The organism is Streptomyces sp. BHT-5-2, assembly GCF_019774615.1.
Classification (GTDB): Bacteria; Actinomycetota; Actinomycetes; order Streptomycetales; family Streptomycetaceae; genus Streptomyces.
The window spans coordinates 5,554,830-5,612,500 of record NZ_CP081496.1 but is presented as its reverse complement, the minus strand read 5'-3'; the positions used below and the strand labels follow the sequence as shown (position 1 = coordinate 5,612,500).

45 protein-coding genes, 3 rRNA genes and 2 pseudogenes (2 of these 50 cut by a window edge) are annotated in these 57,671 nt (G+C 72.4%); 32 read left to right on the top strand and 18 right to left on the bottom strand.

The genetic code is table 11. From position 1 onward, the window contains the following. From K2224_RS24850 to K2224_RS24840, 3 genes and pseudogenes are all read right to left on the bottom strand, one after another. Positions 1-444 carry the 5' portion of an HNH endonuclease gene (locus tag K2224_RS24850; protein ID WP_221908718.1) on the bottom strand. Its footprint begins 60 nt before the window's first position, so the window shows 444 of its 504 coding nt (coding positions 1-444); the start codon lies at positions 442-444; its stop codon lies off the left edge, out of view. Positions 445-917: 473 nt separating this feature from the next. Next, entirely contained in the window at positions 918-1,457 is a 540-nt protein-coding gene (locus tag K2224_RS24845; protein ID WP_221908717.1) for a YbhB/YbcL family Raf kinase inhibitor-like protein, read from the bottom strand. 42 nt (positions 1,458-1,499) lie between these two features. After that, positions 1,500-2,199: pseudogene (locus K2224_RS24840) on the bottom strand (sporulation protein). A 99-nt stretch (positions 2,200-2,298) separates the two neighbouring features. On the opposite strand from K2224_RS24840, the gene K2224_RS24835 reads away from it, so the two are divergent. The 4 genes from K2224_RS24835 (at position 2,299) to rrf (ending at position 8,783) form a co-directional block, all read left to right on the top strand. Beyond that, entirely contained in the window at positions 2,299-2,949 is a 651-nt protein-coding gene (locus K2224_RS24835; RefSeq protein WP_221908716.1) for a DNA-3-methyladenine glycosylase, read from the top strand. 625 nt (positions 2,950-3,574) lie between these two features. Next, positions 3,575-5,103: ribosomal RNA gene (locus K2224_RS24830) — 16S ribosomal RNA — on the top strand. A gap of 301 nt (positions 5,104-5,404) precedes the next feature. Continuing rightward, positions 5,405-8,526, top strand: a 23S ribosomal RNA gene (locus K2224_RS24825). Between the two features lie 140 nt (positions 8,527-8,666). Beyond that, positions 8,667-8,783, top strand: a 5S ribosomal RNA gene (gene rrf / locus K2224_RS24820). Together the 16S, 23S and 5S rRNA genes form the textbook arrangement of a ribosomal RNA operon. A gap of 29 nt (positions 8,784-8,812) precedes the next feature. Here rrf and K2224_RS24815 read toward each other — a convergent pair. Beyond that, positions 8,813-9,790 carry a hypothetical protein gene (locus K2224_RS24815; protein WP_221908715.1) on the bottom strand — a complete coding sequence of 326 codons (978 nt, stop codon included), beginning with the start codon at positions 9,788-9,790 and terminating at the stop codon, positions 8,813-8,815. A gap of 108 nt (positions 9,791-9,898) precedes the next feature. Here K2224_RS24815 and K2224_RS24810 point away from each other — a divergent pair, with 108 nt between their 5' ends. Then, entirely contained in the window at positions 9,899-10,657 is a 759-nt protein-coding gene (locus tag K2224_RS24810) for a hypothetical protein (protein WP_260693504.1), read from the top strand. A gap of 62 nt (positions 10,658-10,719) precedes the next feature. Here the strand turns inward: K2224_RS24810 and K2224_RS24805 are convergent, their stop codons facing one another. From K2224_RS24805 to K2224_RS24785, 5 genes are all read right to left on the bottom strand, one after another. Then, entirely contained in the window at positions 10,720-12,537 is a 1,818-nt protein-coding gene (locus tag K2224_RS24805; protein ID WP_221908714.1) for an IucA/IucC family siderophore biosynthesis protein, read from the bottom strand. Beyond that, positions 12,534-13,103 (bottom strand): GNAT family N-acetyltransferase, encoded by a 570-nt coding sequence (locus K2224_RS24800; RefSeq protein ID WP_221908713.1) that lies wholly within the window; start codon positions 13,101-13,103, stop codon positions 12,534-12,536. The genes K2224_RS24805 and K2224_RS24800 overlap by 4 nt, the downstream gene beginning before the upstream one ends. Then, positions 13,100-14,425, bottom strand: a complete 1,326-nt coding sequence (locus K2224_RS24795) for a lysine N(6)-hydroxylase/L-ornithine N(5)-oxygenase family protein (RefSeq protein ID WP_221908712.1) — start codon at positions 14,423-14,425, stop codon at positions 13,100-13,102. The genes K2224_RS24800 and K2224_RS24795 overlap by 4 nt, the downstream gene beginning before the upstream one ends. 40 nt (positions 14,426-14,465) lie before the next feature. Continuing rightward, complete coding sequence (locus tag K2224_RS24790; RefSeq protein WP_221908711.1) at positions 14,466-16,013, bottom strand: aspartate aminotransferase family protein; 1,548 nt, start codon at positions 16,011-16,013, stop codon at positions 14,466-14,468. A 156-nt stretch (positions 16,014-16,169) separates the two neighbouring features. Further along, entirely contained in the window at positions 16,170-17,435 is a 1,266-nt protein-coding gene (locus K2224_RS24785; RefSeq protein WP_221908710.1) for a DUF1015 family protein, read from the bottom strand. A gap of 117 nt (positions 17,436-17,552) precedes the next feature. Between K2224_RS24785 and K2224_RS24780 the strand changes: the two genes are divergently transcribed. Continuing rightward, positions 17,553-18,602, top strand: coding sequence for an HAD-IIA family hydrolase (locus tag K2224_RS24780; RefSeq protein ID WP_260693064.1), 1,050 nt, complete (start codon positions 17,553-17,555; stop codon positions 18,600-18,602). 115 nt (positions 18,603-18,717) lie between these two features. On the opposite strand, the gene K2224_RS24775 is transcribed toward K2224_RS24780, so the two are convergent. Together K2224_RS24775 and K2224_RS24770 are read right to left on the bottom strand one after the other, a co-directional pair. Further along, complete coding sequence (locus tag K2224_RS24775; RefSeq protein ID WP_221908709.1) at positions 18,718-19,605, bottom strand: siderophore-interacting protein; 888 nt, start codon at positions 19,603-19,605, stop codon at positions 18,718-18,720. A 74-nt stretch (positions 19,606-19,679) separates the two neighbouring features. Next, a complete protein-coding gene (locus tag K2224_RS24770) occupies positions 19,680-20,708 on the bottom strand; it encodes an ABC transporter substrate-binding protein (protein ID WP_221908708.1) in 1,029 nt (342 codons plus the stop codon). Positions 20,709-20,819: 111 nt separating this feature from the next. Here K2224_RS24770 and K2224_RS24765 point away from each other — a divergent pair, with 111 nt between their 5' ends. From K2224_RS24765 to K2224_RS24755, 3 genes are all read left to right on the top strand, one after another. After that, positions 20,820-21,878 (top strand): iron ABC transporter permease, encoded by a 1,059-nt coding sequence (locus K2224_RS24765; protein WP_221908707.1) that lies wholly within the window; start codon positions 20,820-20,822, stop codon positions 21,876-21,878. Positions 21,879-22,123: 245 nt separating this feature from the next. After that, a complete protein-coding gene (locus K2224_RS24760; RefSeq protein ID WP_260693503.1) occupies positions 22,124-23,113 on the top strand; it encodes an iron chelate uptake ABC transporter family permease subunit in 990 nt (329 codons plus the stop codon). 94 nt (positions 23,114-23,207) lie between these two features. Then, on the top strand, positions 23,208-24,041 hold the full coding sequence (locus K2224_RS24755) for an ABC transporter ATP-binding protein (protein WP_221908705.1): 834 nt from the start codon (positions 23,208-23,210) through the stop codon (positions 24,039-24,041). Here the strand turns inward: K2224_RS24755 and K2224_RS24750 are convergent. After that, complete coding sequence (locus K2224_RS24750; RefSeq protein WP_221908704.1) at positions 24,025-24,372, bottom strand: SCP2 sterol-binding domain-containing protein; 348 nt, start codon at positions 24,370-24,372, stop codon at positions 24,025-24,027. The genes K2224_RS24755 and K2224_RS24750 overlap by 17 nt on opposite strands. 63 nt (positions 24,373-24,435) lie before the next feature. On the opposite strand from K2224_RS24750, the gene K2224_RS24745 reads away from it, so the two are divergent. From K2224_RS24745 to K2224_RS24735, 3 genes are read left to right on the top strand one after another with little or no spacing between them, the layout of a single operon-like run. Next, positions 24,436-24,813, top strand: a complete 378-nt coding sequence (locus K2224_RS24745) for a hypothetical protein (protein WP_260693055.1) — start codon at positions 24,436-24,438, stop codon at positions 24,811-24,813. A gap of 14 nt (positions 24,814-24,827) precedes the next feature. Next, a complete protein-coding gene (locus K2224_RS24740; RefSeq protein WP_221908703.1) occupies positions 24,828-25,643 on the top strand; it encodes a TlyA family RNA methyltransferase in 816 nt (271 codons plus the stop codon). Next, on the top strand, positions 25,640-26,581 hold the full coding sequence (locus K2224_RS24735) for an NAD kinase (RefSeq protein WP_260693052.1): 942 nt from the start codon (positions 25,640-25,642) through the stop codon (positions 26,579-26,581). Before K2224_RS24740 ends, K2224_RS24735 begins: the two co-directional genes overlap by 4 nt. A 47-nt stretch (positions 26,582-26,628) precedes the next feature. On the opposite strand, the gene K2224_RS24730 is transcribed toward K2224_RS24735, so the two are convergent. Continuing rightward, positions 26,629-28,083: a S41 family peptidase gene (locus K2224_RS24730; protein WP_221908702.1), complete on the bottom strand. Its 1,455-nt coding sequence runs from the start codon at positions 28,081-28,083 to the stop codon at positions 26,629-26,631. A gap of 315 nt (positions 28,084-28,398) precedes the next feature. Between K2224_RS24730 and recN the strand changes: the two genes are divergently transcribed. The 3 genes from recN (at position 28,399) to K2224_RS24715 (ending at position 32,525) form a co-directional block, all read left to right on the top strand. Continuing rightward, positions 28,399-30,135: a DNA repair protein RecN gene (gene recN, locus K2224_RS24725; RefSeq protein ID WP_221909909.1), complete on the top strand. Its 1,737-nt coding sequence runs from the start codon at positions 28,399-28,401 to the stop codon at positions 30,133-30,135. Positions 30,136-30,170: 35 nt separating this feature from the next. After that, positions 30,171-30,962, top strand: coding sequence for a hypothetical protein (locus K2224_RS24720; protein ID WP_221908701.1), 792 nt, complete (start codon positions 30,171-30,173; stop codon positions 30,960-30,962). A gap of 399 nt (positions 30,963-31,361) precedes the next feature. Further along, positions 31,362-32,525, top strand: a complete 1,164-nt coding sequence (locus tag K2224_RS24715; protein WP_221908700.1) for a glycosyltransferase family 4 protein — start codon at positions 31,362-31,364, stop codon at positions 32,523-32,525. Positions 32,526-32,571: 46 nt separating this feature from the next. On the opposite strand, the gene K2224_RS24710 is transcribed toward K2224_RS24715, so the two are convergent. Continuing rightward, positions 32,572-34,197: a PucR family transcriptional regulator ligand-binding domain-containing protein gene (locus tag K2224_RS24710; RefSeq protein ID WP_221908699.1), complete on the bottom strand. Its 1,626-nt coding sequence runs from the start codon at positions 34,195-34,197 to the stop codon at positions 32,572-32,574. Positions 34,198-34,406: 209 nt separating this feature from the next. Between K2224_RS24710 and K2224_RS24705 the strand changes: the two genes are divergently transcribed. Then, positions 34,407-35,561: a beta-1,3-glucanase family protein gene (locus K2224_RS24705; RefSeq protein ID WP_221908698.1), complete on the top strand. Its 1,155-nt coding sequence runs from the start codon at positions 34,407-34,409 to the stop codon at positions 35,559-35,561. A gap of 80 nt (positions 35,562-35,641) precedes the next feature. Here the strand turns inward: K2224_RS24705 and K2224_RS24700 are convergent, their stop codons facing one another. Then, a complete protein-coding gene (locus K2224_RS24700; RefSeq protein WP_221909908.1) occupies positions 35,642-37,441 on the bottom strand; it encodes a glycoside hydrolase family 15 protein in 1,800 nt (599 codons plus the stop codon). 421 nt (positions 37,442-37,862) lie between these two features. On the opposite strand from K2224_RS24700, the gene K2224_RS24695 reads away from it, so the two are divergent. The 10 genes from K2224_RS24695 (at position 37,863) to K2224_RS24650 (ending at position 50,472) form a co-directional block, all read left to right on the top strand. Then, positions 37,863-39,551 (top strand): CTP synthase, encoded by a 1,689-nt coding sequence (locus K2224_RS24695; protein ID WP_221908697.1) that lies wholly within the window; start codon positions 37,863-37,865, stop codon positions 39,549-39,551. A gap of 96 nt (positions 39,552-39,647) precedes the next feature. Continuing rightward, entirely contained in the window at positions 39,648-40,274 is a 627-nt protein-coding gene (locus K2224_RS24690; RefSeq protein ID WP_221908696.1) for an NUDIX hydrolase, read from the top strand. A gap of 202 nt (positions 40,275-40,476) precedes the next feature. After that, positions 40,477-42,585 carry a tetratricopeptide repeat protein gene (locus K2224_RS24685; RefSeq protein ID WP_221908695.1) on the top strand — a complete coding sequence of 703 codons (2,109 nt, stop codon included), beginning with the start codon at positions 40,477-40,479 and terminating at the stop codon, positions 42,583-42,585. Positions 42,586-42,750: 165 nt separating this feature from the next. After that, on the top strand, positions 42,751-43,866 hold the full coding sequence (gene ald / locus K2224_RS24680) for an alanine dehydrogenase (protein WP_221908694.1): 1,116 nt from the start codon (positions 42,751-42,753) through the stop codon (positions 43,864-43,866). Positions 43,867-44,356: 490 nt separating this feature from the next. After that, positions 44,357-45,373: a ParA family protein gene (locus K2224_RS41450; RefSeq protein ID WP_398200369.1), complete on the top strand. Its 1,017-nt coding sequence runs from the start codon at positions 44,357-44,359 to the stop codon at positions 45,371-45,373. After that, entirely contained in the window at positions 45,358-45,996 is a 639-nt protein-coding gene (locus K2224_RS24670; protein ID WP_260693043.1) for a hypothetical protein, read from the top strand. Before K2224_RS41450 ends, K2224_RS24670 begins: the two co-directional genes overlap by 16 nt. A gap of 477 nt (positions 45,997-46,473) precedes the next feature. Next, positions 46,474-47,580 carry a ScpA family protein gene (locus tag K2224_RS24665; RefSeq protein WP_221908692.1) on the top strand — a complete coding sequence of 369 codons (1,107 nt, stop codon included), beginning with the start codon at positions 46,474-46,476 and terminating at the stop codon, positions 47,578-47,580. Beyond that, positions 47,577-48,260: an SMC-Scp complex subunit ScpB gene (gene scpB / locus K2224_RS24660; RefSeq protein ID WP_399019549.1), complete on the top strand. Its 684-nt coding sequence runs from the start codon at positions 47,577-47,579 to the stop codon at positions 48,258-48,260. The genes K2224_RS24665 and scpB overlap by 4 nt, the downstream gene beginning before the upstream one ends. Next, a complete protein-coding gene (locus K2224_RS24655; protein WP_221908691.1) occupies positions 48,260-49,363 on the top strand; it encodes a pseudouridine synthase in 1,104 nt (367 codons plus the stop codon). Before scpB ends, K2224_RS24655 begins: the two co-directional genes overlap by 1 nt. A gap of 95 nt (positions 49,364-49,458) precedes the next feature. Continuing rightward, positions 49,459-50,472 (top strand): ADP-ribosylglycohydrolase family protein, encoded by a 1,014-nt coding sequence (locus K2224_RS24650; protein ID WP_260693042.1) that lies wholly within the window; start codon positions 49,459-49,461, stop codon positions 50,470-50,472. Between the two features lie 136 nt (positions 50,473-50,608). Here the strand turns inward: K2224_RS24650 and K2224_RS24645 are convergent. After that, positions 50,609-50,838: pseudogene (locus tag K2224_RS24645) on the bottom strand (nucleotidyltransferase); the annotation flags it as partial. A 189-nt stretch (positions 50,839-51,027) separates the two neighbouring features. Between K2224_RS24645 and aroH the strand changes: the two are divergent. The 5 genes from aroH (at position 51,028) to der (ending at position 55,551) form a co-directional block, all read left to right on the top strand. After that, on the top strand, positions 51,028-51,390 hold the full coding sequence (gene aroH, locus K2224_RS24640) for a chorismate mutase (RefSeq protein ID WP_221908690.1): 363 nt from the start codon (positions 51,028-51,030) through the stop codon (positions 51,388-51,390). Beyond that, positions 51,387-52,472, top strand: a complete 1,086-nt coding sequence (locus K2224_RS24635) for a prephenate dehydrogenase (RefSeq protein WP_221908689.1) — start codon at positions 51,387-51,389, stop codon at positions 52,470-52,472. Before aroH ends, K2224_RS24635 begins: the two co-directional genes overlap by 4 nt. Before the next feature lie 142 nt (positions 52,473-52,614). Next, positions 52,615-53,358, top strand: coding sequence for a (d)CMP kinase (cmk, locus tag K2224_RS24630; RefSeq protein ID WP_221908688.1), 744 nt, complete (start codon positions 52,615-52,617; stop codon positions 53,356-53,358). Beyond that, a complete protein-coding gene (locus tag K2224_RS24625; protein ID WP_221908687.1) occupies positions 53,355-54,011 on the top strand; it encodes a 1-acyl-sn-glycerol-3-phosphate acyltransferase in 657 nt (218 codons plus the stop codon). Before cmk ends, K2224_RS24625 begins: the two co-directional genes overlap by 4 nt. Positions 54,012-54,081: 70 nt before the next feature. Further along, positions 54,082-55,551, top strand: coding sequence for a ribosome biogenesis GTPase Der (der, locus tag K2224_RS24620; RefSeq protein ID WP_221908686.1), 1,470 nt, complete (start codon positions 54,082-54,084; stop codon positions 55,549-55,551). Positions 55,552-55,582: 31 nt separating this feature from the next. Here the strand turns inward: der and K2224_RS24615 are convergent, their stop codons facing one another. Both K2224_RS24615 and K2224_RS24610 read right to left on the bottom strand, forming a co-directional pair. Then, positions 55,583-55,876 carry a hypothetical protein gene (locus tag K2224_RS24615; RefSeq protein ID WP_260693041.1) on the bottom strand — a complete coding sequence of 98 codons (294 nt, stop codon included), beginning with the start codon at positions 55,874-55,876 and terminating at the stop codon, positions 55,583-55,585. 167 nt (positions 55,877-56,043) lie between these two features. Next, on the bottom strand, positions 56,044-56,838 hold the full coding sequence (locus K2224_RS24610; RefSeq protein ID WP_221908684.1) for a hypothetical protein: 795 nt from the start codon (positions 56,836-56,838) through the stop codon (positions 56,044-56,046). 287 nt (positions 56,839-57,125) lie between these two features. Between K2224_RS24610 and K2224_RS24605 the strand changes: the two genes are divergently transcribed. Further along, positions 57,126-57,671, top strand: the 5' portion of a protein-coding gene (locus tag K2224_RS24605; RefSeq protein ID WP_221908683.1) for a transglycosylase family protein. The gene runs 33 nt beyond the window's last position; 546 of the gene's 579 nt are visible here — the first part of the coding sequence; its start codon is at positions 57,126-57,128; its stop codon lies off the right edge, out of view.

Here is a 57,671-nt window from a genome sequence, read left to right as displayed (position 1 = left end):
CACCAGCGCATCCGCCGGCGTCGGCACGAACGGCCGCCGGAGCAGCCGCATCCCCGCCTGCTCGGGCGTCCGGTCCGCCTTGCGGTGGTTGTCCTCCGCACACGAGGCGACGGTATTCAGCCAGGTGTCCCCGCCACCGTGCGACCGCGGCAGCACGTGGTCCACGGTCGTCGCCCGCTTCCCGCAGTACGCGCATCTGTGCTGGTCACGCGCCAGCACCCCGCGCCGGGACCACGGCGCCTGTTTTCGGAACGGCACCCGGACGTATCTGCTGAGCCTGATCACCCGCGGCACCGGCACATCCACCGACGCCGCCCGGATCCGCATCCCCGGGTGGGCGTGCTCGACGACCGCCTTGTCCTGCATGACCAGCACCACCGCGCGCCGCAGCGACACCGTCGCCAGCGGCTCGAAGCTCGCATTCAGCACCAGCGTCTCGCGCATCCCGTCCACCTCCCGGACCCCGATCGCCCCCGTGGCGAAGTGGCTCCACTGTGCAGGGGCAGGTATTTCCCGGACAACGCAATTTCCGTGTGCCACAAGGGAAATGGCGGGTGGACGCCGCGTGAAGAACAGGTGCGCCACAACGGCGGCGGGCGCGCGCGAGCAGCGCGGAAAGAGAGAACGCTCCGGGTTCCGACCCCCGTGACACACGGACCCCGGAGCGGACGACAGCCGACGCGGACATCCCCTGACGCGGGACTCCGGACGGAGCCGGGGCGCCTCCCATGCCCTCGGGACATGGGGGAGTGGGCGCACACACCAGCGCCCCGGCGCTCCCGTCACCGCGGTACCGGCTGCCCGCCACCTCGTGGAGGCGGCGCTACGGACACCACTGTGCGCGGCGGAAACACCGGGGCGCAACGCATTTCCCCGGACCCGGCGGAACTCCGCGGGCCCGGTCCGTGCCGGCCGCCCTAGCCGGCGGCGGGCACCTCGTACTCGCCGATCAGCTGGGCCCGCCCGATCGTGTGGAACCGCAGATTGAAGCCGACCACCGCGGGCGAGACGTCCGCGTCCGGCCCCAGCTTCTCCTGGTCCACCGCGTAGACGGTGAACACATAGCGGTGCGGCCCGTCGCCGGGCGGCGGCGCGGCACCCCCGAAGTCCCGCGTCCCGTAGTCGTTGCGGACGTGCACGGCCCCCTCGGGGAGCCCCTTCATGTCACCGCTGCCCGCCCCGGCCGGCAGCTCCGTCACCGACGCCGGGATGTCGAACAGCACCCAGTGCCAGAACCCGCTGCCGGTCGGCGCGTCGGGGTCGTAGCAGGTGACGGCGTAGCTCGCGGTCCCCGCGGGCGCGCCCTGCCACCGCAGCTGCGGCGAGCGGTTCCCACCGGAGTGGACCTGCTCCGGCCGCAGCGTCCCGCCCGGCTCCACCTCCTCGCTCACCACCGTGAACTCCGCCACCGGCGGGTGGAAATCGTGCGGGAGCGGCCGCCGCTTCAGCTCGGACACCTCGGACCTCCTGGTCGCTTGCTGACACTTCGTCCGGCCAGGTTAGAGCCAGTTGCGCCGCCCGCCGACCTCGGCCAGCCACTGGTTGAGACATCCCGCCCAGTCGGTTCCCCCGAAGTCGCGCAGCCCCACCGTGAACGATCGGTAGGTGTCCGACCCCTCGCCGAACGGCCCCGGCTTCCTGCCCATCTCCAGCACCACGTCCATCTCCCGGTCGTCGGCCACGAAGGACAGCTCCACCTCGCTCAACCCCCGGTACTGCGGCGGTGCCGAGAACTCGATCTGCTGGTGGAAGGGCAGTCGCTGCCGCGTCCCGTGGATCCGCCCCTGCGCCAGACCGGCCGACTCGAACCGGAACCCGCGCCGCTCGAACGCGTCCAGGACGGCCTGCTGCGCCGGCAGCGGATGCACCCGCACCGGATCGAGATCACTGGAGTCCACCGCCCGCGCGATCGCCAGCTCCGTCGTCACTCCCACCTCCATCCCGCGCACCGGGTCGCCCGAGGAACGTCGTCACCGGCGTCTCCCAGGGGATCTCCAGCCCGAACGGCACCGTGTGCACGGCCCCCGCCCGCACCTCGAACGCCCCGCCCAGCCGCAGCCGGGCGAACTCGACGTCCCGCCCGACCTCCTCGCCCCCGCGCACGACCTCGACCCGCGCCTGGAGCCCGACAGACAACCCCCCACGCTCGTCCTCCCCTGACGCACCCCGCGCCCCAACCAGCCGACAGATCGTGGCCAGATCCTTGCGCACCCCGAACCGATCGACCGCATCGCGCTTTCCACAACCTCCCAAAGCGCCCCGCCACCCATCCACGGCTCTCGATTACGCTCGGGACGCATGACGGACGTACCGGACCGCACCCCCCTCCCGCGCGAATTCTTCGACCGCTCCGTTCTGGAAGTCGCCCCGGATCTCCTGGGCCGCACCCTGGTACGCCACAGCCCCGCCGGCCCGATCGAGCTCCGCCTCACCGAGGTCGAGGCGTACGACGGCGAGTCCGACCCGGGCTCCCACGCCTTCCGGGGCCGCACCGCCCGCAACGCCACGATGTACGGCCCGCCCGGTCACGCCTACGTCTACTTCATCTACGGCATGTGGTTCAGCATCAACCTCGTCTGCGGCCCCGAGGGCAGGGCCGGCGCCGTGCTGCTGCGCGCCGGCGAGATCCTCACCGGTACGCCGCTCGCCGTCGGCCGCCGCCCCAAGGCCCGCAACACCGACGAACTGGCCAAGGGCCCCGCCCGGCTGGCCACCGCCCTCGACATCGACCGCACCCTGGACGGCATCGACGTCTGCGGCACCGACCACAGCCCGATCACGATCCTCCAGGGCACCCCGGCCCGCCGCGACCTGGTGCGCAACGGCCCCCGCACCGGCGTCGGCGGCGACGGCGCCGACCATCCGTGGCGCTACTGGATCGACGGCGACCCCACCGTCAGTCGCTACCGCCCCCACGTGCCCAGGCGGCGCAGCGCCCCGACTGCTTGACTCTGCCCTGCCAAGCGCCTAACGTATCCCGAGCCGCTGGTTCCGGGCAGCGCTATCTGCGCACCCCCGAAGCGGCACAAACCACTACTCTGAACGACTCCCTGACGGGCCTTTTTTCGCGTTGCCGAAATTCGACCCGAACGGCCCGATTATGAGCCGTCAGGAAAAGCCGCTAAAGTAGTGACCACGCCGAAAGGCGAACCCCTCCGACCGAAAATCGGAACCGAATTCGAAGCCGGTAGCTGCTCATCGAGAAGCGGCCGGAAACGAAAAAGGATCTGGTAAGGTCGGAACCGCGAGAAAGCCGAAAGGCCGGATCGCACCGGCGGAAATCAGGGCCGAAAGGGTCTGATAGAGTCGGAGACGCAAGACTGAAGGGAAGCGCCCGGAGGAAGTCCGCGAGGGCAGGCCGAAGGAAGCGTCCGTTCCTTGAGAACTCAACAGCGTGCCAAAAGTCAACGCCAGATATGTTGATACCCCGTCTCCAACGTCATGTTGGGGCGAGGTTCCTTTGAAAGTCCTTCCAAAGCTTTGGGAGGCGCACAGCGAGGACGCTGTGAACCGCGGGGATTATTCCTCCTTGTGGTTCCGCTCTCGTGGTGTTCGCCCCGATTACGGGGAAGCATTCACGGAGAGTTTGATCCTGGCTCAGGACGAACGCTGGCGGCGTGCTTAACACATGCAAGTCGAACGATGAACCGGCTTCGGTCGGGGATTAGTGGCGAACGGGTGAGTAACACGTGGGCAATCTGCCCTTCACTCTGGGACAAGCCCTGGAAACGGGGTCTAATACCGGATATGACACACGGAGGCATCTTCTGTGTGTGGAAAGCTCCGGCGGTGAAGGATGAGCCCGCGGCCTATCAGCTTGTTGGTGAGGTAATGGCTCACCAAGGCGACGACGGGTAGCCGGCCTGAGAGGGCGACCGGCCACACTGGGACTGAGACACGGCCCAGACTCCTACGGGAGGCAGCAGTGGGGAATATTGCACAATGGGCGAAAGCCTGATGCAGCGACGCCGCGTGAGGGATGACGGCCTTCGGGTTGTAAACCTCTTTCAGCAGGGAAGAAGCGAGAGTGACGGTACCTGCAGAAGAAGCGCCGGCTAACTACGTGCCAGCAGCCGCGGTAATACGTAGGGCGCGAGCGTTGTCCGGAATTATTGGGCGTAAAGAGCTCGTAGGCGGCTTGTCGCGTCGGATGTGAAAGCCCGGGGCTTAACTCCGGGTCTGCATTCGATACGGGCAGGCTAGAGTTCGGTAGGGGAGATCGGAATTCCTGGTGTAGCGGTGAAATGCGCAGATATCAGGAGGAACACCGGTGGCGAAGGCGGATCTCTGGGCCGATACTGACGCTGAGGAGCGAAAGCGTGGGGAGCGAACAGGATTAGATACCCTGGTAGTCCACGCCGTAAACGTTGGGAACTAGGTGTGGGCGACATTCCACGTCGTCCGTGCCGCAGCTAACGCATTAAGTTCCCCGCCTGGGGAGTACGGCCGCAAGGCTAAAACTCAAAGGAATTGACGGGGGCCCGCACAAGCAGCGGAGCATGTGGCTTAATTCGACGCAACGCGAAGAACCTTACCAAGGCTTGACATACACCGGAAAACTCTGGAGACAGGGTCCCCCTTGTGGTCGGTGTACAGGTGGTGCATGGCTGTCGTCAGCTCGTGTCGTGAGATGTTGGGTTAAGTCCCGCAACGAGCGCAACCCTTGTTCTGTGTTGCCAGCATGCCTTTCGGGGTGATGGGGACTCACAGGAGACTGCCGGGGTCAACTCGGAGGAAGGTGGGGACGACGTCAAGTCATCATGCCCCTTATGTCTTGGGCTGCACACGTGCTACAATGGCCGGTACAATGAGCTGCGATACCGTGAGGTGGAGCGAATCTCAAAAAGCCGGTCTCAGTTCGGATTGGGGTCTGCAACTCGACCCCATGAAGTCGGAGTTGCTAGTAATCGCAGATCAGCATTGCTGCGGTGAATACGTTCCCGGGCCTTGTACACACCGCCCGTCACGTCACGAAAGTCGGTAACACCCGAAGCCGGTGGCCCAACCCCTTGTGGGAGGGAATCGTCGAAGGTGGGACTGGCGATTGGGACGAAGTCGTAACAAGGTAGCCGTACCGGAAGGTGCGGCTGGATCACCTCCTTTCTAAGGAGCATCTAGGCAGTCGCAAGATTGTCCAGAGCCACTACGTCGGCGAATGTTCGACGGTGGTTAGCTCATGGGTGGAACGTTGACTATTCGGCCTGTTCAGGTCATGGCTCGTTAGTACTGCTTCGGCGTGGAACACGGGACTGTGGTTTGGGTTGGTCGGGCGCGCTGTTGGGTGTCTGAGGGTGCGAGCGTTGCTTGCCCTTCGAACGCCGGCCCCAGTGAACTCAGCCTTCGGGTTGGGGTGGTGGGTGGCTGGTCGTTGCTTGAGAACTGCACAGTGGACGCGAGCATCTGTGGCCAAGTTTTTAAGGGCGCACGGTGGATGCCTTGGCACCAGGAACCGATGAAGGACGTGGGAGGCCGCGATAGGCCCCGGGGAGCTGTCAACCGAGCTTTGATCCGGGGGTGTCCGAATGGGGAAACCCGGCAGTCGTCATGGGCTGTCACCCGCTGCTGAACACATAGGCAGTGTGGAGGGAACGCGGGGAAGTGAAACATCTCAGTACCCGCAGGAAGAGAAAACAACCGTGATTCCGGGAGTAGTGGCGAGCGAAACTGGATGAGGCCAAACCGTATTGGTGTGATACCCGGCAGGGGTTGCCAGTGCGGGGTTGTGGGATCTCTTTTCTGCAGTCTGCCGGCTGTGGGACGAGTCAGAAACCGTTGATGTAGGCGAAGGACATGCGAAAGGTCCGGCGCAGAGGGTAAGACCCCCGTAGCTGAAACATCAGCGGCTCGTTTGAGAGACACCCAAGTAGCACGGGGCCCGAGAAATCCCGTGTGAATCTGGCGGGACCACCCGTTAAGCCTAAATATTCCCTGGTGACCGATAGCGGATAGTACCGTGAGGGAATGGTGAAAAGTACCGCGGGAGCGGAGTGAAATAGTACCTGAAACCGTGTGCCTACAAGCCGTGGGAGCGTCGCTGGTGAGTTTTCTCATCAGTCGTGACTGCGTGCCTTTTGAAGAATGAGCCTGCGAGTTAGCGGTGTGTAGCGAGGTTAACCCGTGTGGGGAAGCCGTAGCGAAAGCGAGTCCGAAGAGGGCGTTTGAGTTGCACGCTCTAGACCCGAAGCGGAGTGATCTAGCCATGGGCAGGTTGAAGCGGAGGTAAGACTTCGTGGAGGACCGAACCCACCAGGGTTGAAAACCTGGGGGATGACCTGTGGTTAGGGGTGAAAGGCCAATCAAACTCCGTGATAGCTGGTTCTCCCCGAAATGCATTTAGGTGCAGCGTCGTGTGTTTCTTGCCGGAGGTAGAGCACTGGATAGGCGATGGGCCCTACCGGGTTACTGACCTTAGCCAAACTCCGAATGCCGGTAAGTGAGAGCGCGGCAGTGAGACTGTGGGGGATAAGCTCCATGGTCGAGAGGGAAACAGCCCAGAGCATCGACTAAGGCCCCTAAGCGTGTGCTAAGTGGGAAAGGATGTGGAGTCGCAGAGACAACCAGGAGGTTGGCTTAGAAGCAGCCACCCTTGAAAGAGTGCGTAATAGCTCACTGGTCAAGTGATTCCGCGCCGACAATGTAGCGGGGCTCAAGTACACCGCCGAAGTCGTGTCATTGCGATATTACTCCTAACGGGGATCGTGATGGGTAGGGGAGCGTCGTGTGCCGGGTGAAGCAGCCGTGGAAGCGAGTTGTGGACGGTTCACGAGTGAGAATGCAGGCATGAGTAGCGATACAAGAGTGGGAAACTCTTGCGCCGATTGACTAAGGGTTCCTGGGTCAAGCTGATCTGCCCAGGGTAAGTCGGGACCTAAGGCGAGGCCGACAGGCGTAGTCGATGGACAACCGGTTGATATTCCGGTACCCGCTTTGAAGCGCCCAGTACTGAATCAGGCGATGCTAAGTCCGTGAAGCCGCCCTGATCTCTTCGGAGTTGAGGGGAGTGGTGGAGCCGACGGACCAGACTTGTAGTAGGTAAGCGATGGGGTGACGCAGGAAGGTAGTCCAGCCCGGGCGGTGGTTGTCCCGGGGTAAGGGTGTAGGCCGTGTGATAGGCAAATCCGTCGCACGTTAAGGCTGAGACCTGATGCCGAGCCGATTGTGGTGAAGTGGATGATCCTATGCTGTCGAGAAAAGCCTCTAGTGAGTTTCAAGGCGGCCCGTACCCTAAACCGACTCAGGTGGTCAGGTAGAGAATACCGAGGCGTTCGGGTGAACTATGGTTAAGGAACTCGGCAAAATGCCCCCGTAACTTCGGGAGAAGGGGGGCCATTTCTGGTGAGGGAACTTGCTTCCTGAGCTGGGGGTGGCCGCAGAGACCAGCGAGAAGCGACTGTTTACTAAAAACACAGGTCCGTGCGAAGCCGTAAGGCGATGTATACGGACTGACGCCTGCCCGGTGCTGGAACGTTAAGGGGACCGGTTAGTCAATCTTCGGGTTGGCGAAGCTGAGAACTTAAGCGCCAGTAAACGGCGGTGGTAACTATAACCATCCTAAGGTAGCGAAATTCCTTGTCGGGTAAGTTCCGACCTGCACGAATGGCGTAACGACTTCTCGACTGTCTCAACCATAGGCCCGGTGAAATTGCATTACGAGTAAAGATGCTCGTTTCGCGCAGCAGGACGGAAAGACCCCGGGACCTTTACTATAGCTTGATATTGGTGTTCGGTTCGGCTTGTGTAGGATAGGTGGGAGACTGTGAAGCGCCAACGCCAGTTGGTGTGGAGTCGTTGTTGAAATACCACTCTGGTCGTGCTGGATGTCTAACCTGGGTCCGTGATCCGGATCAGGGACAGTGTCTGGTGGGTAGTTTAACTGGGGCGGTTGCCTCCTAAAGGGTAACGGAGGCGCCCAAAGGTTCCCTCAGCCTGGTTGGTAATCAGGTGTTGAGTGTAAGTGCACAAGGGAGCTTGACTGTGAGACTGACGGGTCGAGCAGGTACGAAAGTAGGGACTAGTGATCCGGCGGTGGCTTGTGGAAGCGCCGTCGCTCAACGGATAAAAGGTACCCCGGGGATAACAGGCTGATCTTCCCCAAGAGTCCATATCGACGGGATGGTTTGGCACCTCGATGTCGGCTCGTCGCATCCTGGGGCTGGAGTCGGTCCCAAGGGTTGGGCTGTTCGCCCATTAAAGCGGTACGCGAGCTGGGTTTAGAACGTCGTGAGACAGTTCGGTCCCTATCCGCTGTGCGCGTAGGAGTCTTGAGAAGGGCTGTCCCTAGTACGAGAGGACCGGGACGGACGGACCTCTGGTGTGCCAGTTGTTCTGCCAAGGGCATGGCTGGTTGGCTACGTTCGGAAAGGATAACCGCTGAAAGCATCTAAGCGGGAAGCCTGCTTCGAGATGAGGGCTCCCTCCCACTTGATGGGGTAAGGCTCCCAGTAGACGACTGGGTTGATAGGCCAGATATGGAAGCATCGTAAGGTGTGGAGTTGACTGGTACTAATAGGCCGAGGGCTTGTCCTCAGTTGCTCGCGTCCACTGTGTGGTTCCCGGGTTGCGAACAGTCGCAGCGTCGGTGAACCAGCTGATATCCCGTTTTCGCGGGGTGACAGTTGCACGTCTTTAATTGAAGAGTGTGCTTGTTCGCTTGAACCCGAATGGGTTTCGGTGGTTATAGCGTTAGGGAAACGCCCGGTTACATTCCGAACCCGGAAGCTAAGCCTTTCAGCGCCGATGGTACTGCAGGGGGGACCCTGTGGGAGAGTAGGACGCCGCCGAACAATTTTTCAAGGACCCTTGGTCCCAGCGTTCACGCTGGGACCAAGGGTCCTTTTGTTTTGCCGGAGCGCGCCGAACGGGTCGGTGCGTGAGAATGAATGCAGTACCGAAGACAGGAGTCACGTCGATGCCCACCAACCCTTCCGACGATCGTCCGGAGCGCCGGCCTAGGCGCGACGGCGGTGACCGTGGTGGCTTCCGGCGCGATGACCGGGACCGGGGGCCGCGGCGTGACAGCCGCGACAACCGCACCGGCCGGGACAACCGCGCGGGTGAGCGCGGTGGTGAGCGCGGTGGCTACCGACGCGATGACCGCTTCGAGCGGCGCGACGAGCGGCGGGATGACCGGCGGGATGACCGGCCCGGTGGTCGTGGTGGGTTCCGCCGTGACGACCGTGGTGGTTTCCGGCGGGATGACGACCGCGGTGGTTTCCGGCGTGACGACGACCGTGGTGGTTTCCGTCGGGATGACCGGGACCGGGACCGGGGGCCGCGGCGGGATGACCGTGGTGGTGCCGAGCGCGGTGGGTTCCGCAGGGACGACCGTTCCGAGCGGCGGGACGACCGGGGCGGGTTCCGTCGGGATGAGCGGCGGGACGATCGCGACCGGGGTGGGTTCCGCAGGGACGACCGCTTCGAGCGGCGGGATGAGCGCGGCGGTGGCCGTGGCGGATTCCGTCGGGACGAGCGCGATGACCGTGGTGGCGACCGTGGTGGGTTCCGTCGGGACGACCGTGCGCGGGCGCCGCGGCGGGATGACGACCGTGGTGGCTTCCGGCGGGATGACGACCGTGGTGGTTTCCGGCGCGATGACGACCGGGGTGGGTTCCGTCGGGATGACCGGGACCGGGACCGGGACCGGGGGCCGCGGCGGGATGACCGTGGTGGCGACCGTGGTGGGTTCCGTCGGGACGAGCGCGGGGGCGGCGAGCGCGGGGCGCGGCGGCCCTACGGCGGCGGGCGTGGCCGGGACGATCGTCGGGACGACCGCCGGGACGGGCCGCGGCACTACGACCGCCGGGACGACCGTCGCGACGAGCGGCGGGACCGTGACCGGGAGCCGATCAAGCGGCTGCCGATTCCGGACGACGTGACCGGCGAGGAGATCGACAAGGCCGTGCGGCAGGAGCTGCAGAGCCTGCCGAAGACGCTGGCCGAGGACGTCGCCAGGAACCTGGTGATGGTCGCGCGGCTGCTCGACGAGGACCCGGAGAAGGCGTACGGGTACGCGCAGGTGGCGCTGCGGCTGGCGTCGCGGGTCGCGGCGGTCCGGGAGGCCGGAGGCTTCGCGGCGTACGCGGTCGGGAAGTACCCCGAGGCGCTGAAGGAGTTCCGGGCGGCGCGGCGGATGACCGGCAGCGCGGAGCTGTGGCCGCTCATGGCGGACTGCGAGCGGGGGCTCGGGCGGCCGGAGAAGGCGCTGGCGATGGCCGGTGAGCCGGAGGTGCAGCGGCTGGACCGGGCCGGGCAGGTCGAGATGCGGCTGGTCGCGGCCGGGGCCCGGCGGGACATGGGGCAGGCGGACGCCGCGGTGGTGACGCTGCAGAGCCCCGAGCTGGCGTCGAACGCGGTGCAGCCGTGGACGGCCCGGCTGCGCTACGCGTACGCGGACGCGCTGCTGGCGGTCGGTCGCGAGGGCGAGGCGCGGGACTGGTTCGCCAAGGCGCTGGAGGCCGACCAGGCCGGGACCACGGATGCGTCGGACCGGCTGGCAGAGCTGGACGGGGTGCAGTTCACCGACGCGCTGGTCGAGGACGACGACGAGGCCGAGGGCCGGGACCAGGGCCCGGACGGCGTTGCGGCCGGTGGTGAGGCGCAGGCCGGTGGCGGCGCGGAGAAGGACGAGAAGGCTGACACGGCTGAGAAGTCCGAGTAGGTGAGTGTGTGAAGAAGGGCGGGCCCGGTGCGGGTCCGCCCTTCTTCGTATGGGGGGTGGGGTCAGGGGGCGTAGGGGGCGATGGGGTTGTGGAGGGTGCCGATGAGCTGGAGGGCGCCGGCCGGGTCCTGGAGGTCGACCATCTGCTGGTTGTTGCGCAGCTGGAGGCGGTTGAGGCAGGAGAGGGCGAACTCGGGGGCGAACATGTCGTACTCGGCGAACTTGTCGGCGAAGTGGGGGTGGGCCGCCTGGTAGTCGGTGACGGTGGCGGCGACGGTGCGCCAGAAGGTGTCCTCGTCCAGGACGCCGCGGTCGGCGAGGGTGGCGCCGAGGAAGCGGAAGAAGCAGTCGAAGACGTCGGTGAAGACGGAGAGCAGCTTCTTGTCGTCGGGGACGTCGGCGCGGATGCGTTCGACGGTCGGCGGGAGGACCGCGTCGGCGGACATCACGGCGATCTCCTCGGCGATGTCCTTGAAGATCACGCGGGCCACCGCGCCGTCCTCGATGACGAGGATGGCGTTCTCGCCGTGCGGCATGAAGACCAGGTCGTAGGCGTAGAAGGCGTGCAGGACCGGGGTGAGGTAGCCGTCGAGGTAGCGGCGCAGCCAGACCTCGGGGGCCAGGCCGGACTCGGCGATCAGGGCGGCGGCGAAGGAGTCGCCGGCGCGGTCGAGGTGGAGGAGGGAGGCCATGGTCGCCAGCCGCTGGCCCGGTTCGAGGGTGGGGACCGGGCTCTCGCGCCAGAGGGCGGCGAGCATCTTGCGGTAGGCGGAGCCCTTCTCGGTGGCGGCCTCGTACTGGCGGTGGTGGTAGCCGATGGCGGCGCGCTCGCGGATGATCGAGAAGCGGGCGGCCCGGAAGGTGTCGTCGGCGTCGATCAGGCGGGCCAGCCAGTCGTTGATGGCCGGGGTGGCCTCCATGTACGAGGCGGAAAGGCCGCGCATGAAGCCCATGTTGAGGACCGAGAGGGCCGTTTTGACGTAGTGCTTGCCGGGGTGGCTGGTGTTGAAGAAGGTGCGGATGGACTGCTGGGCGAGGTACTGGTCGTCGCCGGGGCCCAGGCAGACCAGGCGGCGCTGGGCGACCTCGGCGGCGAAGGTGACGGAGAGCTTGTTCCACCACTGCCAGGGGTGGGTGGGGAAGAGGTGGTAGTCGTCGGGGTCGAGGCCGAGAGCGGTGAGGTCGGCGGTGAAGCGGGCCCGGGTCTCCGCGGGGAGTTCGGCCTCGATGAGGGTGTCGTAGTCGAGGCCGGCGCCGGCGGTGAAGGTGCTGTGGTCGCGGTGGGCGGCCAGCCAGACGAGTTGCAGCGGGGCGGCGGCCTCGGGGGCGTAGGCATGGTACTCGTGGACGCCGAAGCCGAGGCGGCCGTTGTTGGCGACGAAGCAGGGGTGGCCCTCGGTCATGCCGGTCTCGACGGCCTGGAAGCCGTCGGTGGCGAGTTCGGCGGCGGTGGGGGCCTTGCCGGCGAGCTTGTAGGCGGTGCCGGAGAGGGTGGAGCTGATCTCCTCCAGGTAGACCGGGAGGACGTCCGGGGACAGGCCCAGGGACGTGTGGAGCTCGGTGATGAAGTCCAGGGCGTCCAGGGGGAGTTCGGTGCCGGCGCGGTGGCGGGTGATGCTGTCCGGGTCGATCTGCCAGTGGTCCAGGGCCCGTCTGCGGGCGGTGAAGCGGTAGGCGGTGGCGGCGTCGTCGCTGTGGACGGCGTAGCGGTCGGCCTCGGGCAGCGGCTCGGGCGTCAGGAGGCGTTCGTGGGCGAACTCGGCGAGGGCCTTGCGGACCAGGGCGCGGTTGGCGCGGGCCCACAGCTCGGGGGTGAGGTGGGCGACCGCGTCCTGGGCGGGCTGGTGCGGGGTGGGGGAGGGGGTTTCCCGGGTGGTCATCGGTGGGCTCCTCGGGCGGCCAGGAACTGGTCGCGGGTGCAGGTGCTGAGCAGGGCGTCTTTGGCGGGCAGCGAGACGGTGCGGACGACTTCAAAGCCGACGGCGTCGTTGAGGGCGTGCACCGCGGTGTTGCGGGTGTCGGGTTCGACGACCACGCGGCGGACGTCGGGGTCGGCGAAGAGGCTCTCCATGACGGTGGTCAGGACGGCGTGGGTGAAGCCGTGGACGGGGGTGTCCGTGGGGGCCGTCAGGAAGTGCATGCCGATGTCGCCGGGCCGGGCGGCGTGGATGCCGACGAGTTCGCGGTGGGCGGGGTCGTAGCGCTCCATGAGGAAGGCGGGGGCGCCGTTGTGCAGGCCGAGGAGGGCGTCGTGGTGCGGGTCGGCGTCGATCCGGGCGAACTCCTTCTCGACGGCCGGCAGGTCGCAGTCCTGCATCAGCCAGAAGACGGCCTTGGGGTGGGTGACCCAGGAGTGTAGGACGGCGGCGTCGGCGGCGGGGTCGACGGGCCGCAGGGCGAACTCCCCCAGCGCGGGGTCGGTGCGGGTGAAGGCGGGGGTGTTCATACGGATATCCCCATCGGGTCGTGCGGGCCGGCCGGGGCGGAGAACTCCTGGAAGGCGATGGCCTTCTCGACCGGGTAGTACTCGCGGCCGAGCAGCTCGCGGATGATGCAGGAGTTGCGGTAGGCGGCCATGCCGAGGTCGGGCGTGACGAAGCCGTGGGTGTGCAGCTCGGCGTTCTGCACGAAGATGCCGTGGCCGGTGGTGTCGATGCTGTAGTTGCGGGCGACGTCGTAGCGGCCGGTGGCGTCCCAGGCGATGCGGTCGCGGACCGGGTCGAGGAAGTCGGGGACGCGGTAGCGGTAGCCGGTGGCGAGGATCAGGCCCTGGGTGGCGAGGGTGAAGTCGCGGCCCTCCTCCTCCTGGCGCAGACCGAGGGTGTAGGTGCCGGTGGCCTCGTCGTAACGGGCGTCTTCCAGCGCGGTGTTGGTGAGCAGGCGGGTGCGGACCGGGCCGGCCAGGCGCTTCTGGTAGAGCAGGTCGAAGATGTCGTTGATCAGCTCCGAGTCGATGCCCTTGTAGAGGTGCTTCTGGGTGGCGTTGAGGCGGTCGCGGGTGGCCGGGGGGAGGGCGTGGAAGTAGTCCACGTACTCCGGGGAGGTCATCTCCAGGGTGAGCTTGGTGTATTCGAGGGGGAAGAAGCGGGGGGAGCGGGTGGCCCAGGTCAGCTGGTAGCCGTGGGCGTCGATGTCCTGGAGGAGGTCGTGGTAGATCTCGGCGGCGCTCTGGCCGCTGCCGATGATGGTGATGCTGTCCTTGGCCTGGAGGGCGGCCTTGGCGTCGAGGTAGCCGGAGTTGTGCAGGGCGTCGCCGCCGAGGTCGCGGCAGGCGTCGGGGAGGTGCGGCGGGGTGCCGGTGCCCAGGACCAGCCGGCGGGCCCGGAAGGTGCGCCGTTCGCCGTGGTGGTCGGCGTGGACGAGGTAGACCTCGGCGGTCTCGTCGTACTCGACGGTGGTGACCTTGTGGGAGAAGCGGACGGTGTCGAGTTTGCCGACGGCCCAGCGGCAGTAGTCGTTGAACTCGGCGCGCAGCGGATAGAAGTTCTCGCGGATGTAGAAGGAGTACATCCGGCCCGATTCCTTGAGGTAGTTGAGGAAGGAGAAGGGCGAGGTGGGGTCGGCGAGGGTGACCAGGTCGGCCATGAACGGGACCTGGAGGTGGCTGCTCTCCAGCATCATGCCGGGGTGCCAGTCGAAGGCCGGCCGGTCGTCGAGGAAGAGGCCGTTCAGCTCGTCGACGGGGGCGGTCAGGCAGGCCAGGCCCAGGTTGAACGGGCCGAGCCCGATGGCGAGGAAGTCGTAGGGGGGCTCGTGGGGGACGGTCACGGGGGGATCTCTCCGGAGATGATCGGACGGTTGCGTCGGGTCAGGGGGCGCTGAGGGCCGGGGCCGGGCGGCCTGCGCCGGGCCGCTCGGCGAGGTGGCGGCCGGCGTGCTCGGCGATCAGGTCGAGGACGGTGGCGATGTCCTCCAGCGTGGTCTCCGGGTTGAGCAGGGTGAACTTCAGGTAGTGCCGGCCGTCGACCTTGGTGCCCGCGACGATCGCGTCACCGGAGGCGAAGAGGGCGTCCCGGGCGTGCAGATTGACCCGGTCGGTGAGCTCGGGGTCCTGGGGGCCGCCGGGGAGGTAGCGGAAGACCAGGGTGCTCAGCTGGGGCTGGACCACGACCTCGAAGCGCGGGTCGTCGTACAGCAGTTTCCAGGCGTCGGCGGCCCGGTCCACGACCTCGTCGAAGAGTTCGCCGACGGCCTGGGCGCCCATGGTGCGCAGCGTCAGCCAGAGCTTGAGGGCGTCGAAGCGGCGGGTGGTCTGGAGTGACTTGTCGACCTGGTTGGGGATCCGCTTCTCGGCCATCCGGCGCGGGTTGAGGTAGTCCGCGTGGTAGGTGACGTGCCGGAGGGTGGTGCGGTCGCGGACCAGGACGGCGCTGGAACTGACCGGCTGGAAGAAGGACTTGTGGTAGTCGACGGTCACCGAGTCGGCGTGTTCGATGCCGGTGAGCAGTTCGCGGCGGCGGGAGACCAGCAGGCCGCAGCCGTAGGCGGCGTCCACGTGCATCCAGGCGCCGTACCGGGCGGCCAGGTCGGCGATCTCCGGGAGCGGGTCGATGGAGCCGAAGTCGGTGGTGCCGGCGGTGGCGACGACGGCCATGGGTATCAGGCCGTCGCGGCGGCAGCGCTCCAGTTCGGCGGCGAGCGCGTCGGTGCGCATCCGCCTGGTGTCGTCGGCGGGGACGGCGATGACGGCCTCCGCGCCCAGGCCGAGCAGGGTGGCGGACTTGCGGATGCTGAAGTGGCTGCAGGCGGAGGTGAGGATGCGCAGCCGGGGGAGCAGGTCGGTGAGGCGGGTGCCTTCCGGGGAGTCCTCGCGGGCGAGTTCGCGGCGGCAGGTCTCGTCCCGGGCGAGCAGCATGGCCTGGAGGTTGGACTGGCTGCCGCCGCTGGTGAAGATGCCGTCGGCGGCCGGGCCGAGGCCGATCCGCTCGGCCGTCCAGTCGACCAGGCGGCGCTCGATGAGGGTGCCGCCGGCGCTCTGGTCCCAGGTGTCGAGGGAGGAGTTGACGGCGGAGAGCACGGCCTCGCCGACGAGGGCCGGGATCACCACGGGGCAGTTGAGGTGCGCGAGGTAGCGCGGGTGGTGGAAGTAGATCGCGTCGCGGAGGTAGACGCGTTCCAGCTCGTCGAGCGCGGCGGCCGGGTCGTGGAGCGGGGTGTCGAGGTCGACGGCGGCGACGGTGGGCGCCAGCTCGTCGACGGAGACGCCGGTGAAGGGGCGCTCGGTGGTGGCGAACCGGTCGCTGAGCCGGGTGACGCTCTCCGTGACGGCGGAGCGGTAGCGGTCGGCGGTGCGGTTGTTGAGCAGATAGGTGCGGCTGTCGGCCGGGTCCTCGGCGGGGTGCGCGAGGCGACTCATGAAGTGCCCTCCCTGGTGCGGGTCGACCGCGTCCTGTGCAGGTGCGGAGTGTGCACAGGGGCAGGGAGACCCGCCCGGTGACGCAGTGAGGTAAGCCTAACCTAACTAGATCGCCGGGTGGGTGTGGGGTGCGCGGACGAGCCGGTCCCGCGACGGTCAGCGACTCCCTTCGTCGAGCGTGCGCAGCACCAGACCGGTCGCCGGCTTGGGGCCGAACGAGGTGGACTTGCGGGGCATCGTCACGCCCTGCTGGGCGAGTTGGCGGACCGTCTCCTCCGAGGTGGCGCGCATCAGCACGGCCGTCCCGCCGTGCCGGGCGGCCTGCGCCACCGCCGCCTCGGCGTGGTGCAGATAGCCGATGTCCGACGGGCGGTCCGGGATCCGCCAGACCTCGTCCAGCAGCACCGAGTGCAGCACCGTCGCGTCCAACCGCCGCCACGCCTCGGGCCGGTCGGCGCGGATCGCCCCGTCCAGCAGGCCCGGGTCGGGGCGGTCCAGGAGGTGGAAGGAGTCCGGGCCGCCGGACAGGACGAAGGCGTTGCCCGGGGTCTGCGCCAGCGCCTCCAGGGCGGCGGGCAGCCCGCCCGGCAGCCGGGCGACCCGGAACGCGCCGGCCACGTCCGCCAGCGCCTTCTCCGGGGGCAGATGCGGCAGCACCCGGTGGATCGCCCGGACCTGGAGCGGATAGCGGGCGGTGTCGACCAGCAGCACCAGCCCGGACGCCCACGGGGAGTCCGGGCCGCCCTCCGGCCGCTGCTCGTGGAGCCGCTGGTAGGTCGCCCAGCGGTGGTGGCCGTCGGCGATCAGCGCCTCCCGGAGGGCCAGGTCCGCGTCGACGGCGGCCAGCTCGGCCGGGTCGGTGAGCGCCCACAGGCGGTGTGCGAAGCCGTCCTCGGTCGTGGTCGCGAGCAGCGGGGCGCGCAGGACCGTGCGCTCGATGACCGCGGTGGCGCCGTTCGCGGTGCCCTGGCCGCGGTACGACAGCAGCAGCGGCTCGAAGTTGGCGGCCGCGGCCCCCATCAGGGCGGCCCGGTCCTCGACCACCTCGGGGATGACGTCCTCGTGCGGCAGCACCGGGCCGTCCAGCCGCAGCGCGCCGATCAGACCGCGCTGGAGGACGTCGCCGGCGCGCTGCTCGTAGACGTACAGCGCCGGCTCCGGATCCGGTGTGAGGATTCCCTCCTCGCGCCACCGGCGCAGGGTCTCGGCGGCCCGGCGGTGCCGGGCGGCCGGATCGGCGGCCTGCGGCAGGATCAGCCGGACGATGTTGTACGGGTCGGAGGTCTCCAACTCCAGTACCTCGTCCGGGCGGACCACGACGTCGTAGGGCGGAGAGGTGACCGCGGTGAGGCTGCTGACCCGGTCCGGGGCGTAGCGCAGGCCGCGGAACGGGAGGAGGCGGAGGCCGTCGGATGTGGTCATTGAAGAATGCTATGCCGGGAAGGGGGTGCGGGATGATCGGGGGAGAGACCGCGATCGGCCAGAAATATCGACCGGGCGATCTGCGGTACGGCACCGAGGAGCGAGGAGCAGGACGGCATGGGCGAGCAGGTTCGCGAGCGGTCGGGCGACGGCGTGCGGCGCCGGCCCGACGGGTGCCGGGGCGCGCTGAGCGCGGCGTACGACACGGCGCTGCTGGATCTGGACGGCGTGGTCTACACGGGCGGCGAGGCCATCGAGCACGCCGTCGGGGCGCTGACCGCGGCGCACGAGGGCGGCATGCACCTGGCATACGTGACCAACAACGCGTCCCGGACGCCGCAGGCGGTCGCCGGCCAGCTGGCCGGATTCGGTCTGCCGGCGACCCCGGAGGACGTGATCACCTCCGCGCAGGCGGTCGCCCGGCTGATCTCCGAGCAGGTGCCGGACGGCGCCCGGGTGCTGGCGATCGGCGGTGAGGGGCTGCGGGTGGCGCTGCGCGAGCGCGGTCTGGTGCCGGTGGCGTCGGCGGACGACGACCCGGCGGCGGTGGTCCAGGGCTACGACCCGTCGCTGGACTGGGAGCAGCTGGCCGAGGCCGCGTACGCGGTGCAGCGCGGGGTGCCGTGGTTCGCCTCCAACACCGATCTGACCATCCCCAAGGAGCGCGGGATCGCGCCGGGCAACGGCGCGCTGGTGGAGGTGGTGCGGATCGCCGCCGGCGGGGCGCCGCGGGTCGCGGGCAAGCCGCAGCCCCCGATGCACCGGGAGACGGTGTTGCGGACCGGTGCGCGGCGGCCGCTGGTGGTCGGCGACCGGCTCGACACCGACATCGAGGGCGCCTGGAACGGCGGCGTGGACTCCCTGCTGGTGCTCACCGGCGTCACCACCCCGGCCGACCTCCTGGCCGCGCCGCCCGCGCACCGGCCGACGTACGTGGACGCGGATCTGCGCGGGCTGCTGCGGCCGCAGCCGGAGGTGGCGGCCGACGGCGCCGGCTTCCGCTGCGGCGGCTGGCGGGCCGAGGCGGCCGGTGACGAACTGCTCCTGGACGGCGCGGGCGAGCCGCTGGACGGGCTGCGGGCGCTGTGCGCGGCGGCCTGGACCGCGGCGGGCGAGGGGAGTTGCCCGGTGGACGCGGCCAAGGCGCTGGGCGCGCTGGGTATGTAACGGCGCGTCAGATCCCGAAGGGAAGGCCGACGGGCCCCGCCGCGGAGAGCGGCGGGGCCGTGCGTGTCGGAGGGCCGTGCGTGTGAGGGGAGGGGAGAGATCGGTGCCCGGCGGCTCACTCCTCGCCGGTGGCGGCGGCCGCCGCGGTCAGCTCCGCGATCAGGTCCTCCTCGGTGGCGCCGCGCCGCCAGTAGCCGGTGAACTTCACCGCGCGGCGGTCGAATCCGCGCTCCCGCACGAGGTGCCGGCGGACCGCCTTGACGGTGCCGGCCTCGCCGGCGATCCAGGCGTACGGGGTGCCCTCGGGGAGGTCGGCGGCGCGCAGCGCGTCCAGGACGGGCTCGCCGCGGCCGGGCCCGGCGTGCTCCCGGACGAGCCAGGTGACCTCGACGTCGGCGAAGCTCGGCAGCGCCCGGCGGTCGTCCTCGTGGCCGATCTCGATCCAGACCTTGGCGACGGTGCCCGGGGAGAGCCAGGCGAGGTTGCCGGCGATGGCCGGGAGGGCGGTCTCGTCACCGGTCAGCAGGATCCAGTCGGTGCCGGGCGGCGGCCGGAAGTCCACCCCGCCGTTGTCCGCGACGGCCGGGGCGAGGACGGTCAGCCGGTCGCCGGGCCGGGCCGCGAGCGCCCAGCGGCTGGCCGGGCCCCCGGCCGCCGAGGCCGGGTCGTCGGCGCCGTGCAGTGCGAAGTCCACGTCGAACTCGCCGAGATGGGGCCGCTGTTCGCGGATGGTGTAGGAGCGCATCACCGGGCGCTCGGCCGGGTCCTGCGCCCGCCAGGTGGCGTACCAGCCGTCCCCGGTGTCCTCGAAGACCGGGGCGGACTGGTGGGGCTGTGGGAGGAACAGTTTGAAGCGCTGGTCCCGGCCGCCGGACGCCAGTTCCGCCAGTCGTTCGCCGGTGAAGGTGATCCGCACCATGGACGGGCCGAGCCGCCGGGTGCGGGCGACCCGGACGTCGAAGAAGCGGAACGGCGCGGAGGTGGGGGCGGCGGTCGCGGTCATACGGGAACCTCCCGGGGCGGGGAACGGACTGGGGCGGGCGGGCCGGGCCGGCGGGAAACCGGCCCGGCGGTGCGTCAGTTGACCTTCTTCGCGTTTTCGACGGCCTGGGCGAGCGACTCCAGGAGCGGGGTGGCGCCGGCGTAGGAGAAGCGCGGCTCGCTGGCCCAGGGGGTGATCTGGCCGGCCTTGACGGCGGGCAGTTTGGCCCAGGACGGCTTGGCGGCCAGGTCCTTGGGCTGGAGGGTGGCGGTCCGGTTGTCCAGCAGGAGCACGTCGGCCTTGTACTTGTCGGCGTTCTCCCAGCTCAGGCTCTCGAAGTAGCCGCCCTTGTCGAGGTGGTCGGGGACGATCAGGTCCACGCCGAGGGACTTGAAGTACATCAGGTCCGCGTTGATGCCGGGGTTGGAGGCGTAGAAGAAGTCGGCGGCACCGGAGCAGGCCAGGACCTTGACCGGGTGGGCGGCGGCGGCCTTGCGCAGGCGCGCCGCGGCCTTCTCGAAGCGGGCCTTGGCGTCGGTGACCTTCTTGGCCTTCAGGTCCGCGCCGAGCGAGGCGGCGAGGTCCGCGTACCGCCCGATGATCCGGTCCATCGGCACCCGGGACGAGGTGACGGCCACCGACTTGGCCAGCTTGGTGATCTTGTCCTTGCTGTCGTCCGGGACGAACCACAGGGCGCCCGGCTCGTACATGTTGGTGACCAGCAGGTCGGGGGCGAGGCTCGCGTACTTCTCGACGTTGAACTGGTTGTAGGCGTTGCCGAGGATGGTGACCTTGTCGATGTCGAGGTCGCCGGCCTGCGGGTCGGGCTTGCCGTTCGCCAGCTTGGTGGGGCCGAAGACGCCGACGACCTGTTCGTCGATGCCGAAGTCGTGCAGGGCCGCGGCGGTGCCGGTGAAGGCGACGATCCGGTGCGGGGTGTCGGGGAGCGACACCTTCTGCCCGCGGTCGTCGGTGAAGGACCACGGGCCGCCCTTGCCGCCCCCGCCGGATCCCCCCGAGCCCTTGCTCCCGCCGCACGCGGCGAGCAGGGCGCCGATGCCGACGGCACCGCCCGCGGCCAGGACGCCGCGTCGGGACAGGGATACGCTGCGAGGGGTTCTCATGACTTCGTGCTTCTCTCTGGAGGCGGAGCGCCCCAACGGGCATGGCGGGTGGGCCGAAACCGCAAGGGTCGGTAGATCGACTGTTTGTGAGGGTAGGCTAACCTAACTGCCGTGTTGGTTGACAGCCCCCCCGTTGACAGTCCGCCCGACGCGGCGACGGCTCCCGGCGCACCACGACGGCGGCACGCCGTCCGCGCCGCGGGACTGGTCGCCTCCCTCGCCCTGCTCGCCGTCGTCGCCGTCCTCGGCATCGCCGTCGGCGCCAAACAGATCCCCCTCGACCAGGTCTGGCACGGGGTGTTCCACTACTCCGGCGCCGACACCGACGTCGTCATCCGCGACCTGCGGCTGCCCCGCACCCTCCTCGGGCTGCTGGTCGGCGCCGCCCTCGGCCTCGCCGGCACCGTCATGCAGGCACTCACCCGCAACCCGCTCGCCGACCCCGGACTCCTCGGCATCAACGCCGGCGCCTCGGCCGCGGTGGTCTCCGGCATCAGCTTCTTCGGCGTCACCACGCTGTCCGGCTATGTGTGGTTCGCCTTCGCCGGCGCCGCCCTCGTCTCGGTCGCGGTCTACGTGCTCGGCGGCACCCGCAACGCCACCCCGGTCCGGCTCGCGCTCGCCGGCACCGCGCTGACCGCCGTCCTCACCGGCTACCTCAACGCCGTCAACCTCATGGACTCCGCGGCGCTGGACCGGATGCGGTTCTGGACGGTCGGCTCGCTGGCCACCGCCACCATGCCGACGGTGACCCGGATCGCACCGTTCCTCGCGGCCGGCGCGCTGCTCGCACTGCTGCTCGCCCGCCCGCTCAACGCCGTCGCGCTCGGCGACGACCAGGCCCGCGCCCTGGGCGCCCGGCTCACCCGCACCCGGGTGCTGGCCATGCTCGCGGTCACCCTGCTGTGCGGCGGCGCCACCGCGGTCTGCGGCCCGATCGTCTACGTCGGCCTGATGGTGCCGCACGCGGTGCGCGCCCTCACCGGGCCGGATCTGCGCTGGATCCTGCCGTACTCGGCGGTGCTCTCGCCGGTGCTGCTGGTCGGCGCGGACGTGCTCGGACGGGTGGTGGCCCGGCCCGGCGAACTCCAGGTCGGCATCGTCACCGCGGTCGTCGGCGGCCCGGTCTTCATCTACCTCGTCCGGCGCAAGCGGATGGCCCAACTGTGAACGGGCGAGGCGGACATGAGGCAGGTGGCGGACGTGACGGGCGCGACGGACCGGGCGGGCGAGGCGAACGAGGAGAGGCAGTGAACGCGACAGTGAAGCCCGGAGAGCCCGGAGAGCCCGGAAAGATAGCTAAGTCCGGAAAGCTCGGAAAGCCCGGAAGGCTCGTAAAGGCCGGGGAGTCGGGCATACCCGCCGCCCGGCGGCGGACCCGCACGGTGCGGACCGCCGGCGGCCTCTCGCTCCGGATGGACCTGCGCGCCGTCCTGGCCGGGGCGCTGCTGCTGGCCGTCGCCGCGGCCGCCGCGGTCGCCCTGATCGGCTCCGGCGACTTCCCGATGACCCCGTCGGAGGTGCTCACCACCCTGACCGGCGGCGGCACCGTCGGCCAGGAGTTCATCGTGCACGAACTGCGGCTGCCGCGGGTGCTGGTGGGGCTGCTGGTCGGCGCCGCCTTCGGGCTCGGCGGCGCGGTCTTCCAGGCCGTCTCCCGCAACCCGCTGGGCAGCCCGGACATGCTCGGCCTCTCCCAGGGCTCGTCGGTCGGCGCGCTGGTGGTGATCGTGTGGTTCCACGGCGAGCCCTTCGCGGTGGCCACCGGCGCGGTCGTCGGCGGGGTGGCCACCGGCGTGGCCATCTTCCTGCTCGCCTGGAAGCGCGGCGTCCACGGCTACCGCTTCGTCCTCGTCGGCATCGGCGCCGCCGCCATGCTCTACGCCGTGGTGCTCTACCTCCTGACGAAGTCCACCATCCACGACGCGGCCCGGGCCACCACCTGGATGACCGGTTCGCTCAGCGGCCGCGACTGGAGCCAGGTCGGGCCGCTGGCCGCGGTCTGCGCGGTGCTGGTCCCGGTGGTGCTGCTGTGCGCGCGGCCGCTGCGGATGCTGGAGATGGGCGACGACGCGGCCGCCGCGCTGGGGGTACGGACCGAACGCGTCCGGATCACCGCCCTGTTGGCCGCCGTCGTCCTCGTCGCCGCCGGCACCGCCGCGGCCGGCCCGATCTCCTTCGTCGCCCTCACCGCGCCCCAGCTCGCCCGCCGGCTGACCCGCTCGCCCGGCCCCAACCTGCTGCCCGCCGCCCTGATGGGCGCCGCCCTGCTGGTCGGCGCGGACTGGGCCGCCCAACGGCTCTTCGGCGCCGACCAGCTGCCGGTCGGCGTGGTGACCGGCGTCCTCGGCGGCGGCTATCTGCTGTGGCTGCTGGTCGTCGAGCGCAAGGCGGGCCGGGTGTGACCGGCCGACCGCCCGCCACGGCGACCTCAGGAACCCTCGGCGCCCCCGGCGGCACCGGCGACCCGACCACCCCCACCACCCCAGGAGCCACCCAGTGAGCCGTCTGTCGGCCGAGAACCTCACCCTCGCCTACGACCAGCGGACCATCGCCGAGGACCTCACGGTCGCCGTCCCCGACCGGTCCTTCACCGTCATCGTCGGCCCCAACGCCTGCGGCAAGTCCACGCTGCTGCGCGCCCTGTCGCGGATGCTCAAGCCGGCCGCCGGCGCCGTCCTGCTCGACGGGCAGAAGATCTCCTCGCTGCCGGCCAAGCAGGTCGCCCGCACCCTGGGTCTGCTGCCGCAGTCCTCGGTCGCCCCCGACGGCATCACCGTCGCCGACCTCGTCGCCCGCGGCCGCTACCCGCACCAGGGGCTGCTGCGCCAGTGGTCGGCCGAGGACGAGCGGATCGTCCAGGAGTCGATGGCCGCGACCGGCGTGGCCGCGCTGGCCGACCGCTATGTCGACGAACTCTCCGGCGGGCAGCGGCAGCGCGTCTGGATCGCCATGGCCCTGGCCCAGCAGACGCCGCTGTTCCTCCTCGACGAGCCGACCACCTACCTCGACATCCAGCACCAGATCGAGATCCTGGACCTGTGCGCCAGCCTTCACGAGGAACAGGGCCGCACCCTGGTCGCGGTGCTGCACGACCTCAACCAGGCGGCCCGCTACGCCACCCATCTGATCGCCATGAAGAACGGCGCGGTGGTCGCCGAGGGCGCGCCGTCGGAGATCGTCACCGCCGAGCTGGTGGGCCGGGTTTTCGGCATCGACTGCCGGATCATCGACGACCCCGAGACCGGCACCCCGCTGGTCGTCCCGGCCGCCCGCCGGCGTCGGCCTCGGGCAGCAGCCGCCGCGGCGGCGTCGGCTACAGCAGCGTCCTGAGCCGCATCAGGTCGCGCAGCCCGGCCTCCAGCCGCACCCGGCCGCTGCCCCAGGCCCGGGCGAAGTTGAGCCGGCCGTCCACCAGCGCGACCAGGTCGTCGCCGGTCATCGTCAGCCGGATCTCGGCCTTCTCCGGCGGCGGCCCCGCGACGCAGGTCACGTCCTGCAGGCCGCCGTCGGCCAGCCGCCCGACGAAGGTGGTGTCCAGGTCGGTGATGCGGCAGCTGACCGAGCGGTCGAGCGCGGCGGCGCCGCGCACGTCGCCGTCCGCCGAGGAAAGGTTGTGGGCCAGCCGGTCGAGCGCGGCGCGGCACTGGTCGAGAGTTGCCATCGGCCCGACGATACGCCAGGTCACGGACGGCCGGGGGCGCACGGCCGAGGTAGCGTCGGGGGCATGGCAGACCCCACGAACGGCCCGGAACCGGGCCCGGCCGCGCCGCAGGCCGCCCGGGACCCTGCGGCCCCCGAGACCACCGAGGTGCGCGAGGCCACCGACGTGCGCGAGCCTCCCGAGGCGCCGGCATCCGCGGAGCCCGCCGAGCCCGCCGGCCCGCGGCCGCTCGGAGTGGCACCGGCCCCCACCGGCCGGACCGACGTCGACGCCGCCCTGGGGCGGCTGGCCGAAGCCGACCACCTCCCGGTGAGCGGCCACCTGGACATGTACGAGGATGTCCACCGTGGGCTGCGCGACGTGCTGGCCGCCCTCGACCAGCACCCCGGGCCGCCCGCACCGTCCCCGACGCCCGATCGACCCGACCGGCACGACCAGTAGGAGCTGAACCACAGGTGGCAGGAGTGGCACGACGCCGTCTCGACGCGGAGCTGGTGCGCCGCAAGCTGGCCCGCTCGCGGGAGCACGCGAGTCAGCTGATCGCCGCGGGCCGGGTGACCGTCGGCGGGGCGACCGCGACCAAGCCGGCCACCCAGGTGGAGACCAGCGCGGCCCTGGTCGTCCGCGCGGACGAGGGCGACCCGGACTACGTCTCGCGCGGCGGCCACAAGCTCGCCGGGGCGCTGGCCGCCTTCGCCCCGCACGGACTCCGCGTCGAGGGTCGCCGGGCGCTCGACGCCGGCGCCTCCACCGGCGGCTTCACCGACGTCCTGCTGCGCGCCGGCGCCGGCCATGTCGTCGCCGTGGACGTCGGCTACGGGCAGCTCGCCTGGCAGCTGCAGAGCGACGAGCGGGTCACCGTCAAGGACCGCACCAACGTCCGCGAGCTGACCCTGGACCAGATCGACGACGTCCCCGTCGACCTCGTCGTCGGCGACCTCTCCTTCATCCCGCTGGGCCTGGTGCTGCCCGCGCTGGTCCGCTGCGCGGCGCCCGACGCCGACCTGGTGCTGATGGTCAAGCCGCAGTTCGAGGTCGGCAAGGAGCGGCTGGGCAGCGGCGGGGTGGTGCGCAGCGCCGCGCTGCGGGCCGAGGCGGTGCGCGGCGTCGCGGACCGCGCGGCCGGGCTGGGGCTGGGCGTCCTCGGCGTGACCGCCAGCCCGTTGCCCGGTCCTTCGGGGAATGTCGAGTACTTTCTGTGGCTGCGCGCCGGGGCGCCTGCACTCGACCCGGCGGATGTCGACCGTGCAGTGGCGGAGGGGCCCAGTTGACCACTACCCAGGCAGTTGAAGGCAGCGCGGCACAGCAGGACGGCCGCACCGGGCGGACGGTGTTCCTGCTCGCGCACACCGGCCGCCCGGCGGCCGTGCGCAGCGCCGAACTCGTCGTCCAGGGACTGCTGCGCAGCGGGATCGGGGTGCGGGTGCTGGCCGAGGAGGCCGCGGACCTGCCGCTGCCGGCCTCGGTCGAGCGCGTGGAGTCCGAGCAGTGCGCGGCCGAGGGCTGCGAACTGCTCGTCGTCCTCGGCGGGGACGGCACGCTGCTGCGCGGCGCGGACTTCGCCCGGACGTCCGGGGTGCCGATGCTGGGAGTCAACCTCGGCCGGGTCGGTTTCCTCGCCGAGGCCGAGCGCGACGACCTCGACAAGGTCGTCGACCGCGTCGTCACCCGCTCCTACGAGGTCGAGGAGCGGATGACCCTCGACGTCCTGGTGCGCAACAACGGTGCCGTGGTGCACACCGACTGGGCGCTCAACGAGGCGTCCGTGGAGAAGGCCGCCCGCGAGCGGATGCTGGAGGTGGTCACCGAGGTGGACGGCCGGCCGGTCTCCCGCTTCGGCGGCGACGGCGTGGTCTGCGCGACCCCGACCGGCTCCACCGCCTACGCCTTCTCGGCCGGCGGCCCGGTCGTCTGGCCGGAGGTCGAGGCGCTGCTGATGGTCCCGATCAGCGCCCATGCGCTGTTCGCCAAGCCGCTGGTCACCTCGCCGACCTCGGTGCTGGCCGTCGAGGTCCAGCCCAAGACGCCGCACGGGGTGCTGTGGTGCGACGGCCGGCGCAGCGTCGAACTGCCCGCCGGCGCCCGCGTCGAGGTCCGCCGTGGCGCCGTCCCGGTCCGCCTGGCCCGGCTGCACCACGCCTCCTTCACCGACCGGCTGGTCGCCAAGTTCGCCCTCCCGGTGGCCGGTTGGCGGGGCGCGCCCCACTAGGGCACACCCCACCGGGGCCCGGCCGGCCGGCCGCGCGGCGGCGCCCGCTACGCGCCGCCGCCCGCCAGCAGCTGCCGGGCCCGGGCCAGCGCCGGGTCGCGCCGGGCGGACAGCTCCGCCTCGGTGAAGACCGGGGTGCGCACGGCGGGCGGGATGCCGGGCCCGTCGAAGGTCCGGCCGCCGGCCGTCAGGAACTCCTCGTTCGGCAGGCCGAGGCTCCAGCCGTTGGGCAGCGCCCGCGCCAGCACGTCGGAGAAGACGCCCTGGGTGTTCTCGCCGATCCGGGTGGGCGCGGGGGAGCGGCCCATCAGGGACTGGGTGAAGGTCTCGCCCGCGCTGATCGTCAGCCGGCCGGTGAGCACGGCCAGCGGGCCCGTGTAGACGGGCCCCCGGTGCGGGCGGACGGTGAGCGGTTCCGGCGCGGTGAAGCGGTCCGGGCGCCGCGGGTCGTTCCGGGCCCGCTTGCGGTACGCGAGGTAGGGCCGGTCGGTGAGCCGGGAGGCGATCCGCAGGCCGAGGGCGTCCGAGCCGCCGCCGTTGAGCCGCAGGTCCAGGACGAGGCCGCGGAGCGCGGTCGGGCCCTGGGTGCGGGCCCGGGTGAAGATCGCGTCCAGCGCCCGGTCCAACTCGGCGACGTCGCCCGCGTAGTCGCCCTCCTCGGTGTACCGGGCGAACTGGGTGATCCGGAAGTAGCCGATCCGGCCCGGCAGATCGGCGTAGGAGAGCCTGCCGCCCGCCCAGTGCCGCTGGACGGTGTGCGGGCCGAGGTTCGCGGCGATCGCCGCGTCGACCCGGGTGGTGAAGGCGGGCGTGGGCAGCACGGTGCCGGGCCGCGCGCCCGCGAACCAGCGGTCCGGCCCGGCGACGACCCGGGTGTGCGCGTCGTGCAGCGGCTCGATCATCGCGCGCAGCACCGCGAAGAGTTCGGCGTCCGTGGTCCGGGCGGTGATCCGGGGGCGGTAGCGGTCCCGCATCGCGTTCCAGTCGATGCCCTTTGCCCGGAAGAAGGGGTAGTTCTCCGCAAACGTCTGCCAGAAGACGTCGAAGACCGTCCGCGGGTCGCGGGCCGGCCGGGCACCGCAGTTCGCCGGCAGCGCGCCGGCCCGGCGCAGGGCGTGGTGCCCGACGTTGTCGGCGAAGGCCATCCGGGCCCGCCCCGCGCCCGCCGGGGCGACGGTGAGCGGCGCCGAGTCCGGCACCGTGAAGCGCAGCGTGCCGTCCGGGCCCGGGGCACCCGCCCGGGTGCCGGTGACCGCGCCCGGCAGGCAGCTGACGGCGGTGGTCTCGTACGTCTTCAGGGTGCGGCCCTTGATCGTGACGAGGGTGCCGTAGCCGTCGGTCCGCCAGACGCCGTCCAGGGCGGGCGCGGCCGCCGGCGCCCCGGCCGCGCGGGCGGGGACCGCCGGCGCGGTGCAGCCGGTGAGCGCGGTCACCAGGGCGAGGGCCGCCAGGGCCGCGGGGCGCGGGCGGCGGGACGGGCGGGGCGCTGCGGGATCACTCATGGGGTACCTCGGGAAGTCGGGACGGGCCTCGGGGAAGGCGACGGCGGTCGGGCCGGAGCCGGGATCGGCCGTGGGCGCGGCCCTCGGAGCGGGCGCCCGGCCGGGCACCGCCGCACTGTTCCGCCAGCGTGCCCGCCGGCCCCGCCCGGGGACCATGGAGCGGCCACCCGTCTCCCCGGTGCGGTTTTCCGCACGTCGGGGGCGTGCGGCGGGCCCGGGCCGGGCGGCAGGGGCGCGGGGGCCGGGTGCCGGTGTGGGGGAGGCCGTCGCGGGGCGACCCCCGGACCTCGTAAGGTCGTACCCGTGTTGGAGGAGATGCGGATCCGGTCCCTGGGTGTCATCGACGACGCTGTCGTCGAGCTGTCCCCGGGCTTCACGGCGGTGACCGGCGAGACCGGCGCGGGCAAGACCATGGTCGTCACCAGCCTCGGCCTGCTGCTGGGCGGGCGCGCGGACCCCGCGCTGGTGCGGCTCGGTGCCAGGGCGGCGGTGGTCGAGGGCAGGATCGTCCTCAATTCCGCGTCCCCGGCGGCCGTACGGGCCGAGGAGGCCGGCGCGGAGCTGGACGACGGCGCGCTGCTGATCAGCCGCACGGTCTCCGCCGAGGGCCGCTCGCGGGCCCATGTCGGCGGCCGTTCGGTCCCGGTCGGGGTGCTCGGCGACCTCGCCGACGACCTCGTCGCGGTGCACGGCCAGACCGACCAGCAGGGCCTGCTGCGGCCGGCCCGCCAGCGCCAGGCCCTGGACCGCTACGCCGGCGACGCGGTGGCCGTCCCGCTCGCCAAGTACACCGCCGCGCACCGCCGGCTGCGCACCGTCGCCACCGAACTCGACGAGCTGACCACCCGGGCCCGGGAGCGCGCCCAGGAGGCCGATCTGCTCCGCTTCGGCCTGGACGAGATCGCCGCCACCGAACCGCTGCCCGGCGAGGACACCGAACTCGCCGCCGAGGCCGAACGGCTCGGCCACGCCGAGGCGCTGGCCTCCGCCGCGACCGTCGCGCACGGTGCGCTGGCCGGCAACCCCGAGGACCCCGAGGGCGTCGACGCCACCACCCTGGTCGCCGGCGCCCACCGCGCCCTGGAGGCGGTCCGCGGCCACGACCAGGAGCTGGCCGGACTCGCCGAACGGCTCGGCGAACTCGGCATCCTGATGGCCGACGTCGCCACCGAACTCGCCGGCTACGCCGACGGCCTGGACGCCGACCCGCTGCGGCTGGCCGCGGTGGAGGAGCGCCGCGCCGCGCTGAACCACCTCACCCGCAAGTACGGCGAGGACATCACCGCGGTGCTGGCGTGGTCCGAGCGCAGCGCCGCCCGGCTCGCCGAACTCGACGGCGACGACGACCGGATCGCCGAGCTGGCCGCCGAGCACGACGCCCTCCGCGCCGAACTGGGCGAACTCGCCCAGCAGTTGACCGACGCCCGGACCGCCTCCGCGGAGCGCTTCGCGGCCGCGGTCACCGCCGAGCTCGGCGAACTCGCCATGCCGCACGCCCGGGTGAGCGTCGCCATCCACCAGACCGAGCTCTCCGGCGACGCCGCGGAGGCCGACGGCATCGAGGTGAACGGCCGCACCGTGGCGTACGGTCCGGCCGGCGCCGACGAGGTCGAGATCCTGCTGGCCCCGCACCCGGGTGCCCCGCCCCGGCCGATCGCCAAGGGCGCCTCCGGCGGTGAGCTGTCCCGGGTGATGCTGGCCGTCGAGGTGGTCTTCGCCGGCTCGGACCCGGTGCCGACCTACCTCTTCGACGAGGTGGACGCGGGCGTCGGCGGCAAGGCGGCCGTCGAGGTCGGCCGGCGGCTGGCCCGGCTGGCCAGGTCGGCGCAGGTCGTGGTGGTCACCCACCTCCCGCAGGTCGCCGCGTTCGCCGACCGGCAGCTGCTGGTGGAGAAGACCAACGACGGCTCGGTGACCCGCAGCGGCGTCACCGTCCTGGAGGGCGAGGACCGGATCCGCGAGCTGTCCCGGATGCTGGCCGGCCAGGAGGACTCCGAGACGGCCCGCGCCCACGCCGAGGAACTGCTGGAGACCGCCCGCACGGGCACCTGACGGCACCGGTGGCGACGAGGACGAAGGGGAGCGGCATGACGGTGGGAGCGCGCGGCAGGACGCCGGCACGGAGCAGGGCGCTGCTCGCGGCGGCGGCCGCGACCCGGGCCGGCTACGAGGCGCTGCGGCGCCGTCCTCCGGGCGGCGCGGCCCGGTGGGAGCGGAAGAACCACGCGGGCCGCACGGTCACCCTGCACGCCGGCCCGGCGGCCGCGCTCGGCACCGCGCTCGCCGCGACCACCGCGCCGGGTCTGCCCGCCCGGGCCCGCGGCGCGGCGGCGCTCGCCGTCCTGGCCGCCGGCGGCTGCGGGGCCTACGACGACCTCGCCGGCGCAGGCGACCCCCGCCGCGGCTTCCGGGCGCATCTGGGCGCGCTGCGGCACGGCGAGGTCACCAGCGGGGCGGTCAAGCTCTTCGGGATCGGCGCCGCCGGGCTCGCCGCCGGCGCCCTGCTCAAGGACCGCCCGGCCGACCGGCTGCTGGCGGGCGTGGTGATCGCCGGCTCCGCCCACCTGCTCAACCTCCTCGACGTCCGGCCGGGCCGGGCCGCCGGCGCCGCCCTGGCGCTGTCCGCACCGGGGCTGCTGCGGCGCGGAACGGGCGCCGCGCTGGCCGCCGTGCCCATCGGCGCCGTGGCCGCGGTGGCCGCGGACGACCTGGGGGAGCGGACGATGCTCGGCGACGCCGGGGCGCACGCCCTGGGTGCCGCCCTCGGGTTGGCCTTCGTCGCCACCAACGGCCGGGCGGGACTGGCCGCGCACGCCGCCGCGCTGGTCGCCGCGGCGGCCGCCGGCGACCGGGTCAGCAGGTTGGCCGGGGCGCTCTGACCCACCCGGCGACCGGGCCGTCCGTCCGGTGCGCGGCCCGGGGGAGATCCGGAGCGGCCCGATCCGGACAGTGAGAGACGGGTTCCGGACAGTGGCGGAGGTGGACCGGAGTGGTGGGTTCACCCTGTACGGGTGGCGATCCGCTCACGCACCGGGTCGCCCATGTGGGTGAATCCGTGGAACCGGGGGTGAGAGTTCCCACCGGAACGGCGTCCGCACGGTGCCGAATTGACGGTCCCGGACTGGCATCCTGGGCGCGGTGCGCAGTGCCGGGGCGCGCCCGCTCCGTCCTGCCCGCAGGCCGGTGCGTCGGTGCGCCCCGGCACATCGCGGCACCTCGCAGCGCCAAACCGCCCCGCCGGTACGGTCCGTACCGCCCCGACCCAGGAGCCCGACCTCGTGACCAGCACCCCGGCCCCGCCGCACGGGCTCTCGCCGCTGCGCACGGTCCAGGTGCTCGGCCACGGCGGAGCCGGCAGCGCGGCACACGTCCGCTCGCTCGCCGAGGGGCTGGTCGCCCGCGGGGTCCGGGTGACGGTGTGCGCCCCGCCGGAGGCCGAGGACGCCTACGGCTTCGCCGCGGCGGGCGCCCGGTTCGTACCGCTCGCCCCGCGGATGGACCCGGCGGGCATCACCGCGCTGCGCGCCGCCTGCTGGGACGCGGACGTGGTCCATGCCCACGGCCTGCGGGCCGGGCTGCGCGCGTCGATGGCGCTGCGCGGACTGTGCCGCCCCCGGGGCGGCCGGGTGCCCCTCGTCATCACCTGGCACACCAAGGCGCACACCGAGGGCGCCCGGGCCGGGATGGTGCACCTGATGGAGCGGCGGGTGGCCCGGGCCGCCGCGGTCGTCCTGGGCGTCTGCTCCGACCTCGTCGACCGGGCGCGCGAGCGCGGCGCCAAGGACGCCCGGCTCGCGCCGGTCGCCATCCCGCGCCCCCGGCCCGGCCGGTCCGGCGCGGCCGCCGCCGACCCCGAGCGCGGCCGCGACAAGGAGCGCGCCGAACTGGGCGTGGTGGACCGGCCGTTGCTGCTCGCGGTCGGCCGGCTCGACCCGTCCCAGGGCCACGACCTGTTGCTGGACGCGGCCCACGCCTGGTGCGGGCTCGACCCCCAGCCGCTGCTCGCGATCGCCGGCGAGGGCGACCGACGCGGTGCGCTGCAGCGCCGGATCGACGCCGAACGGCTGCCGGTCCAGCTGCTCGGCCGCCGCGACGACGTGCCCGAACTCCTCGCCGCCGCCGACCTGGTGGTGCTGCCCAGCCGCTGGGAGGCCCGCTCCCTGATCGCCCAGGAGGCGCTGCGCGCCGGCGTCCCCCTGGTGGCCACCGACACCGGCGGCACCCCCGAACTCGTCGGCCGCGCCGCCGAGTTGGTCCGCTACGGCGACACCACCGGGCTGGCACGTACGGTCCTGGACCTGCTGGCCGACCCGGTGCGCCGCGACACGCTCGCCGCGGCCGGCCGCGCCCAGGCCGCCGGCTGGCCCAGCGAGAACGACACGGTCGCCCAGGTCCTCAGCGTCTACGACGAGCTCACCCAGCCACCGCGGCCGGCCCCCTGAACACCCACCGGTCCGGCCGGCCCCGGCAAGGCCCGTCGGAAGCGCCCTAGCGGTCGGTGTGCCGCCGCGCCCGCAGGGCCAGCCGCAGTCCCAACACGGTCTGCGGGTCGTCCAGTTCCGTGCCCAGCAGCTGGGAGATCCGCGCCAGCCGGTCGTAGAGCGTCTGGCGGTTGACGTTCAGGTCGCGGGCGGTCTCGGCCTTCCGGCCGGCGCTGGCCAGATACGCCTCCAGGGTCGGCAGCAGTGGCTGCCGGGCGCCCCGGTCGTGGGCCAGCAGCGGGCCGATGGCGCGCTCGACGAAGTCGGTCAGCACCCCCTCCTCGCCGTGCTCCCGCATCCGCCACAGCAGCAGCTCGATGTCCAGGCGCCGGGCGTCGTACCAGGGCGCCTCCGGCAGCCCCTGGGCCGCGGCCGCCGCCTCCGCCGCGTGCCGCAGCCCGGGGCCGGCCGCCGCCCAGTCGCCCGCCGTGCCGACCACCACCACCGGGCGGTGCGCCGACGGCCGGTCCAGACCGGCCCGGACGACCCCGGCCCGCAGCGCCTCCGCGATCCGGTCGGCCAGCGCCGCCCGGTCCTGGCCCGCCCGCAGCGCCACCAGCAGTGGCACCCGGCCCTCCACGGGCCGCACCCCGAGCAGCACCGGCACGCCCGGCGCGGCCAGCTCCTCGCGCAGCGCCTGCGCCAGCAGCGCCCAGCCGCCGGGCGAGGGCAGCGCGGCCGGCAGCCGCATCACCACCGGCAACACCGCGTCGGCGCCCGGCCGGAAGCCCAGCAGCCGGGCCTGCGCCGGTGCCTCGGACGCCGAGACCCGCCCCTCCGCCAGTTCGGCGAGGAAGTCACCCCGCCCGCGGGCCGCCAGCACCTCCTCCTGGCGGGACTGGAGCATCACCACCGCCAGCAGGTCGGCGGCCCGCTCGGCGGCGAGCCGGTGCACCGGCGCCGGCGGCCCGTTCACCGGCAGCAACACCAGCCGGGCGCGCACCGCGTCGGGCCCGTGCCCGCCGCCGGGCACCTCGATCCGTACGCCGGAGTCCCGCAGGCCCTCCCAGGCCAGCAGCGGATCGGCGTCCGCCCCGCCCTCGCCGCCCTCCGGCCCGGCCGCGTACAGCGGGCTGCCGTCGGGGGCCTCCAGGCACAGCGGATTGCCGGTGAAGACGGCGAGCAGCCGCAGCACCTCCGGGGCGCCGCCGCCGCGGAGCAGCACGTCGGTGCAGCGCCGCAGCAACGCGTCGGCCCGCCGCAGCAGGGTGTAGTGGCTGTTGATGATCTCGGTGTGGATCTCCTCGGTGACCGTGACGTACGGGACCTCGCGGTGCAGCTGGATCAGCGGCAGCCCGCACTCCCGCGCCGCGTCGATCAGCGCCGCGGGCAACGCGTCGAACCGCGAGCCGAGCTCCACGACCAGCGCGGCGACGTCCCGGTCGGCGAGCTTGCGGATGAAGGCGCGCTGCTCCGAGGGCCGGGTGCCCACTCCGAGGCCGGTGGTCAGCAGCAGCTCGCCGCCCTTGAGCAGCGAGGCGATGTGCGGGACCTCGCCGGCGTGCACCCAGCGCACCGACCGGCCCAGCCGGTCCTCGCCGGCCAGCACCTCCGGCAGGCCGCGCCGCAGCGCCGGCAGTTCCAGCGCCCTGCGTACCGTGACGTCGGCTTCGGTCCCCGCGCGTAGCCCCATGGCGCGAACGCTACCGCGCGTAAGCCGATCCGGAGGAATGTGATCCGGATGGCCCCCGCACAGCCCGTGCACCGCCCCGCCCGCACCGGTCGTCCGACCGGCGAACTCCCCTTCCGATCCGCCCACTTGACGATTCCGGGACCGACTGGGCAGGGTGCCCGCACGTCACACGGAGAGCGCTCACCCCACCCCCCACAAGGAGCCGCCTCATGATCACCCGACGCACCCTGCTCGGCGGAGTCGCCGCCGGCGCCGCCACCGCGGCCCTCGCCGGCCGGGCCGCCGGCACTCCCGCCCGTCCCGCGACGGCCGACCTCCCGCTGCACATCGTCAACTCCTCCGGCGCCTACGCCAACGGCTCCGTCTGGATCTACGTACTCGGCAACGACGGCACCCGGCAGGTCCGGGTCACCCCGGACGGGAAGCTCGCCCCCGTCGCCCTCTCCGACAACGGCCCGGACGGCTTCACCGACTACGCGATACCGCTCGCCGCCACCGGCACCACCACGCTCCGGCTCCCCCCGATGTCCGGCCGGATCTACACCAGCCTGGGCGCCAAGCTCAGGATCAAGGCGGTCGCCGACGGCAACGGCAGGCCCGCGCTGGCCTACCCGGCGGGCTGGGTCGCCGGCGACCCCAACTACGACGTGCTGCACGACTGCGTCGAGTTCACCCACGACTCCGGCGGGATGTACTGCAACACCACCATGGTCGACATGTTCAGCGTCCCGCTCGCGCTGCGGCTCACCGGCGCCGCCGACCAGACCACCGGCACCCTCAAGGACGGCGCCCGCGCCCGGATCTTCGCCGACGTCAAGGCCGCCGAGGGCTTCGACCGCCTGGTCGTCGGCGACCGCCGGGTGATCGCCCCCGGCCACGGCCTGGACAGCGGCCTGTTCGCCGCCGACCACCTCGACCCCGCCATCGACGCCGCGTGGTCCGCGTACGCCGCCAAGGACCTCACCGTCACCACCACCGCCGGCACCTTCACCGGACGCACCGCCGGCGACCGGCTCACCTTCCACGGCCCGGCCACGGTCTCCGTCGCCCGGCCCAGCACCCGAGACGTCCTCTTCTGCGACGGCGCTCTGGCCGCCCCGAACGACGGCACCCTCGGCCCGGTCGCCGCCGTCCTGGGCGCCGCCCTCAACCGCTCCACCCTGGCGACCCACGCCGCCCAGCCGGTCACCGACCCGGCCGCCTTCTACCGGCAGCCGCTCACCAACCACTACGCCCGCGCGATGCACACCGCGACCAGGGACGGCAAGGCGTACGGCTTCGCCTTCGACGACGTCGCCGGCTTCGCCTCCTACATCGAGGACCACGCCCCCAGGGAACTCACCCTCACCCTGACGCCGTTCTGAACCACGGGGAGCCACCCACGGAAAGCCGGGCATCCGACGGCAGCGAAGACCACCGGGAGGTTGGTGCCCCGAAGGGGGCACTAACCTCCGTACGCCCCGCTGGCGGTCAGCCGCAGTGCCGTGTCGATCAGCGGCACGTGGCTGAACGCCTGCGGGAAGTTCCCCACCTGGCGCTGGAGCCGGGAGTCCCACTCCTCGGCGAGCAGCCCCAGGTCGTTGCGGAGCGAGAGCAGCTTCTCGAAGAGCTTGCGGGCCTCCTCCACCCGGCCGATCATCGCCAGGTCGTCGGCCAGCCAGAACGAGCACGCCAGGAACGCCCCCTCGTCGCCTTCGAGGCCGTCCACGCCGAGCCCCTCGCCGGCCGTCGGGTAGCGCAGCACGAACCCGTCCTCGGTCGACAGCTCCCGCTGGATCGCCTCGATGGTGCCGATCACCCGCTTGTCGTCCGGCGGCAGGAACCCGACCTGCGGGATCAGCAGCAGCGAAGCGTCCAGCTCCTGCGAGCCGTAGGACTGGGTGAAGGTGTTCCGCTCCTTGTCGTACCCGTGCTCGCAGACGTCCCGGTGGATGGTCTCCCGCAGGTCCCGCCACCGCTCCAGCGGCCCGTCGACGTCCCCGGACTCGATCAGCTTCACCGTGCGGTCCACCGCGACCCAGGTCATGACCTTGGAGTGCACGAAGTGCCGGCGCGGCCCGCGCACCTCCCAGATGCCCTCGTCCGGCTCGTCCCAGTGCTTCTCCACCCACTCGATGAGCTTGATCTGGAGCAGCGAGGCGTAGTCGTTGCGGGCCAGCCCGGTCATGTGCGCCAGGTGCAGCGCCTCGGTGACCTCGCCGTAGACGTCCAGCTGGAGCTGGTCGGCGGCGCCGTTGCCGACCCGCACCGGGCGCGAGTCCTCATAGCCCGGCAGCCACTTCAGCTCGGTCTCGCCCAGCTCCCGCTCACCGGCGATGCCGTACATGATCTGGAGGTTCTCCGGGTCGCCGGCCACCGCCCGCAGCAGCCACTCGCGCCACGCCCGGGCCTCCTCGCGGTAGCCGGTGCGCAGCAGCGACGACAGGGTGATCGCCGCGTCCCGGAGCCAGGTGAAGCGGTAGTCCCAGTTGCGGACGCCGCCGATGCACTCCGGCAGCGAGGTCGTCGGCGCCGCCACGATCCCGCCGGTCGGCGCGTACGTCAGCGCCTTCAGCGTGATCAGCGAGCGCACCACCGCGTCCCGGTAGGGCCCGTGGTACGTGCAGTGCTCGACCCACTCCCGCCAGAACTCCTCGGTCGCCTCCAGCGACGCCTCCGGCTCCGCCAGAGCGGGCGGCTCCTGGTGCGAGGGCTGCCAGCTGATCGTGAACGCGATCCGCTCGCCCGGCGACACCGTGAAGTCCGAGTACGTCGTCAGGTCCTTGCCGTAGGTCTCGGCGGAGGTGTCCAGCCACACCGCGTCCGGCCCGGCGACCGCCACGGTCCGGCCGTCGACCTTGTGCACCCAGGGCACCACCCAGCCGTACGCGAACCGCATCCGCAGCTCCGACCGCATCGGCACCCGGCCGCTGACGCCCTCCACGATCCGGATCACCTGCGGGACGCCGTTCCGCGGCGGCATGAAGTCGATCACCCGGACGGTACCGCGCGGAGTGTCCCACTCGGACTCCAGCACGAGGGAGTCCCCGCGGTAGCGCCGCCGGTCCGCGGCCCGGGGCGACTCGCCGGCCGGGCCCATCCGCCAGAAGCCGTGCTCCTCGGTGCCCAGCAGCCCGGCGAAGACCGCCATGGAGTCGAAACGGGGCAGACACAGCCAGTCGATCGTGCCGTCCCGGCACACGAGAGCGGCGGTCTGCATATCCCCGACAAGTGCGTAGTCCTCGATGCGCCCGGCCACGTGCATCTCCCGTCGAACTGGAGTCACGCCCCCATGGGACGTTGTGTGCTGTCCGTCCTGCCCATGAAACGTCGCCGAGCAGCGGGACCGGAAATCTGGCTGGGGCACCACCCAGCCAGCTGGGGGAGGGTGGTGCCTTCCCGGACGGCTCGTAGCGAGTGTCCGAGCAGGATACGACGCAGGGGGGTGCTCCGCGCGATGCTCGCGTCGAGTGGGGGTGCTCCGAACGAGTGGCCTGCGGAACGACCGCCTCCGGTGCGTGGCCGGACGCGACCATGCCCGGTCGCTGATAGCCTGGTACCCCGTGGACCGGTGGGACCCAGCAGAAATGCGGCACCCCCGAACCGCAGCGACGGCACCCCTGAACACCAGGCCGGCGCCACCTCGCACCTCTCCACCTCGCGACCACGGGAGCCCCCTCTTGGCCATGCCGCCCTCTGCTTCTCGAATGAATGCAGCCACGACGACCAAGCACCTCTTCGTCACCGGGGGCGTCGCCTCCTCGCTCGGCAAGGGGCTCACCGCCTCCAGCCTGGGTGCGCTCCTGAAGGCGCGCGGCCTGCGGGTCACGATGCAGAAGCTCGACCCGTACCTCAACGTCGACCCCGGCACGATGAACCCGTTCCAGCACGGTGAGGTCTTCGTCACCAACGACGGCGCCGAGACCGACCTCGACATCGGCCACTACGAGCGCTTCCTCGACGTCGACCTCGACGGCTCGGCGAACGTCACCACCGGCCAGGTCTACAACACCGTGATCGCCAAGGAGCGGCGCGGCGAGTACCTCGGCGACACCGTGCAGGTCATCCCGCACATCACCAACGAGATCAAGCACCGCATCCGGCGGCTGGCCACCGAGGACGTCGACGTGGTCATCACCGAGGTCGGCGGCACGGTCGGCGACATCGAGTCGCTGCCGTTCCTGGAGACCGTCCGCCAGGTCCGCCACGAGGTCGGCCGGGACAACGTCTTCGTCGTGCACATCTCGCTGCTCCCGTACATCGGCCCCTCCGGCGAGCTGAAGACCAAGCCGACCCAGCACTCCGTCGCCGCGCTGCGCAACATCGGCATCCAGCCCGACGCGATCGTGCTGCGCGCCGACCGCGAGGTGCCCACCGCCATCAAGCGCAAGATCTCGCTGATGTGCGACGTCGACGAGGCCGCGGTCATCGCCTGCCCGGACGCCCCGTCGATCTACGACATCCCCAAGGTCGTGCACGCCGAGGGCCTGGACGCCTACGTCGTCCGCAAGCTGGACCTGCCGTTCCGCGACGTGGACTGGACCCAGTGGGCGGACCTGCTCGACCGGGTCCACAACCCCTCGCACGAGGTCAAGGTCGCGCTGGTCGGCAAGTACATCGACCTGCCCGACGCGTACCTCTCGGTCACCGAGGCGCTGCGCGCCGGCGGCTTCGCCAACAAGGCCCGGGTCAAGATCAAGTGGGTCACCTCGGACGACTGCAAGACCCCGGCCGGTGCCGCGGCGCAGCTCTCGGACTGCGACGCGGTCTGCATCCCCGGCGGCTTCGGCGACCGCGGCGTGGACGGCAAGGTCGGCGCGATCACCTACGCCCGCGAGAACAAGCTCCCGCTGCTCGGCCTCTGCCTGGGCCTGCAGTGCGTGGTGATCGAGGCGGCCCGCAACCTCGCCGGCATCGACGGCGCCAACTCCACCGAGTTCGACCCGGCCGCCACCCACCCGGTGATCTCCACGATGGCCGAGCAGATGGACATCGTCGCCGGTGAGGGCGACATGGGCGGCACCATGCGGCTGGGCATGTACCCGGCCAAGCTCGCCGAGGGCTCCATCGTCCGCGAGGTCTACGCCGGCGAGCCCTACGTCGAGGAGCGCCACCGCCACCGCTACGAGGTCAACAACGCCTACCGCGGCGAGCTGGAGAAGAAGGCCGGCCTGCTCTTCTCCGGCACCTCCCCGGACAACAAGCTCGTCGAGTACGTCGAGTACCCGCGCGAGGTCCACCCCTACCTCGTCGCCACCCAGGCGCACCCGGAGCTGCGCTCCCGCCCGACCCGCCCGCACCCGCTCTTCGCCGGCCTGGTGAAGGCGGCCGTCGAGCGCCAGGAGGCGGCGAAGGCGACGGGCGCCAAGAAGTAGGCGGCACCTGGCCGGTTACGGTTGCCGGGGTACGGTCCCACGCCGTGGGGCGGTACCCCGGTTTTCGTGTCGGCACAGGAGTCACTGGAGGTACGCATGGCGATCAAGGACACCCCGGAGGAGTGGACGGTCACCGCGTCCGGCACGCCCTTCACCGGCGTCAAGACGAGCGTGCGCACCGACCACGTGGTCATGCCGGACGGCTCCGCCGTCACCCGCGACTACCAGGTCCACCCCGGCTCGGTGGCGGTCCTCGCCCTGGACGACGCCGACCGGGTGCTGGTGCTGCGCCAGTACCGCCACCCGGTGCGGCAGAAGCTGTGGGAGATCCCGGCCGGCCTGCTCGACGTCCCCGGGGAGAACCCGCTGCACGCCGCCCGGCGCGAGCTGTACGAGGAGGCGCACGTCAAGGCCGAGGACTGGCGGGTGCTGACCGACGTCTACACCACCCCGGGCGGCTGCGACGAGGCGGTCCGGATCTTCCTCGCCCGCGGGCTGTCCGAGGCCGACGGCGAGCGCTTCGAGGTCTCCGAGGAGGAGGCCGACATGGAGCTGGCGCGGGTCCCCGTGGACGAACTGGTCCGCGGTGTGCTCGCCGGCGAACTGCACAACAACTGCCTGGTCGTGGGCGTGCTGTCGCTCACCGCGGCGCGGGCCGGCGACGGCCTGGACGCCCTCCGACCGGCCGACGCGCCCTGGCCGGCCCGCCCCTTCGACGCCTGACGCCGGGCCGGGCGCCGCCCCGGTTCCCGGCCTCGCCCCCGGCCCGGCCCCCGCCTCCCGGTCGGATGATCATCCGATCCGATCGAGTGACCCAACGGCCCCGCTCCGCACGGAACGTGACGGCCCGTGAACTACGCTCGGCAGCGTTCCCGCGCGCGCCCGCGGCGGGGGCGCGACGCGCAGGCGGACGGGAGCGTGACCGGTGACGGACCAGGCGGTGGGCGGGGGGCGCCTCGTACCGGAGGCGGCGCGCGGGTCCGGCCCGGCGGCCCGGCAACGGCGGGCGACACTGCCCCGCCAGGACGGTGCCGCCGCCCGCTCCGGCCTCCCGGGATTCGCCGGCCGCCGCCACGAACTCAAGGCGCTGCGCGCCGACATCGGCCGGGCCGGACTGGACACCCTCACCGGCCGCCGGGGCGCCCGCAGCCGGGTCCTGCTGATCGCCGGCCGTCCCGGCTCGGGCCGTACCACCCTGGCCGAGGCGCTGCTGCGGGAGGTCGAGGACGGCTACCCCGACGGGGTGCTGCGCGCCCTGCTGACCGGCCGGGACGGCGCCCCGGCGGGCCTCGCCAGGACCGCCCGCGACCTGCTCGCCGAACTGGGCGCCGACGCCCCGCCGGGCGCCGGCGAGGACGAGCTCGCCGAGGCGGTGCGCACCGCCCTGGCCGGGCGCCGCACGGTGCTCCTGCTGGACGACGCACCGGGCGCCGAGGACGTCGAACCACTGATCCCGGACGCCCCGGACTGCCTGGTCGTGGTGGTCGGGCAGGGCCCGCTGACCGGCATCCCGGACGTCCGGCCGTGCGCCCTGGGCGGGCTGGACACCGCCGCCGGCGTCGAGGTGCTGTGCCACTACGCCGGGCCGACCCGGATCACCGTCGATCCGCGGACCGCGGAGGCCGTCGCCGAGGAGTGCGGCGGCCAGCCCGCGGCGCTGATACTGGCGGGTGGCTGGCTCGCCGCCCGCCCCAAGCTCTCGGTGTCCGACCTGCGCCAGGCGCTGCTCGCCGTCCCCGTGCCGCCGGACCTGCCGGCCGGCGACCGCCCCCTGCACCGCGCCTTCCGGCTCGCCTACGACCCGCTGCCGCAGCCCGCCGCGCGGATACTGCGCCTGGCCACCCTCGCCCCGGACGGCCTGGTGGACGCGCACACCGCGGCCGCGCTGGGCGGCTGCTCGGTCCCGGCCGCCGTCGCGGTCCTGCACGACCTCGCCGCGCTCGGCCTGCTGCGGCCCGTCCCGGAGGAGGACGGCCCCGCCCGGCACACCGACGACGCGACCGGCCCGCGGTACCGCCTCCCCGGCTGCCTCGCGCCGTTCTCCCGGGAGCTGCTCCGCGAGCACGAGCGGCCCGCCGACGTCCAGCTGGCCCGTGCCCGGATGCTGGAGCGGACCGTGCGGCTGCTCCAGTCCTGCCGGGCGGCCGCCGAACCCTCCGGTTCCGCGGCCCGCCGCAAGGCCGCCGAGCTGCCCCGCTCGCTGCGCTTCGCCACCCGGGCCGCCGCCGCGCACTGGCTGCGCACCCGCCGCGGCGCCCTGCTGGACGCCGCCCGCACGGCCGTCGCGGACGGCCAACTCGACACCCTGGACCGGCGGTTGATCGCCGCGCTCACCCGCGCCCTGCTCGCCCACCACGGCCCCGAGGCCGCCGCGCCGGACCTCTACACCCTGCACGAACTGGTCCTCCGGGTCGCCGAGCGGCGGACCCTGCCGCGCGAGCGGGCCGCCGCCCTGCTCAACCTCGGCGACCTGGACTTCGGGGCCGGCCGGCGGGAGCAGGCGCTGACCCGCTACCGCGGCGCGCTGGAGGCGGCCCGCTCGGTGAAGGACCCGGTGGCCACCGGCCGGGCACTGGAGTCGCTCGGCGACACCTACACCGAGCTGGGCGACTGGATCCGGGCCGCCGACTGGTTCGGGCGGGCGCTGGAGCTGCGGCTGGCCCGGGGCGAGCGGGCCGACGCGGCCCGGCTGCACGCCCGGATCGGCGCCGCGCACGGCCGCGCGGGCCGCTACGAGCAGGCCCTGAAGGACTGCCGGGCGGCCGCCCGGGCCTTCCGCAGGCTGGGCGACGCCGCGGGGCAGGGGAGTGCGGCGGAGGCGACGGCGGAGGTCCACGAGCACGCCGGGCAGCTCGACGAGGCGCTGCACAGCTCCCTGGCGGCGCTCGATTTCGTCCGGGCCGCCGCCGACGGGGCGAAGGAGGCGCGCCTGCAGCTGCGGATCGCGGAGCTGCTCGACCGGCTCGGCGACCCGGAGGCCGCACGGCTCCACCGGGCGGCGGCAGAGCGACTACGCGAAGAACACACCGAGTAACCTACGAAATCGGTAGTGGTCTTCCAGGAAATTATGTCTTTGCAAGGCTAGACAACACGAGGTCCTTCAATAGACTGGTCGAGCCGCGTTCGGCGCGGTCAGTTCCGTCATGCATCGCATGAGGGATAATTCCTTCTGCAAGCTCTTTTAAGGACCGTGATCGACGTGAAGGTCGGTATCCCCCGCGAGGTCAAGAACAACGAGTTCCGCGTGGCCATCACGCCCGCCGGAGTCCACGAGCTGGTCCGCAACGGCCACCAGGTCTTCATCGAGAAGGACGCCGGCCTCGGCTCGTCCATCCCGAACGAGGAGTACGTCTCCGCCGGCGCCACCATCCTCGACACCGCCGACGAGGTGTGGGGCACCGCCGACCTGCTGCTGAAGGTCAAGGAGCCGATCGCGGAGGAGTACCACCGCCTCCGCAAGGACCAGACCCTCTTCACCTACCTCCACCTGGCCGCGTCCAAGGAGTGCACGGACGCCCTGCTGGAGTCCGGTACCACCGCGATCGCGTACGAGACGGTCGAGACCGCCAACCGCGCGCTGCCCCTGCTCGCCCCGATGTCCGAGGTCGCGGGCCGCCTGGCCCCGCAGGTCGGCGCCTACCACCTGATGCGCTCGGCCGGCGGCCGCGGCGTGCTGCCCGGCGGCGTCCCCGGCGTCCAGGCCGGCAAGGCCGTCGTCATCGGCGGCGGCGTCTCCGGCTGGAACGCCGTCCAGATCGCCGTGGGCCTCGGCTTCCACGTCACCCTGCTCGACAAGGACATCAACAAGCTCCGCGAGGCCGACAAGATCTTCGGCACCAAGGTGCAGACGATCGTCTCCAACGCCTACGAGCTGGAGAAGGCCGTCGTCGAGGCCGACCTCGTCGTCGGCGCGGTCCTGATCCCGGGTGCCAAGGCCCCCAAGCTCGTCACCAACGAGCTGGTCGCCAAGATGAAGCCGGGCAGTGTCCTTGTCGACATCGCGATCGACCAGGGCGGCTGCTTCGAGGACTCCAAGCCGACCACGCACGCCGAGCCGACCTTCACGGTCCACAACTCGGTCTTCTACTGCGTCGCCAACATGCCCGGCGCGGTGCCCAACACCTCCACCTACGCCCTCACCAACGCCACGCTGCCCTACATCGTGGAGCTGGCGAACCGCGGCTGGGTCGAGGCGCTGCGCCGTGACCCGGCGCTGGCCAAGGGCCTGAACACCCACGACGGCAAGGTCGTCTACCCCGAGGTCGCCCAGGCCCACGGCCTGGAGTACGTGGAGCTGCGCACCCTCCTCGGCTGACGGCGTCAACTGCACGCGTCAAGCACCGCGCAACCGGCCGGGCCCGCTCGAGCGGGCCCGGCCGGTTGCATGTGCGACGCGCCCCGGGGGCGGCTCCCGGCGGTCGACTCTCAACTCGCCGCGAACGTAACCCTTTAACCGATTCGCGTACCCCCGAAACATCCGTCTTGTGCGCTGTGCACTCTTGACATCGGGGGGTTCCGTTACCGACACATCGGGCCGGGTCCGGCGGATTGTGTTGCTGCGGACGCCCGACACGCCATAGAGTCGCCAACCGTCGGCATGGTGCCACGCTGACCTATCGATAAGTTTCCTGGTCACATCCAAGGAGGTAAGACGACTTGTGAATGAGTCGACATTTACTCCCGGAGGTGGTCGGCCAGGAGCGGTTGCACGGGGCCAGGGTCCCTCGGGGCGCGAGGCTGTCGGCTCCGTAGCGGTCCACACCTCCGCAGCCCACCAGAGCACTTCCACGACAGCCCACCAGAGCATGGACGGCCAACACGTGAACGCCATGGCCGGCGACCGGGGCAGTGGACAGCCCGCCCGTCTCGCCGACTACGACGACCTGCCCGAAGGGCACTTCTACGACCCGGACGCCGAGTACGAGCCGGACCCGGAATACGCGGCGACGCTCGCGCCGGACGCGGCGCGACAGCGCCGTGAGCGGGTCGGCCCGACCGGGCGCCCGCTGCCCTACTTCCCGATCCCGGGGCCGCTGTCGGAACACGGCCCGGCGAAGATCATCGCGATGTGCAACCAGAAGGGCGGGGTCGGCAAGACCACCTCGACCATCAACCTGGGTGCCGCGCTCGCCGAATACGGCCGCCGGGTGCTGCTCGTCGACTTCGACCCCCAGGGCGCCCTGTCGGTCGGACTCGGCGTCAACCCGATGGAACTCGACCTGACGGTCTACAACCTGCTCATGGAGCGGGGCATGTCGGCCGACGAGGTCCTGCTCAAGACCGCGGTCCCCAACATGGACCTGCTGCCCAGCAATATCGATTTGTCAGCGGCAGAGGTGCAGTTGGTCAGCGAGGTCGCCCGCGAGTCGACGCTCCAGCGGGCGCTGAAGCCCCTGCTGCCCGACTACGACTACATCGTCATCGACTGCCAGCCCTCGCTCGGCCTGCTGACCGTCAACGCCCTGACGGCCGCTCACAAGGTCATCGTGCCGCTGGAGTGCGAGTTCTTCGCGCTGCGCGGTGTCGCGCTGCTCACCGAGACGATCGAGAAGGTCCAGGAGCGACTCAACCCCGAGCTCGAACTGGACGGCATCCTGGCGACGATGTACGACTCCCGGACGGTGCACAGCCGCGAGGTCCTGGCGCGCGTCGTCGAGGCTTTCGGCGACCACGTCTACCACACCGTCATCGGCCGTACCGTCCGCTTCCCGGAGACCACCGTCGCCGGTGAGCCCATCACCACCTACGCCTCCAACTCCGTGGGGGCCGCGGCCTATCGCCAGCTCGCCAGGGAGGTGCTCGCCCGGTGTCACGCCGAGTGAGTCTGCCCGGCGCCGACGAACTGTTCCGCACCACCGGGGGAGTGGCCCTTCAGGCGTCCACTCCCCGCCGTGCGCCCGGCGCGGCAGGCGGCGAGGACGCCCGGGTGCCCGCGCCGGCCGGCGAGTCGGACCCCTCCTCGGACGGGTCCGAGGAGGGGCCCGCGGCACGCCGGCAGCGGGCCGCGGGCGGCACGGACACCGAGGCGCCGGCCGCCGAGGGCGGTGCCGCCGGCGCGGCGCGCACGGCGCCCGCCGCGGAGCCGGCCGAGCACGGCGGCCGCGATCCGGAGGCGGAGGCCGGGGGGCGCCGGACGCCGGGCGACCGGGCGACGACCCGCGCCGAGCGGGAGGCCGCGGCGTCGTCCGGTGGGTCGGGCCGCCGCCGGGCGCGTGGCGCCAACCGCCGCCCCAGCGGCCGCGAACGGCACGACGAGAAGATCACCGTCTATGTCTCCGCCGAGGAGCTCATGGACCTTGAACACGCCCGCCTGGTGCTGCGCGGCGAGCACGGCCTGGCGGTCGACCGCGGCCGGATCGTCCGCGAGGCGGTGGCCGTGGTCCTCGCCGACCTGGAGTCGCGCGGCGAGGCCAGCATCCTGGTACGGCGACTCCGGGGCCGCTAGGGCCCGCCCGACGGGTCATGGGCGGGGCCTTGCGATGCTCCCCCGTGTCCTGACCGGGCGGGCACGGGAGGTGCCCCCACGCCGCGTTGCCATGCATCGCACCGCACCGGACGCCGCGGCCTTCCGCCCCCGCCCCGTCGGACGACACGCCTGGCCCCTGTCCCTGAACTCCCACTGAACTCCCGCCGGGCGCGCGGCGCCTGGCGCGCATGCGCTCCCGGACGTCGAAGAGCCGAGGAGCCGAGAAGCCGAGACGGGGTGGCGGAGTGAGCGCCGGCGAGCGGGGTGCGCCGGGCGAGGTGCGGCCTGTTCTCCGGGCGGGCGGCGGGAGCTCGGTGACAGGGCCTCGGGCTCGTCCGACACGCCCTGGGGGCCGTCCCCCGGCGTGTGGCGGGATAGCCTGAGCCACTCCGGCGGGGTGTCCCGCCCGTGACCAGCCCGCCGCTCCGGCGCGGGACCGCAGCACCCTGGACCGCCATGCCGACGACCGACGCCGAGGACCCCGTCCCGGCCCCGCACCGCACCCGCCGCGCCCTCGGGCGGGGCCCAGGCACCGTCCTGGAGGCGGCGCCCGCGGAGGACCCAGCGGAGGACCGCGCGCAGGGCCCCGCCGGGGACGCACCGGCCGAGGGGAGCCCGGTCGGGGAGATCCCGGCGGCGTCCGAGGAGGAGCCGGGTGATCCGGCCGGGGGAGAGGCGGCCGAAGGGGCCGAAGAGGCGGTTCCGGTGGTCGGGGACGGTCGGTTCACGCTGCGGCTGGACAACTTCGAGGGGCCTTTCGACCTCCTGCTCCAGCTGATCTCCCGGCACAAGCTGGACGTCACCGAGGTCGCGCTGTCCAAGGTGACCGACGAGTTCATGGCCCACATCCGGGCGATGGGGCCGGACTGGGACCTCGACCAGACCACCGAGTTCCTGGTGGTCGCGGCCACCCTGCTCGACCTCAAGGCGGCCCGGCTGCTGCCCGCCGCCGAAGTGGAGGACGAGGCCGACCTCGCCCTCCTGGAGGCCCGGGACCTGCTCTTCGCCCGGCTGCTGCAGTACCGCGCGTACAAGCAGATCGCGGAGATCTTCAGCGGCCGGCTGGCCGAGGAGGCCCGGTGCCACCCCCGTACCGTCGGGCTGGAGCCGCACCACGCCGAGCTGCTGCCCGAGGTCGTGATCAGCATCGGGGCCGAGGGGTTCGCCGCGCTCGCGGTCAAGGCGATGCAGCCCAGGGCGAAGCCGCAGGTCTACGTCGACCACATCCACGCGCCGCTGGTCAGCGTCCGGGAGCAGGCCGAGGTGGTGATGGCGCGGCTGCGCGAGGCCGGTGCGGCCGGCTTCGCGGAACTGGTCGCCGACGCCCCCGACACCCTGACCGTCGTGGCGCGTTTCCTGGCGCTCCTGGAGCTCTACCGGGAGCGGGCGGTCGCCCTGGACCAGGAGGAGGCGCTGGGCGCCCTGACGGTCCGCTGGACGGGCGAGGAGGGGGCCGCCCCGCAGGTCACCGACGAGTTCGACCGGCCGGCGGGCGACCCGGCGGAGAAGGGCGCGGCCGCGGCGGGCCGCGCGGAGAGCGACGAGCAGGAGGAGCCGGCGTGAGCGACCCGGGCTACGAGATCACCGAGCAGGCCCCGGAGGAGCACCCCGGCCCCGCCGAGGCGCCCACCGGCGCGCTGGGCGTGGCCGCACTGGAGCTGAAGCCGGCGCTGGAGGCCGTCCTCATGCTCGTCGACGAGCCGGCCACCGAGGAGCACCTGGCGCGGGTGCTACAGCGACCCCGCCGGGCGGTCGCGCTGGCCCTGCGCGAGCTGTCCGACGACTACACCCGGCAGGGCCGCGGCTTCGACCTGCGGCTGGTGGCCGGCGGCTGGCGGTTCTACTCCCGGGCGGCCTACGCGGACGCCGTGGAGGGCTTCGTCCTGGACGGCCAGCAGGCCCGGCTGACCCAGGCCGCATTGGAGACTCTGGCCGTGGTCGCGTACGGTCAGCCGGTCAGCCGTTCCCGCGTCTCGGCCGTCCGCGGGGTCAACTGCGACGGCGTGATGCGCACGCTCCTCCAGCGCGGCCTGGTGGAGGAGGCGGGGACGGAACCTGAAACAGGTGCGATCCTGTACAGGACGACGAATTACTTTCTGGAGCGGATGGGCCTGCGCGGCCTGGACGAGCTTCCTGAGCTGGCACCGTTCCTCCCGGAGGCGGACGCGGTCGAGGGCGACTCGCCGGAAGGTATCCCGTCGTTCGACGTAGACGACAGCGGCGACTCTCAGACGGATCATTGATGCGAAGCAGCGGCAGGAACAGCAGCGGTAGGGGCAACTACCGGGGCGCGGGCAACCAGCGGGACGAGAAGCAGCAGCGGGCCGGCCGCCCCCGCCCCGAGGAGCGCCGCTACGACGTGGGCGGATCCACCGGCGGTGACGAGCGCCGCGGCGGCAAGACCGGCGCCCGGGGCTCGGCGGCCCGGGGCGGCGCCAAGGGCGGTCCCCGTACGGGCGCGACCCGGGACGGCGCACCGGGCGGCAAGGGCGGCAGGGGCGGCCAGCAGCGCGGCCGCGGCCAGGCGCCCGCCCGCCCCCGCGAGTACGACGCCAAGATCGAGGAGCGCAACCGCGCCCGCTACGACAAGCCGCAGGTCAAGACCCCCAAGACCTTCGGCGAGCAGGAGGGCGAGCGGCTCCAGAAGGTGCTGGCCAGGGCAGGTATGGGCTCCCGCCGTGCCTGTGAGGAGCTGATCGACCAGGCCCGGGTCGAGGTCAACGGCAAGATCGTCATGGAGCAGGGTCTCCGGGTCGACCCGGAGAAGGACGAGATCAAGGTCGACGGCCTGACGGTCGCCACCCAGTCGTACCTCTTCTTCGCGCTGAACAAGCCCGCCGGCGTGGTCTCCACGATGGAGGACCCGGACGGCCGCCAGTGCCTGGGCGACTACGTCACCAACCGGGAGACCCGGCTGTTCCACGTCGGCCGGCTGGACACCGAGACCGAGGGCATCATCCTGCTCACCAACCACGGCGAGCTGGCCCACCGCCTGACCCACCCCCGCTACGGCGTCACCAAGACCTACCTGGCGGCCATCCAGGGCCCGCTCCCGCGCGACCTGGGCAAGCGGCTCAAGGACGGCGTCCCGCTGGAGGACGGCTACGCCCGCGCCGACCACTTCCGGGTCGTGGAGAACACCGGCAAGAACTACCTCGTCGAGGTCACTCTGCACGAGGGCCGCAAGCACATCGTGCGCCGGATGCTCGCCGAGGCCGGCTTCCCGGTGGACAAGCTGGTGCGGACGCACTTCGGCCCGATCGCGCTGGGCGACCAGAAGTCGGGCTGGCTGCGCCGGATGACCAACACCGAGGTCGGGATGCTGATGCGCGAGGTCGGCCTCTGACCGTCGGGCTCACCGCGGTCCCGGGCCGGTCTTCGCTTGCGGCGGCCGGCCGCCACCCCTTAGTGTCACCATGACGATTAAGGGGTGGTTTTCTTATGGGGGCAACGATGGGGGCGGCGACCGGATCGCTCATCGGGCTGGCGCTCGGTGACGCGCTCGGCCTTCCGACGGAGTTCGAGGACGTACCGGCGATCCTCGCCCGGTGCGGCAGCTGGCGGCAGCTGGCGCTGCCCGAGCCCGCCCGGGTCACCGACGACACCCAGATGACGCTGGCACTGGGGCAGGGGCTGCGCACGGCCCTGGACGGCGGCGGGCTGACGGCGCAGACCCTCGAACCGCCGGTCCGGCAGGCGTACGTGGCCTGGTGGCGCTCGCCCGACAACAACCGTGCTCCGGGCTACACCTGCCTCCGCGCCTGCGAGCTGCTCGCCGACCCGGACCGGCGCTGGGCCGACGCCGGCCAGATCGGCTCCAAGGGCTGCGGCGCCAACATGCGGGTGGCGCCCGTCGGGCTGGCGCCCGGACTCACCGCCGAGCAGCGCTCCGGCGCCGCCCAGCTCCAGTCCGCGCTGACCCACGGGCACCCCACGGCGCTCGCCGCCAGCGACCTCACCGCGTACGCCGTGCGCGCCCTCGCCGACGGCGCCCGCCCGGCCGAACTGCCCGGCCTGCTGCGGCAGTACGCCCGCGACCGGCGCACCCACTACCGCGAGGACTGGCTCGGCGACCTCTGGCGGCGCTCCCAGGCCCCGTCCGCGACGGCGTTCATCGCCCGCGGCTGGGACGAGTGCCTGGGCGTCCTGGACCGGCTGGACGCGGCGCTCGCCGCACCGGACCGGGAGGCCGACCCGTGCCGGGCCACCGGCGCCGGCTGGATCGCAGAAGAGGCGCTGGCCACCGGCCTGCTGTGCTTCCTGCTCTTCCCCGACGAGCCGGTCACCGCGCTGCGCCGGGCCGCCTGCACCTCCGGCGACTCCGACTCCATCGCCTGCCTCACCGGCGCCTTCGCGGGCGCCCTGCTCGGCGCCGGCGCCTGGCCCGAGGAATGGGCCGCCCGCATCGAGTACCGCACGGAACTCCTGGCCCTCGGGGCGGCCTGGGATGCCTGAGACTCCCGTGGCCCCCGAGGCCGCGGGGGTCCGCCTGCTGCCGGCGGCCGACCTCGTGGGCCCGCACGAGCCGGGGAGACCCGGACGCTGATGGGGGAGCACGGGGCGCTGCGCGCCCGGCCGGGCGCGCAGCGGCCGCCGGCAGCTCCTCGCGGGCAGCGCCGGCCTCCAGCGTCAGCACGCCCGTACGGAGCAGGTCGCGGGCGCAGGTCATCAGGCGCAGCCCGGGGCGCCTCCCGGCCGGAGGGTGGGGGAGTGCAGGCACTCCAGGGCGGTGGGGTTGGCGCGCAGCGCCGGCTCGCAGAACCGCTCCGCCCACCAGGAGAACTCCTCCTCGCGCGGCCCCCACACACGCGTAGACGGCCGTGCCCGGTGACGAGTTCATGGCCCGTGGGGCCTGAGGGAGCGGACGTCATGCCGGGGAGTCTCGCCGGGCGGATCCTGCGCCGGTCACCGGATTCCCGGAGCTCGGAACACGGCTGTCGGTGGCGCTGGTTACGCTGAGCAGTGCGTACACGGACGTGTACGCGGCACACGACGCAGGGGAGCAGGGACGTGGCGGTACGGGCCGTGCGCGGGGCCGTCCAGCTGGAGCGGGACGACGCGGAGCACATGCGGGAGCGGGTCGGCGAGCTGCTCACCGCACTCCTGGAGCGCAACGGCCTGGTGCCGGACGACCTGATCAGTGTGTGGTTCACCGCCACCCCCGATCTCCGCAGCGACTTCCCGGCCGCCGCCGCCCGCGCCCTGGGGATCGCCGACGTCCCGCTGATCTGCGCCCAGGAGCTGGACGTGGCCGGCGCCATGGAGCGGGTGGTGCGGGTGCTCGCCCACGTCGAGACCGCACTGCCCAAGGCCGACCTCGCCCACGTCTACCTCGGCGCGGCCGCGGCGCTCCGGAAGGACATCGCCCAGTGAGAACCGCACTCGTCATCGGAACGGGCCTGATCGGCACCTCGGCCGCTCTCGCGCTCAGTGCCCGCGGCGTCCAGGTCCACCTGGAGGACCACGACCACGCCCAGGCCCTGACGGCCGCCGCGCTCGGCGCCGGCATCGCCGAGCCGCCCACGGAGCCCGTCGATCTCGCCATCGTGGCGGTGCCCCCGGCGCATGTCGCGGCGGCGCTCGCCGAGACGATCCGGCGCGGTGCGGCCCGGGCGTACATCGACGTCGCCAGCGTCAAGGGCGGTCCCCGCCGCGAGCTGGAGGCGCTCGGCTGCGACCTGTCCGGCTACCTCGGCACGCACCCGATGGCCGGCAAGGAGCGCTCCGGCCCGCTGGCCGCGACGGCCGACCTCTTCGAGGGCCGCCCCTGGGTCCTCACCCCGTCCCCCGGCGGCGACACGGAGGTGCTCAACCTCGCCCTGGAGCTGGTCGCGCTGTGCCGGGCCGTCCCCGTGGTGATGGACGCGGACGCCCACGACCGCGCCGTCGCCCTGGTCTCGCACACCCCGCAGCTGGTCTCCAGCCTCGTCGCGGCCCGCCTCAAGGGCGCCGACGAGACCGCCGTCCGTCTCTGCGGCCAGGGCATCCGCGATGTGACGCGGATCGCCGCCTCCGACCCGGCGATGTGGATCGACATCCTCTCCGCCAACCCCGGCCCGGTCGCCGACGTCCTGGCCGAGATCTCCGCCGACCTGGACGCCACGGTCCGCTCGCTGCGCTCCCTGGAGTCCGCCGACGACCACAAGCGCGGCACCGGCGCCCACGGCATCGAGGACGTGCTCCGCCGCGGCAACGCCGGCCGCGAGCGGGTCCCCGGCAAGCACGGCGCCGCCCCGGCCGCCTACGAGGTCGTCGCCGTCTACATCGGCGACCAGCCCGGCGAGCTGGCCCGGATCTTCGCCGACGCCGGCCGCGCCGGGGTCAACATCGAGGACGTCCGCATCGAGCACGCCACCGGCCAGCAGGCCGGCTTCATCCAGCTGATGGTCGAGCCGCAGACGGTCCCGGCGTTGACCGCGGAGCTGCGGGAGCGGGGGTGGTCGATCCGGCAGTGACACCGTGGACGGCGCGCCGCGGGCGAGCCAGTAACCTTGTCCGAGGCCCCTGTCTCTTCGTCGGCCCCTCCGTCGCACCCCCGACCGCCGGTCGACGACCGGACCTGGCGCCCTGGACCGCGCCCCGTGTGTATCAAGAAAGGTGTTCGTCACCGTGGAAACCGCCGATCGGACCGCCCCGGCAGCAGTGATTGTCGCCATCGACGGCCCCGCAGGCACGGGCAAGTCCAGCACGTCCAAGGCCGTCGCCGGCAAGCTGGGCCTGGGCTACCTCGACACCGGCGCGCAGTACCGCGCGATCACCTGGTGGATGCTGAGCAACGGCATCGACGTCGACGACCCGGCCGCGGTGGCCGACGCCTGCGCCAAGCCCGTGATCGTCTCCGGCACGGACCCGGCGGCGCCGACCATCACCGTCGACGGGGCCGACGCCGCGGGCCCGATCCGCAGCGCCGAGGTGACCGCCGCGGTCAGCGCCGTCAGCGCGGTGCCCCAGGTGCGCACCCTGATCACCGACCTCCAGCGGACCATCGCGGCCGAGGCCCCGCACGGCATCGTCGTCGAGGGCCGGGACATCGGCATAACGGTCCTGCCCGACGCCGACCTCAAGATCTTCCTCACCGCCTCCCCGGAGGCCCGGGCGGCCCGCCGCAACGGCGAGCTCAAGGGCACGGGCTCCCAGCAGGCGGCCGACCTGGCCGCCACCCGCGAGGCGCTGATCAAGCGGGACGCCGCCGACTCCTCCCGCAAGACCTCGCCGCTGGCCAAGGCCGACGACGCCGTCGAGGTCGACACCACCGACCTGACGCTGGATCAGGTCATCGAGTGCGTGGTCACCCTCATCGAGGGCGTCAGCGCCGAGAAGGCGGGGCGGGACACCCGGTGACCGACGGCGGAGCGGCCCCGAGCCCCCGCGGCGCCGCGGTCGGCCGGCGGATCGGCATCGGGCTGATGTACGGCCTGTGGAAGCCGCGGGTGCTGGGTGCCTGGCGGGTGCCGGCCTCCGGGCCGGTGATCCTCGCCGTCAACCACTCCCACGGCATCGACGGCCCGATGCTGATGGGCACCGCGCCCCGGCCGGTGCACTTCCTGATCAAGAAGGAAGCCTTCGTCGGTCCGCTGGACCCGTTCCTGCGGGGCATCGGACAGCTGAAGGTGGACCGCCAGGCCGCCGACCGCAAGGCGATCACCGACGCGCTCGGGGTGCTGGCGGCCGGCGGGGTGCTGGGGATCTTCCCGGAAGGCACCCGCGGCGAGGGCGACTTCGCCTCCCTGCGCGCCGGGCTCGCGTACTTCGCGGTGCGCTCCGGCGCCCCGGTCGTTCCGGTGGCGGTGCTCGGCAGCACCGACCGCCCCAGCCGGTTCACCCCGGCCGTGCCGCGGCTGCGTGCCCGCATCGACGTCGTCTTCGGCGACGCCTTCGAGGCGGGCGACGGCAGCGGGCGGCGCACCCGCAAGGCGCTGGACGAGGCGACCGTGCGGATCCAGGAGCGGCTGACCGCCCACCTGGCACAGGCCCGGCGCCTTACCGGGCGCTGACCGACACTTGAGCAGTGGGCCCTCCGTCGAGCGGCCCACCGACCACATGGATGAACGAGGAACGGACTTCATGAACGAGCAGATCCCCACCGGCGAGGAGCACGGTGCGCTTGGCGACGCCGAGTACGCGGAGTTCATGGAGCTCGCCGCGGAAGAGGGCTTCGACCTGGCGGAGGTCGAGGGCGACATCGCCGCGGCCGGCCACGGCCCGCTCCCGGTGCTCGCCGTCATCGGCCGTCCCAACGTCGGCAAGTCGACGCTGGTGAACCGCATCATCGGCCGCCGCGAGGCGGTCGTCGAGGACCGGCCGGGCGTCACCCGCGACCGGGTCACCTACGAGGCCGATTGGAACGGCCGCCGCTTCAAGGTCGTCGACACCGGCGGCTGGGAGCAGGACGTCCTCGGCATCGACGCGTCCGTGGCGATGCAGGCCGAGTTCGCCATCGAGGCCGCCGACGCGGTGGTCTTCGTGGTGGACGCCAAGGTCGGCGCCACCGACACCGACGAGGCCGTGGTCAAGCTGCTGCGCCGCTCCGGCAAGCCGGTCGTCCTGGTCGCCAACAAGGTCGACGGCCCGTCCGGCGAGGCCGACGCCGCCATGCTCTGGTCGCTGGGCCTGGGCGAGCCGCACCCGATCTCCGCGCTGCACGGCCGGGGCACCGGCGACATGCTCGACGCGGCGCTGGACGCGCTTCCCGAGGCGCCCGAGCAGACCTTCGGCACCGCCGTCGGCGGCCCCCGCCGGATCGCCCTGATCGGCCGCCCGAACGTCGGCAAGTCCTCGCTGCTGAACAAGCTCGCCCGCGAGGAGCGGGTGGTCGTCAACGAGCTCGCCGGCACCACCCGCGACCCGGTCGACGAGCTCATCGAACTGGGCGGCAAGACCTGGAAGTTCGTGGACACCGCCGGCATCCGCCGCCGGGTGCACCTCCAGGAGGGCGCCGACTACTACGCCTCGCTGCGCACCGCCGCGGCTGTGGAGAAGGCCGAGGTCGCGGTCGTCCTGATCGACGCCGGCGAGTCCATCAGCGTCCAGGACCAGCGGATCATCACGATGGCCGTGGAGGCCGGCCGGGCCCTGGTCATCGCCTACAACAAGTGGGACAACCTCGACGAGGAGCGCCGCTTCTACCTGGAGCGGGAGATCGAGCGGGACCTGGTCCAGATCCCCTGGGCGATGCGGGTCAACGTCTCCGCGCGCACCGGCCGCCACATGGACAAGCTGGTGCCGGCGATCGAGACCGCGCTGGCCGGCTGGGAGACCCGGATCCCCACCGGGCGGCTGAACGCCTTCCTCGGCGAGATCGTCTCCTCCCACCCGCACCCGATCCGCGGCGGCAAGCAGCCCCGCATCCTCTTCGGCACCCAGGCCGGCACCAAGCCCCCGCGCTTCGTGCTCTTCGCCTCGGGCTTCCTGGAGGCGGGCTACCGCCGCTTCGTCGAGCGGCGGCTGCGCGAGGAGTTCGGCTTCGAGGGGACGCCGATCCACATCTCGGTGCGGGTGCGCGAGAAGCGCGGTACCAAGAACAAGAAGAAGTAGCGGCGGCCCCGCCCGCGGCGGCCCGGCGGACTCAGCGGCCGCCGTGGGGCCGGGAGCCGTCCCGCGGCCCCGGTGGCAGCGCCGCCGGGAGCTGGCCCCGCGGCCGGAACGGCTGCCGGCCCACCACCTCCCAGTGCCCCGTCGACGGGGCACCGCGCCCCCAGTTGCCGCCGCGCAGCGACTCCGGCACCTCCGGCTCGTCCGTACGGTCCCCGGGCAGGGCCCGGAAGGCGCGGCGGTACTCGGCGTACAGCGCGTCGTAGATCGGCGTGGCCGAGCCGCGGTCGGCGCCGCGCGGCGCCCCGTGGTCACGGGCCGGACGCATGCCGGGGATGGGGTGGGGGAACTGGGCGCGGGAGGGGTCGTATGCGTGCACGTAGGTGCCAACGACCCCGCTGCCTGCGGGATGCGGCTTTCGGGGCGAAATGGCCGATCGCGGGAGCAATCCCGCCCCATTGGACGGTCTTGCTCCCGCGATCGGGGGGTGGACGGTCAGGTTCCGGCCAGCGGCATCGAGGCCGCGACCAGCAGGCCCTTGGCGGCCGCCTGCTCCAGTGCCTGCCGCATCAGGTCCTCGCGCGGCTGGTGGCCGATGGTGCCCGAGGGCGCGGCGTACATCAGCACGGTGTGCGCCTTGTTGGCCGCGGTGCGCCAGCCGTCCGAGACGGCCAGCGGCTGGTGCGCCTGCCACCAGGCGGACTGGCTGCCGGCGGTGCCGGGCTGGAGCACCGCGTGCAGCTTGCCCATGGCCAGCAGCGCGGACCAGCCGTCGATCGGGGCGGGGAGCAGGTTCATGTCCGTCACCGGGGTGAAGCCGTGCTCCAGGAGCAGCGGCAGGAAGTCGTCCTCCAGGCTCGTCGAACCGGGGCGGGCGATCGGGCCGTTGGGCTCGACGACGAGGGCCGGGTGCAGCTCGTCCTTGATCAGTACCAGGCCGCAGGTGATGCCGAGGGTGGCCTGCCGGTCGGTGGTGGGGATCGGGGCGGCCGGGGCGCTCGCGGTGCGGGCGTCCTCGCCGGTGATGGAGCGCACCGCTCCCCGGAGCTGCTCCTCGGAGACCGGGACGACCTGCGAGGGGATGCAGGTGGCGTGGGCGAACGCGAGCACCGCGGTCTCCTCGCCGACGAACAGGACGGTGCTGGTGCGCTCCTGCTCGCTGTTGCCCGGCGTCCGGCACGAGGTGCAGTCGTAGCTGCCCGGGGCGTCCTCTCCGGCCAGCAGGCGGTCGGCTTCTTCGTCGCCGATCTCGGCGCGAACGTCGTCGCTGACGTCGAGCATGCGCGGCACGGGTGGCTCCTCGATCTTCATGAGCGGCTGCCGGGCGGTCTCCCGGCTCGTACAAGGACAACGGGCGACCCCCGGCAGAGTCACGCGCGGACGCGAACAGAATCGAACCAACGCGCCGCGCGACGGGGAACCGGTGAAAAGTCGACATTGAACGCTCATGCACCGCCAATTTCTGCGCAGAACATGACGCAAATGGGCTCCGTTTTGTACACGGACGGGGTGGGGTGGCCCCCCGGGAGGGCGCGGCGTGCCGGTGCCCGGCGGCCCGCTGCCTACCGTCACCGGCTATGTCGGACATCTCTTCGGCGCCGCGGCGCCGCGTGGAATCCGTCGGGCTGCTCGTCGCGGCGGCCGCCGCCCTGGTCCTGTGTCTGCCCGGCGGCGCCTTCGCCGACGGGGCGCCGGGTGCGGACGGCGGTGGAGAGGACGGCGGGCGGCCGCCGTACGCCTGCGCCGACGACCAGTGGCCCTGGGGCTGCCTCGCCGAATGCGAGAGCGGCGGGGACTGGCACATCAACACCGGCAACGACTACTACGGCGGCCTCCAGTTCTGGCAGCCCACCTGGGAGCGGTTCGGCGGCCTCAAGTACGCCAAGCGGGCCGATCTGGCCACCCGGGAGGAGCAGATCGAGGTCGCCAAGCGGGTCCAGGCCGAGCAGGGCTGGGGCGCCTGGCCCGTCTGCTCCCGGCGCTACGGCCTCCTCGACGACCGCACCTATGTCGTCCGCGACGGCGACAGCCTCGCCCAGATCGCCCGCCGCCGGCACGTCAAGGGCGGCTGGCAGCAGTTGTACAAGGCCAACCGCGCCGTCGTCGGGGAGCGCCCGAACGAG

Excerpts from the sequence above, each read along its gene's own strand:
- K2224_RS24835 (WP_221908716.1), top strand. The coding sequence starts at position 2,299 with ATGACGGACGTACCGGACCGCACCCCCCTCCCGCGCGAATTCTTCGAC.
- K2224_RS24770 (WP_221908708.1), bottom strand. The coding sequence starts at position 20,708 with ATGAGAACCCCTCGCAGCGTATCCCTGTCCCGACGCGGCGTCCTGGCC.
- K2224_RS24750 (WP_221908704.1), bottom strand. The coding sequence starts at position 24,372 with ATGGCAACTCTCGACCAGTGCCGCGCCGCGCTCGACCGGCTGGCCCAC.
- K2224_RS24775 (WP_221908709.1), bottom strand. The coding sequence starts at position 19,605 with ATGACCGCGACCGCCGCCCCCACCTCCGCGCCGTTCCGCTTCTTCGAC.
- K2224_RS24720 (WP_221908701.1), top strand. The coding sequence starts at position 30,171 with ATGACGGTGGGAGCGCGCGGCAGGACGCCGGCACGGAGCAGGGCGCTG.
- K2224_RS41450 (WP_398200369.1), top strand. The coding sequence starts at position 44,357 with ATGGACGGCCAACACGTGAACGCCATGGCCGGCGACCGGGGCAGTGGA.
- K2224_RS24780 (WP_260693064.1), top strand. The coding sequence starts at position 17,553 with ATGGGCGAGCAGGTTCGCGAGCGGTCGGGCGACGGCGTGCGGCGCCGG.
- der (WP_221908686.1), top strand. The coding sequence starts at position 54,082 with ATGAACGAGCAGATCCCCACCGGCGAGGAGCACGGTGCGCTTGGCGAC.
- K2224_RS24730 (WP_221908702.1), bottom strand. The coding sequence starts at position 28,083 with ATGAGTGATCCCGCAGCGCCCCGCCCGTCCCGCCGCCCGCGCCCCGCG.
- K2224_RS24760 (WP_260693503.1), top strand. The coding sequence starts at position 22,124 with ATGGACCTGCGCGCCGTCCTGGCCGGGGCGCTGCTGCTGGCCGTCGCC.
- K2224_RS24665 (WP_221908692.1), top strand. The coding sequence starts at position 46,474 with ATGCCGACGACCGACGCCGAGGACCCCGTCCCGGCCCCGCACCGCACC.
- K2224_RS24790 (WP_221908711.1), bottom strand. The coding sequence starts at position 16,013 with ATGAGTCGCCTCGCGCACCCCGCCGAGGACCCGGCCGACAGCCGCACC.
- K2224_RS24700 (WP_221909908.1), bottom strand. The coding sequence starts at position 37,441 with ATGCACGTGGCCGGGCGCATCGAGGACTACGCACTTGTCGGGGATATG.
- K2224_RS24655 (WP_221908691.1), top strand. The coding sequence starts at position 48,260 with ATGCGAAGCAGCGGCAGGAACAGCAGCGGTAGGGGCAACTACCGGGGC.
- K2224_RS24805 (WP_221908714.1), bottom strand. The coding sequence starts at position 12,537 with ATGACCACCCGGGAAACCCCCTCCCCCACCCCGCACCAGCCCGCCCAG.
- K2224_RS24705 (WP_221908698.1), top strand. The coding sequence starts at position 34,407 with ATGATCACCCGACGCACCCTGCTCGGCGGAGTCGCCGCCGGCGCCGCC.
- K2224_RS24710 (WP_221908699.1), bottom strand. The coding sequence starts at position 34,197 with ATGGGGCTACGCGCGGGGACCGAAGCCGACGTCACGGTACGCAGGGCG.
- K2224_RS24800 (WP_221908713.1), bottom strand. The coding sequence starts at position 13,103 with ATGAACACCCCCGCCTTCACCCGCACCGACCCCGCGCTGGGGGAGTTC.
- recN (WP_221909909.1), top strand. The coding sequence starts at position 28,399 with ATGCGGATCCGGTCCCTGGGTGTCATCGACGACGCTGTCGTCGAGCTG.
- K2224_RS24785 (WP_221908710.1), bottom strand. The coding sequence starts at position 17,435 with ATGACCACATCCGACGGCCTCCGCCTCCTCCCGTTCCGCGGCCTGCGC.
- K2224_RS24690 (WP_221908696.1), top strand. The coding sequence starts at position 39,648 with ATGGCGATCAAGGACACCCCGGAGGAGTGGACGGTCACCGCGTCCGGC.
- K2224_RS24650 (WP_260693042.1), top strand. The coding sequence starts at position 49,459 with ATGGGGGCAACGATGGGGGCGGCGACCGGATCGCTCATCGGGCTGGCG.
- K2224_RS24745 (WP_260693055.1), top strand. The coding sequence starts at position 24,436 with ATGGCAGACCCCACGAACGGCCCGGAACCGGGCCCGGCCGCGCCGCAG.
- K2224_RS24695 (WP_221908697.1), top strand. The coding sequence starts at position 37,863 with ATGCCGCCCTCTGCTTCTCGAATGAATGCAGCCACGACGACCAAGCAC.
- K2224_RS24615 (WP_260693041.1), bottom strand. The coding sequence starts at position 55,876 with ATGCGTCCGGCCCGTGACCACGGGGCGCCGCGCGGCGCCGACCGCGGC.